This window comes from Achromobacter sp. Marseille-Q4954 (genome assembly GCF_943737025.1).
GTDB classification, from domain to species: domain Bacteria; phylum Pseudomonadota; class Gammaproteobacteria; order Burkholderiales; family Burkholderiaceae_B; genus Achromobacter; species Achromobacter bronchisepticus_A.
On record NZ_CALSFQ010000001.1, the window covers coordinates 3,505,365 to 3,558,628 of the forward strand.

Genomic DNA, 53,264 nt, shown 5'->3' on the forward strand with positions numbered 1-53,264 from the left:
TGCTCCTGAATCGCCTGCTGCCATGCGCCATGCTGGGTGGTGAACTGTCCTGCCCCTTCATCGAGCAAGGCCTGCATGGCGGTCAGATGGCCGGTGAAGCCCTGCTTGAGTCCATCCAGCGTCGTGCGGATAGCAAGCAACTGGGCAGCGTCAGGCAATCCTTCAAGGGCCTCATCGTTGATGAAGGCGAGATCGGGCAAGCCATCGCGCAGGTCTGCAAGCATGTCGCGAAAGCTCTGCACGCCATCAGCAGCGGTCTTGGCTATCTCTCGCTCGCGTGCGAGCAATGAGGTCTTGGCCAGCTTCTCCTTGATCCCCAGCTCATCAAAACCGCGAAGCTGCTCTTCCAGCTTGGGCAAGCGCTCAACCTGCGCATTCAGATCATCAAGATCGGCCAGGGACTTCGTGAGCTTCTGCTGGTTGTCCTTCAAGCGCCTATGCACGTCGGCGCTCTTCGCCTCGTACTCCCCGTCTTGAGGAAGAAAGCGATCCAGCAACTGCACCCGGCTGGTTTCATCTTGGGCCAGCTCGTAAATCTCGTTCTGCCCATAAATGTCGATGCCCGGCAGCAAGTCGCGCGGGAGCAGAGTGGAGACATTGCCATCCTTGTCACGCACCATCGGCGGCTCGCCATGACGGCGCGAGATGGTGTACTGCTTGCCGTTCTGGGCAGAGGACACTACTGTCAGCTCGACCCGACCGGCCGAGCGACCAAGGTTCTCCTTGATGATCTCTTGGTGGAGCTTCTGTGCCTGTTTGCCTTTGGGTGGCAAGTCCAAGGCGAAGCGCAGGCATTCGAGCAAGGTTGACTTACCCGTTCCACGACCGCCGATCACCGTATTGAGATGGTCGGAAAAATCCACCCGGACGCCATCAAGGTAGCCACCGGCCACCGTCATGCGTACCACCTTGCCAATCGGGCTTTGGGCCTGCTGAGAGTTAAGGCGGATTCGCGATCCCGGATCGAGGAAGGCAACCTTAAACGCCGCGAAGTTGGGCCGCGTCATCTTGATAAGGCAAGTGGCACCGGGTTGTTCCAAGTCCTCCGGCTTTGCAACATCCTTGGCATTGATGACAGCTACGGGCCTCTCGCGCCGGTAGGCATCATCCTTGTTCAGCAGCACCCTGCGGTAGAAGTCACTTTCCACCCCCGCCAAGTCATCTATCGGCCCCGGAATCTGGGCTGCGCGGAGCTTGTGGAGCTTCCACACATGGTTGAGCCGGTTTTTTAGAAGGCCACTGTCCGACGTACAGTGCGCAGCGTAGATGAAGCCTCCGAGTTGATCGACCTTCTCGATCAACTGCTCGGAACTCAATCGAGATGGGCGAACACCGTCTGTTGGGTCAAGAAGGTCGAGATTTCCAAGGTAGCGTTCGAGCTGCTGTCCCGTGGTTTCCTCGGAAAACAGGCAGACGTAATGGGTCTTGTCGTTCGAGGCGATCTCGAAGCCGGGAAACACCACGATCCCATGCGGCTGTAGCACCTGACGCAAAGCATCAACACTGGCCACGCTGCCGTGGTCGGCCAAACCAACAACCTTGATACCCAGCTCAAGGCACTTTTGAAGCAGGGCCTGATTGTAGCCGCCCTCATCCAGACCGTGATCGGCTCCCCTGTAGGCACCGTTGTAGCCAACAGGATTGACCTGTAGCGCGCATCGCCAAAATCTCGCGTAAGTGTATTGATCGCTCATATTCCTCCTCGGCCTGCATCAGCAGACGGACTGGCTCCGTTGCCTGATTTCCGCTTCGATCAATGTGGCTGCTTCATTCCGCACCTTGGCAACCGTGCGAGCCCGTGTCGTTGAATCGTGCTCACCATGTGCTTGTTTCACCAAGTTCGCGAGCGCGGTATGGTCCGAGTTCAAAGGATCAAACTGGGGCAAGCTGACATGCTTGAAGATGTCCCCCATGTTGGTGGCGACGTTATGGGCCTCGATCATTTCCTTGACGATCTCTGAATGCAGAAGCCCACATAGGAAGTAAGCGGGCTCTGGTTCTTTGAAGTCGGCAAAATAGAGTTTGTGGTCGGGGACGTACACGCGCGAGCCGTATCCCGGCACCGTGCCCGAAGCCACGACGGCGGCGGCAAAATCGCCCGTCATTTCGGCCCAGATCACCTTGTATGGGGCAAAGGTGTAGTCGCCGACGTTGTAGATCGAGAAGAAGGGCGCTCCTTTCATGCGGGTCTTGAAGGTCGAGCGCGACTCCAAGAAATCCTTGTAGGCTTTGAAAAACTTGAAGGTCTTGGGATTGGTGTTCGTGCTGTAGCTCGCTGCCGCCGTGTCGAGCGATGCGCGGTCGATGCCTTTGTTTGGAACGAAGGCGTACAGGTTATTTTCAGGCAGGAAGTAGCACGGGTGCAGGTCGCCTGCACCTTTGGCGAGCGGATACAGGCTCTTGGCTTCCACCCAGAAGTCGCGTGGCTTCCCGAGGTCAGTCTTACCCTCTTGTGGCCGGGTACGAACCTTGACGGTCTTGTCTGCTGCGTTCGAGTCGATCACATCGACGAAATAGACGCCGTTCAAATCGGTGGTGATGCCTTTGCGGCCATTGACCCACGTCGAAGCCCCGAAAAGTGGCTTGCACGCCGCAAAGTGGCCGGGCTTCATCACGGCCCACGGTGCGCCCTCCATCGTGTCCGATACCGGATTGGCCTCCATCTGGATCACGTCGACCAGCCCTAGCACGTCCGGTCGATGCAAGCGAGGGTCGATGGCCTTCAATCGCTGAGGCCGCCCCCCGCGCCCCTTCTTGGGGTTGCCAGCGTTGTCGCTCTTCGGTTTTCCGAGCCAAACGCGGTAGTCGAGCGGGTACGTGGTCACGCCCTGAATCTTCTTGGTGAACATCGCGACTGCCGTCTTGTTCGCTGCATCCGGGAAGGGTTTCAGTTCCTTCATATCATCGATCGACAGCGGCACAAGGCGATCCGTCGCGTTGATGCGGAAACGGCGGAAGCCCTGCGATGATGGCGACTGGAAGACGGTCTGAGTGATAACAAACACCAGCCTTCCCTCTTCGACCAGCCACTTGTCAGCAGTCGTGTAGGTGATAATGGCCGAGATGTCTAGCTCGTTGCCCCCATGGAATTTGGTGTCGGAGAAGATCGCGTACTTCTCGCACGTCGGCTTGGCGCGGTTGCGATAGGCCTCTGGTAGGTTCGACCAACGCACCCACGGCGGATTGCCCACGATGGCGTCGAACTGGCCCGCTGTGGCCGACCAGAAGAAATTGCGAACGATCCTGAACCAGATGCCGTTCCAGTTCTGCCGGTGCAACGCGAGTACTTGGTCGTAAGTTTCTTTGAGATAATCCTGCCACTCGTCGGCCTGCGCCTTTGTGAGCACACCGGATTTCATCATGGCCTTGGCTACGGCCGGGTATTCGGTGTCGTTCTCGACCTCTGTGCCCATGAGCTGGAACACCTGATCGAGCAAAGCACGATCACGCGCGAGCTCGGCGGGCAGCACAACTTGCAGGTTGGCTTGTTCGCTACCGATGCTGTACTCGATCACCTTCTGGTCGCCGTCAGGGTGTGGTGCAGGGGAATACACGGCATCCGCCAGCAACACCGGAATCTCAACGTCCTTGCCTTTGCACTGCTGCAACAGGTCAGCAATGGCGATCAGGAAATTGACGCGAGAAGACTGGACAGCCAGTGGGTTGAGGTCGAAGCCCCAGACCGTTGTCGTGAGCATGTCTACAGTGCGGCTCGCGTTCCAGCCGGCGGCAAGTGCTGCACGACGCTTCTGCTCGATGGCTTCAAGCAGAAACGATCCTGAACCGCAGGTCGGGTCTAGCAGGCGAGCGACAAGCCACTTGGCGTCGTTGTAGCCGAGCTTGGCCACGGAGTGCTCCACCAGCCAGTCCGGCGTATAGAACTCGCCAAGGCTCTTGCGCAGCTCTTCCGGCACGAGGTCTTGATAGAAGTCACGCAGCACATCTCGCGAACGGCCGGTCTTCTTGATCGTGTCGAAGCGGTAGACCGACAGTTGGGCCAACAGGGTGCGGATTGCCAGACACAGCGACGTGCGGATCGTCTTCTTGCTGGTCGCGTCCAGATACCAACTGAAGATCGCTTCTTCGACGAAACCGTGCAGACCTACTGCGTTAAAGAATCCACCGTTCTCCACGTCAGCGCGCAGCGCAGCAACCAACGCCTCGTCCTTGTCGATGGCCAGCAGTTCATGGATGAGCGAGGTGCTGGATGCCATACCATGCGCTGCCACGATCTCGGCCGCGATCAGCTTCATCAGCAGTGAGTGGAAGGTGTGAGTAACGAACAGCTTTGCAGGCAGGTCGATGTGCGCTGGGCCATTGAAGTCGAAACCCAGCGAGCCGTTGATCTTCTTGCGCTGCTGAATGCTGAGGTCGGCGGCCTGCCCGTACAAGGTCGCCCACTCCTCGAAAAGCATCTTGATCTTGCGGTTGCCGGGATGACCGAGAGCGTCGGCCAGTGCATTCGACAACTCCTGCATGAACTCTCGGCCGGTAGTGGACAGGTGGCCAAAGTCCTCGGCCAGATTCTCGGACGTGATGGCCCGCCGAAAGTTGGCCCGCAACGCATCGACGACCATCTGGAAGGTGATGGTCGAGAAGGGCATCAAGGGCTGGTGAATGATTTTGCCACCCTGCACCTGTGCGAAGCCAACATGGTCGCCGTCGATGGCAATGCCGATGTAGTCCTTCTCGTCGAGGCCTTGCTCAGCCGCTAGCCGCTGGATGTACTTGAGCAAGCGGCCCTCGGTGGCCTCCGTGAACTTGGGGCTCGTCTCGCTGCCCTTGAACAGTCCAGGCCCCTTGAATTCGATGACAACATTGTTGTAGCTGGAATCGCGCTTGGCTCGCTCCGCATCGAGATCAATCTGCAAGGCCTCTTCCAGCCCCTTCATCCATGCGTGGCGTACCTCTTCCTCGTTCGCCCATTGCTTCCGGCGTCGGTTGATAAGGTCATAGCCCTTCTTCGTATTGGTGTCCATTGCTGTCCTTCTGCTTGCTCAGTTTCTTCGCGCCGACGCGGCTTGCCTGACGGGGGCCACCTTGTAAATTGTCGTTCGCGAAACCTTGTATCTCTTCGCGATCGTGCTGACCGGAATGGTCGGGTCACGCATCAGCGCCTTGATTTCCCGCACCTGCTTTTCGTCGAGCTTCGGCTTGCGACCACCAGCCCGCCCACGGGCGCGTGCTGCGGTCAAGCCTGCATGCGTGCGCTCCCGGATCAGGTCGCGCTCCATCTCGGCAAACATGCCGAACATTGCGTACATGGCCTTGCCCAACGTCGAGTCATCGAACACTACGCGGGGCAGTAGCAGCTCTATAAAGACGCCTCGTGTGCGCAAGTCGTCAGCGATCCGCACCAAGTCGGCGAGGGACCGGCCCAAGCGATCCAGCTTCCAGATCACCAGCGTGTCACCACGCCGCAGGCGCCGAAGGCACTCGGTAAGCTGGGGCCGGTCGGTGCTCTTGCCGCTGGCGGTTTCTTCATAGATGTCATCGCACCCAGCCTGCTTGAGCGCATCCCGTTGCAGGTCAGGGTTCTGATCTCCAGTCGAAACTCGCGCGTAGCCGATGCGTTGATTCATTAACAGTTGCGAGACGTTGATAAATTGACGGCGATTTTGACAGAAAAGCGCCTATTCCGCCCGAATTTTCCGAGGCCCCGATGTCATTTTCAGAAGACGACTGCACGGAATATCAGGAGTCGGCTGCACTGGTGGATTGCAGCGCGGTGTACAGGGCCGTCTTGCTCACCTTGAGCCGTGTAGCGGCCTCTCGGACATTAAGCCCGTTGGCGATGTGCTCCCGCGCTCGCTGCAACTTGTCGGCGGTGACAACCGGCTTTCGCCCGCCCTTCCTCCCACGAGCGGCGGCGGCAGTCAACCCGGCCTTGGTGCGCTCGCGGATCAAGTCGCGCTCGAACTGGCCCAGCGCGCCGAACACGTGGAAGATGAGCCGCCCGCCTGGCGTGGTGGTGTCGATGGCTTCCGTCAGAGAACGGAAGCCGACGCCTCGCGCTTCCAGCGCGCCTATCGTTTCGATTAGGTGCGGCATAGAGCGCCCGAGCCGATCCAGCCGCCAGACGGCCAGCACGTCGCCGTCGCGCAGGTAGGCCAGCGCATCAGCCAAGCCGGGGCGGTCGGCCTTGGCCCCGGAAGCCGTGTCCTCGAAAACGCGCTCGCAGCCTGCCTTGCGTAGCGCATCCGTCTGCAAGGCGGTGTCCTGTTCCGCCGTCGATACCCGCGCATAGCCGATCAGTGCCATTTGCCGCCTCTCTTGTCCGTCATTCCGTCCGCCTATCTTAATGTCCGACAACCCGTTGTGCAATAACTTTGCTGGACAGTGTCCGGCATGGCCGACTAATGATCGTTTGACGGACATTGACGGTAAGGCATTTTTGCATTACTATGTGAAGCATCAACCTTGATTGCGAGGGCAAACCACCATGACCACATTGACCGTTACCGCACGGGGACAAGTGACGTTTCGGAAGGACGTACTGCAACACCTCGGCATCAGGCCAGGCGACAAGATCGAGCTGGACTTGTTGCCAGACGGTCGGGGCGTGCTCAAGGCGGCACGGCCCGCAGGGACGATAGCCAGCTTTGTCGGCCTGCTCGCGGGCAAGACGCAGAAGGTTGCCACCATCGAAGAAATCAACGAGGCGGCGGCGCAAGGCTGGGCAGGTAAGCAATGAAGGTCGCAGTCGATACCAACGTCCTTGTGCGTGCGGTTGTGCGTGACGATCCCGCACAAGCGGACGTTGCCGCCGCAGTCTTGACCGACGCCGAGTTGATCGCGGTCGCGCTGCCGTGCCTATGCGAATTTGTTTGGGTGCTGCTGCGTGTCTACGGCTTCCAGCAAGCCGACGCGGCCAGCGCGATCCGGGCACTACTGGCCGCCGCGAATGTGGAAGTGAACCGGCCTGCCGTGGAGGCTGGCTTGCTGGTGCTCGACGCGGGCGGAGACTTTGCCGATGGCGTCATTGCCTACGAAGGCAACTGGCTTGGCGGGGAAACCTTCGTTTCCTTCGATAAGAAGGCGGTGGCACTTCTCACGGCGCAAGGGCAATCAACGCGCCTTTTGTGACGGACATGAGCATGAACGAATTCCGCCGACTGGCCGCGAAGATCGACCAACACATGCAGCAGCTTGCCGCCCAGGGTGTCAGCGAGGCCCATGCCATCATCAATCGCATGATGGGGTACGGGCCTGACCTGCACAGGATTTGGGTCGGCACATCCGATCAGCAGCTCATGGCGCTGTCCCGCGAGTTCCCAGGGTTCTACCGCTACGCCCGCATCATGGAAGAGGCATCCGAAGCCGAGCGCCGCAAGGCTTCGCGGCCCTATGACGGCATGGCCGAGTTCTCCGAACAGCACAAGCAAATGGGCGCGCAACTGCTGACCACGGCGGCCACGCTTGAGCGTGGCTACCAGGCGTTTCGTGCGAGCGGCAGTCTCCAAGACTTCCGGCCTCAGCTCGACGAGCTGGGCCGCCTGCATCGGCAATGGCTGTCCGACCTGGAAGCCTTCAAAGACTCGCTGCGCACGCAGGGCGCAGAACCCAAGGTGCTGGAATACGTGAACGAGGCTTTCGGCCGCCTGGCCGAGCGCATCAAGCAGCTTGCCGGTTGATCGCCGGAATTTTCGGCGGTTCCGGCTTTGTCGCGCCGTGCACAAGAGTTCTGAGCAATTCCGATCTCTCGCGGCGCTTCGTGCATAGAACTTCTGACCGTTCCCGGTCAGAAGTTCTATGCACACACGGCGGCCAGCCCAGTGAACTGGGGGTCGTCTCAGAATTCGGAAAATAAAGCACGCTAAGGCGTAGTCACCCCGTGACTCCCCCGCGCCGATGCAGCGAGCTTCGTTCCGTCTTGCAGTGACGCAATCAGCGGGCAGGAAACGTTCCCTTTCCGCGCATGGCAGGCGCACACCAGTTCAGACAGCACGGCCTCCATGCGTGCCAAGTCGGCCATCTTCTCGCGCACATCCTTGAGCTTGTGCTCGGCCAGGCCGCTGGCTTCCTCGCAATGGGTGCCATCCTCCAGCCGCAGTAGCTCGGCGATTTCGTCCAGGCTAAAGCCCAGCCGCTGGGCCGATTTCACGAACCGCACTCGTGTTACATCCGCCTCGCCATAGCGGCGAATGCTGCCATAGGGCTTGTCTGGCTCCGGCAGCAGGCCCTTGCGCTGGTAGAACCGGATGGTCTCCACATTGACCCCGGCCGCCTTGGCAAAAACGCCAATGGTCAGATTCTCAAAATTAATTTGCATATCGCTTGACTCCGTACATAACTACGGAAGTAAGCTTAAGCTATCCAAACCAAATTTGAAAGGACAAGCGTATGTCTGAACCACAAAAGTCTGAACCACAAAAGTCTGAACCACAAAAGTCTGAACCACAAAACGGGCGCGGCGCGCTCTTCGCCGGTGGGCTGGCCGCCATTCTTGCGTCGGCCTGCTGCCTGGGGCCGCTGGTTTTGATCGCCTTGGGGTTCAGCGGGGCATGGATCGGCAACCTGACGGTGCTGGAACCCTATCGCCCGATCTTCATCGGCGCAGCGCTGGTCGCGCTGTTTTTCGCCTGGCGGCGCATCTACCGCCCGGCGCAAGCCTGCAAACCGGGTGAGGTCTGCGCGATTCCCCAAGTGCGAGCTACTTACAAGCTCATTTTCTGGATCGTGGCCGCGCTGGTCCTGGTCTCGCTCGGATTTCCCTACGTCATGCCATTTTTCTATTAATCACAGGAGTTCATCATGAAAAAACTGTTTGCCGCCCTCGCCCTCGCTGCCGTTGTTGCCCCCGTGTGGGCCGCCACCCAGACCGTCACGCTGTCCGTGCCTGGCATGACCTGCGCCTCTTGCCCGATCACTGTCAAGCACGCGCTTTCCAAGGTTGAGGGCGTGAGCAAGACCGACGTAAGTTTCGACAAGCGCCAGGCCGTCGTCACCTTCGACGATGCCAAGACCAACGTCCAGAAGTTGACCAAGGCGACCGAGGACGCGGGCTATCCGTCCAGCCTCAAACGCTGATCCGTTAACCGAACTCGGGAGCGACACATGGGACTCATCACGCGCATCGCTGGCAAAACCGGCGCGCTCGGCAGCGTCGTTTCCGCGATGGGCTGCGCCGCCTGTTTTCCTGCCATCGCCAGCTTTGGCGCGGCCATCGGACTGGGCTTCTTGAGCCAGTACGAGGGGCTATTCATTGGCATCCTGCTGCCGATGTTCGCCGGCATCGCGTTACTCGCCAATGCTATCGCTTGGCTCAATCATCGACAGTGGCGACGCACGGCGCTCGGCACGATAGGCCCGATCTTGGTGCTGGCAGCGGTGTTTTTAATGCGGGCTTACGGCTGGCAGAGCGGTGGACTGCTCTATGTCGGCCTGGCCTTGATGGTTGGGGTGTCGGTCTGGGATTTCATCTCGCCAGCACATCGCCGCTGCGGGCCGGACAGCTGTGAATTGCCAGAACAACGTGGCTGACGGCAACAGCCGTAGCCACCACAGAAAAGGAAAAATACATGACCACCCTGAAAATCACCGGGATGACCTGCGACTCGTGCGCGGCTCACGTCAAGGAAGCCTTGGAGAAAGTGCCCGGCGTGCAATCGGCGCTGGTGTCCTATCCGAAGGGCACAGCGCAACTCGCCATTGAGGCGGGCACGTCATCGGATGCGCTGACTACCGCCGTGGCCGGACTGGGCTACGAGGCAACGCTTGCCGATGCGCCACCGACGGACAACCGCGCCGGCCTGCTCGACAAGATGCGCGGCTGGATAGGGGCCGCTGATAAGCCCAGTGGCAACGAACGCCCGTTGCAGGTCGTCGTCATTGGTAGCGGTGGAGCCGCGATGGCGGCAGCACTGAAGGCCGTCGAGCAAGGCGCGCAGGTCACGCTGATTGAGCGCGGCACCATCGGCGGCACCTGCGTCAACGTCGGTTGTGTGCCGTCCAAGATCATGATCCGCGCCGCCCACATCGCCCATCTGCGCCGGGAAAGCCCATTCGACGGCGGCATGCCACCCACACCGCCGACGATCTTGCGCGAGCGGCTGCTGGCCCAGCAGCAGGCCCGTGTCGAAGAACTCCGTCATGCCAAGTACGAAGGCATCCTGGACGGCAATTCAGCCATCACCGTTCTGCACGGTGAAGCGCGTTTCAAGGACGACCAGAGCCTTATCGTTAGTTTGAACGAGGGTGGCGAGCGCGTCGTGATGTTCGACCGCTGCCTGGTCGCCACGGGTGCCAGCCCGGCGGTCCCGCCGATTCCGGGCTTGAAAGAGTCACCCTACTGGACTTCCACCGAGGCCCTGGCGAGCGACACCATTCCCGAACGCCTTGCCGTAATCGGCTCGTCGGTGGTGGCGCTGGAGCTGGCGCAAGCCTTTGCCCGGCTGGGCAGCAAGGTCACGGCCCTGGCGCGCAATACCTTGTTCTTCCGTGAAGACCCGGCCATCGGCGAGGCGGTGACAGCCGCTTTCCGTGCCGAGGGCATCGAGGTGCTGGAGCACACGCAAGCCAGCCAGGTCGCCCATATGGACGGTGAATTCGTGCTGACCACCACGCACGGTGAATTGCGCGCCGACAAGCTGCTGGTCGCCACCGGCCGGACACCGAACACGCGCAGCCTGGCATTGGAAGCGGCGGGGGTAGCCGTCAATGCGCAGGGGGCCATCGTCATCGACAAGGGCATGCGCACCAGTAGCCCGAACATCTACGCGGCCGGCGACTGCACCGACCAGCCGCAGTTCGTCTATGTGGCGGCAGCGGCCGGCACTCGTGCGGCGATCAACATGACTGGCGGCGATGCGGCCCTGGACCTGACCGCAATGCCGGCCGTGGTGTTCACCGACCCGCAGGTCGCCACCGTGGGCTACAGCGAGGCGGAAGCACATCACGACGGGATCGAGACCGACAGTCGCCTGCTAACACTGGATAACGTGCCGCGTGCGCTTGCCAACTTCGACACACGCGGCTTCATCAAGCTGGTCATCGAGGAAGGTAGCGGACGGCTCATCGGCGTGCAAGCGGTGGCCCCGGAAGCGGGTGAACTGATCCAGACGGCGGTGCTCGCCATTCGCAACCGTATGACCGTGCAGGAACTGGCCGACCAATTGTTCCCCTACCTGACCATGGTCGAAGGGCTGAAGCTCGCGGCGCAGACCTTCAGCAAGGACGTGAAGCAGCTTTCGTGCTGCGCCGGATGAGGAAAAGGAGGTGTTCAATGAGCGCCTACACAGTGTCCCGGCTGGCCCTTGATGCCGGGGTGAGCGTGCATATCGTGCGCGACTACCTGCTGCGCGGATTGCTACGGCCGGTCGCGTACACCACGGGCGGCTACGGCTTGTTCGATGACACCGCGTTGCAACGGCTGCGCTTTGTACGGGCTGCCTTCGAAGCGGGTATCGGCCTGGACGCACTGGCGCGGCTGTGCCGGGCGCTGGATGCTGCGGACGGTGACGGTGCGTCTGCGCAGCTTGCCGTGTTGCGGCAACTCGTCGAGCGTCGGCGCGAGGCCCTGGCCAGCCTCGAAATGCAACTGGCCGCCATGCCAACCGAACCGGCACAGCACGCGGAGAGTCTGCCATGAACAGCCCAGAGCACTTGCCGTCTGAGACGCACAAACCGATCACCGGCTACTTGTGGGGCGCGCTGGCCGTGCTCACCTGTCCCTGCCATTTGCCGATTCTCGCCATTGTGCTAGCCGGCACGACGGCCGGCGCGTTCATCGGGGAGCACTGGGGTATTGCAGCCCTCACGCTGACCGGCTTGTTTGTCCTGTCTGTGACGCGGCTGCTGCGGGCCTTCAAGGGAAGATCATGACCGCTTCCCAGCCAGCCGAGAGTGGGCAGCTTTGAGCTTCGCTACCAATCTGGAGGAGTACCACCATGAACGCAAACGCCCCGAACACTGCCAGTTGCACCACCTGCTGCGTATGCTGCAAAGAAATTCCGCTCGATGCCGCCTTCACCCCGGAAGGCGCGGAATACGTCGAACATTTCTGCGGGCTGGATTGCTATGAACGCTTCCAGGCACGCGCCAAGGCCGCGACAGAATCTGACATTGCGCCTGTCCCTGGCGGTTCGCAGCCGTCAGATTGAGGCATACCCTAACTTGATGTCAGGCAGGGCCGCGCCGCTTCGTCAGAATAGAGTCTGCTTTCCCATTTTTTGACACATGCCCGCGAAGGTTATAGATTTCAGCCTGACAGAAATGGGCTTTGAGGCACAACGGAACAGAAAGTGCACTTAAGCCGCCTTCAACCAAGGAGACATCGTGCAGGGGCACCGCATCGGCTACGTCCGGGTCAGCAGCTTTGACCAGAACCCGGAACGCCAGCTGGAACAAACCCAGGTGAGCAAGGTGTTCACCGACAAGGCATCGGGCAAGGACACCCAGCGCCCCCAGCTCGAAGCGCTGCTGAGCTTCGTCCGCGAAGGCGATACAGTGGTGGTGCACAGCATGGATCGGCTGGCCCGCAACCTCGATGACCTGCGTCGCTTGGTACAGAAGCTGACTCAGCGCGGCGTGCGCATCGAGTTCCTGAAGGAGGGCCTGGTGTTCACTGGCGAGGACTCGCCGATGGCCAACCTGATGCTGTCGGTGATGGGGGCCTTCGCTGAGTTCGAGCGCGCCCTGATCCGCGAGCGGCAGCGTGAGGGCATCGCCTTGGCCAAGCAGCGTGGCGCGTACCGGGGCCGCAAGAAAGCCCTGTCCGATGAGCAGGCTGCTACCCTGCGGCAGCGAGCGACGGCCGGCGAGCCCAAGGCGCAGCTTGCCCGCGAGTTCAACATCAGCCGGGAAACCCTCTACCAGTACCTCCGCACGGACGACTGACACATGCCGCGTCGCTTGATCCTCTCGGCCACGGAGCGGGACACCCTGCTTGCGCTGCCGGAAAGCCAGGATGACCTGATCCGCTACTACACCTTCAACGACTCCGACCTGTCGCTGATCCGCCAGCGACGCGGCGACGCCAACCGCCTCGGCTTCGCCGTGCAGCTCTGCCTGCTGCGCTACCCCGGTTACGCGCTGGGAACCGACAGCGAGCTGCCCGAGCCGGTCATCCTGTGGGTGGCGAAGCAAGTCCAGGCCGAGCCGGCGAGCTGGGCAAAGTACGGCGAGCGCGACGTGACCCGTCGCGAGCATGCCCAGGAACTGCGCACCTACCTGCAACTGGCCCCGTTCGGCCTGTCCGACTTCCGCGCCCTGGTGCGCGAGCTAACCGAGCTGGCCCAGCAGACCGACAAAGGCTTGCTGCTGGCCGGTCAGGCCCTGGAGAGCCTACGGCAGAAACGACGCATCCTGCCGGCGCTGAGCGTGATTGACCGGGCCTGCTCGGAAGCCATTGCGCGAGCCAATCGGCGGGTCTACCGCGCCCTGGTCGAACCACTCACGGACTCGCATCGGGCCAAGCTGGACGAGCTGTTGAAGCTCAAGGCCGGCAGCAGCATCACCTGGTTGACCTGGCTGCGCCAGGCACCGCTGAAACCCAACTCTCGGCACATGCTGGAACACATCGAGCGGCTGAAGACATTTCAGTTGGTGGACTTGCCCGAAGGCCTGGGCCGGCACATCCACCAGAACCGCCTGCTCAAGCTGGCCCGCGAGGGTGGGCAGATGACGCCCAAAGACCTCGGTAAGTTCGAGCCGCAGCGCCGCTACGCGACCCTGGCCGCCGTGGTGCTGGAGAGCACCGCGACCGTGATCGATGAGCTGGTCGATCTGCATGACCGCATCCTGGTCAAGCTGTTCAGCGGCGCGAAGCACAAGCATCAGCAGCAGTTCCAGAAGCAGGGCAAGGCGATCAACGACAAGGTGCGCCTGTACTCCAGGATCGGCCAGGCGCTGCTGGAAGCGAAGGAAAGCGGCAGCGACCCCTATGCCGCCATCGAGGCGGTGATTCCCTGGGACGAGTTCACCGAGAGCGTCAGCGAGGCCGAGCTGCTGGCCCGGCCGGAAGGCTTCGACCACCTGCACCTGGTCGGCGAGAACTTCGCCACCCTGCGCCGTTACACGCCGGCCTTGCTGGAGGTGCTGGAACTGCGCGCCGCGCCGGCCGCGCAAGGCGTGCTGGCAGCCGTGCAGACCCTGCGTGAGATGAACGCCGACAACCTGCGCAAGGTGCCGGCCGATGCACCCACGGCCTTCATCAAGCCGCGCTGGAAGCCGCTGGTGATCACCCCGGAAGGCCTCGACCGGAAATTCTACGAAATCTGCGCCCTGTCCGAGCTGAAGAACGCCCTGCGCTCCGGCGACATCTGGGTCAAGGGCTCGCGGCAGTTCCGCGACTTCGACGACTACCTGCTGCCGGCCGAGAAGTTCGCCGCACTCAAGCGCGAGCAGGCCCTGCCCCTGGCGATCAACCCGAACAGCGACCAGTACCTGGAAGAGCGTTTGCAGCTGCTGGACGAGCAGTTGGCCACCGTCACCCGCCTGGCCAAGGACAACGAGCTGCCCGATGCCATCCTCACCGAGTCAGGGCTGAAAATCACCCCGCTGGATGCGGCGGTGCCGGATCGGGCGCAGGCGCTGATCGACCAAACCAGCCAGTTACTGCCGCGCATCAAGATCACCGAACTGCTGATGGACGTGGACGACTGGACGGGCTTCAGCCGCCACTTCACCCACTTGAAGGACGGGGCCGAGGCCAAAGACAGGACGTTGCTGCTGTCCGCAATCCTCGGTGATGCGATCAACCTCGGGCTGACCAAGATGGCCGAGTCGAGCCCCGGCCTGACCTACGCCAAGCTGTCCTGGCTGCAAGCCTGGCACATCCGCGACGAAACCTATTCGGCGGCCTTGGCCGAGCTGGTCAACCACCAGTATCGCCACGCCTTTGCCGCCCACTGGGGCGACGGCACGACCTCATCCTCCGATGGCCAGCGCTTCCGCGCGGGTGGCCGGGGCGAGAGCACCGGGCACGTCAACCCGAAGTACGGTAGCGAGCCGGGACGGCTGTTCTATACCCATATCTCCGACCAGTACGCGCCGTTCAGCACCCGCGTGGTGAATGTCGGCGTCCGCGATTCCACCTATGTGCTCGACGGCCTGCTGTACCACGAGTCCGACCTGCGGATCGAGGAGCACTACACCGACACGGCCGGCTTCACCGATCACGTCTTTGCCCTGATGCACCTGCTAGGCTTCCGCTTCGCGCCGCGCATCCGCGACCTCGGCGAAACCAAGCTGTACGTGCCGCAGGGCGTGCAAGCCTACCCGACGTTGCGCCCGCTGATCGGCGGCACCCTGAACATCAAGCACGTGCGTGCCCACTGGGACGACATCCTGCGCCTGGCCAGCTCGATCAAGCAGGGCACCGTCACCGCCTCGCTGATGCTGCGCAAGCTCGGCAGCTACCCGCGCCAGAACGGACTGGCCGTGGCCCTGCGCGAGCTGGGCCGGATCGAGCGCACGCTGTTCATCCTGGACTGGCTGCAAAGTGTTGAACTGCGCCGCCGCGTGCATGCCGGCCTGAACAAAGGTGAGGCGCGCAACTCGCTGGCCAGGGCGGTGTTCTTCAACCGCCTTGGGGAAATCAGGGATCGGAGCTTCGAGCAGCAGCGCTACCGGGCCAGCGGCCTCAACCTGGTGACGGCGGCTATCGTGCTGTGGAACACGGTGTACCTGGAACGCGCCACCCAGGGGTTGGTCGAGGCCGGCAAGCCGGTGGACGGCGAGCTGCTGCAATTCCTGTCGCCGCTGGGCTGGGAGCACATCAACCTAACCGGCGATTACGTCTGGCGGCAGAGCCGCAGACTGGAAGACGGGAAGTTTCGGCCCTTACGGATGCCCGGAAAACCTTAGCGTACGATTTTTTCCGAATTCTGCGGGCTCCCCTCCTTGATCGTCTGGTGGCGCGCGATATCGCCGATCGATCGAATGGTGGTGTTGCCCGTCTTTCGGGCGCGCTCGGCGATCGCATCGGTGACGGCGAGGATCTCTGCGGCCTGCTCATCAAGAAGCAGGTGATAGTCCCTGAAGTAGGGTCCGGAGACGTGCCAGTGGAAATTTTTTGTCTTCAGGTAAATCGCGTAGCTGTTCGCCAGAATGATCTTCAGAGCGTCGGCGACAGTCATCGCCGCGCATTCGTCAAGATCAGAAGGTGTCGGAAGGGCGGAGGCATTGTTGTTCGTCATCGCTTAGACTTTCTCAATCTGGCTACACGGGATCCAGCACCGATTCCCCCACGGATGGCGATGTATAGAAGATGAATTCATTGCCAGACGAAGTCCAATGGCCGGTGGCTATAGTTTTGATACCTTTGAGCGACATGCGCAGTCTTGGGGGGCCGGGCGTCGCAGGCGGACCGGTCGGCCGGGACCTCCACCTGCCCGTCAGGGGGCCGGTCGGAAATCCAGCACGAACGCGACGACCTTTTCGGCGGACATCTCGCACGGCTTCAGCAATGTTCTATCTGATGTAACGCGATAGAGGTTGAAGCTGACAATGTCGGTCCCGGCCAACTCCCTGGCGAACAGGCTGTTGCGACGTCCGTCACCGGATCGCCGGACAGTCACGCCGAAACGCCGGCCTTCGTAGGCGCCTTCGCTGTATCCCTCGGGAAGCTGCGCGAAGGCGGCATCGAACTCGGCATGCTCCATCTCAATCCAGTCGTCTTGATTCGACAGAAGCCCAAGGGTCCGAGGCCCTCGGCGCCAGTCCGCGGAGAAGGTCCGGGGCGGAGCCCTGTAGCCGACGCGGCCTGGGATGGGCGGAAAAGCCGTCCCGCGGGCGCTTGCACATGGCGCTGAGGCCGCCACCTGTCCGCCTGCTACGCAACCTCCACGCCTTTCCAGAAGGCGATATGATCCCGGATGCCCTCGGCGCCTGGCGTCGGATCTGGATAGGTCCAGGCTGCGTTCACGTTGAGCGCGTCTCCCACACGCACATGGAAGTAGCGCGCGGTGCCCTTGATCGGGCAGACGGACGTGTGCGGGCTCATCTCAAGCAGGCCAAAATCGACTGCCGACGGTGGGAAGTAGTGGTTTCCCTCGACGACGACCGTCTCGTTGCTTGTGGCGATGGTGGCGTCATTCCAGATAGCTGAGACCAACGGACTCTCCTTTCGTATTCATCAACCGGCACGGGGCTTGCGGGCTGTCTGCCCCAAGGCCGCACCCCCTCAGATGGCGGGCGGCGTGCGCCCCAGGAGTTTGTCGAGTTCGCCTCTGACATCGAGCTCGAAAAGCTCGTCGGAGCCACCGACATGCGTGCCGTTGATGAAGATCTGCGGCACGGTGTTTCGACCCGACGCTTCCGTCATGGCCTGCCGGTGAACCGGATCCGCCTCGATATCGAGTTCCTTCCATTGCACGCCCTTCTCCTCGAGGAGCATCTTCGCCCGGCGGCAGAACGGGCATCAGTTCGTGATGTACAGCAGCACATCAGTTGTCATATCGCGTCTCCGACAGTTGGAAGCGGATCGCTGTCATGGCGTTGATCTACCGTCAGCCGCGTTCGAGGAGGGCGACTGTGCCTTGACCGCCGTCGGCGCAGATGCTGACGATTGCGCGCGATCCGGGCGGCATGGCCCAAAGTTCCTTTACCGCCTGGCTGAGGTCGCGCGCGCCTGTAGCGCCGAACGGATGACCCAGGGCGACCGAGCCTCCATTGGGATTGACGCGGTCCCAGTCAAAATCGCCCATAGCCGCCTGGACACCGGCTGTCGCGCGCACCCACTCCCGATCGGTGATGGCCGCGACGTTCGCCAGGACCTGGGCTGCAAAGGCTTCGTGGATTTCCCAGAGTGCGATGTCGGAGAAGCTGAGTTGATGCCGCGCGAGCAGGCGCGGAATGCCATAGGAGGGCGCCATCAGCAGGCCCTCGGTGTGGAGATCGACGGCAGAGATCTCGTAGTCGACGAGCCGCGCGTAGGGGGTGCCCGCCGGGAGTCTCGCCACACCGGCTTCGGTAGCGACCCAACACCCGGCGGCTCCATCCGTAATCGGTGAGCTGTTGCCGGCGGTCAGGGTTCCCCTCCCGCTGTCGCGATCGAAGGCGGGCTTGAGTGCGGCCAGCCGTTCGGGCGACGTATCGGCGCGCGGGTTCGCATCGCGCGCCAGCTCAGGCAGCGAAATCACGAGATCGTCGAAGAAGCCACGTTCCCAACCAGCGACTGCCCGCTGGTGGCTCTTGAGCGCCCAATCATCCTGCGCGACGCGCGAGACCCGCCAAGCCTTGGCGGTCTCCTCCATATGATCACCCATCGTCCTTCCGGTGATCCGGTTTGCCCAGCCCTTTGTGGGGAGCACGTAGTCTCGTGGAGTCAGAGACTGGAGGGCGGCAAGCGCGGCGGTCGCATCCTGCGCAAAGAGGTCGGTGAGCCGCTTCGATGCATCGGCCGTCAGGGCGATTGACGGCCGGCTCATGACTTCGGACCCGCCGACCATGGTGAGGTCGGTTCCTCCGCCCAGCATCCCTGCCGCAGCGAAGGTCGCCGTCATGCTGGTCGAGCATGCCAGGACGACGGAGAACGCCGGAACAGTCGGATTGAGCTTGGCATCAAGCCAGGTTTCGCGAGCAATATTGCTCCAGCCCAAATTCGGGATCACGGTTCCCCAGACGAGGAGATCAGGCTCCGCCTGCGCCGCCATCGCCTGCACGACAGGCACGGACAGAGAGATGGCATCGTAGGCAGCCAACGCGCCTCCGCCGCGGCCGAAAGGCGTCCGAAGGCCAGCGGCAATGAAGACGGGTTCGGCAAAGCGGCTCATGATGATCTCCAAAATTAATCCGTGGGCTGCACGTCCACGATCGGCGGGACGCGAAGTAGCTTGCGCCGCTAGCCGCCGTAGCGCTCGGTTTTGACAATGGAGGGGTCCAGGCCGGCCAGCAGCGCGCCCTCGGTCGCGATGTTGACGAAACCGTTGGACCCGCAAACGAATACTTGTGTGGGCTTTCGGTGAAGCCGGGCCAGAACTTCTTGGACCATCACGCCGTCGATCCGTCGCGCAAAGTCCGATGCGCGGATCGGGTTCTCGCGCGTAATTGCCAGCGCCAAGGCGAATGCCGGATCGCTGCATTCGATGGAATGAAGCTCTTTTGAGAAGAGAACGTCTTCAGCGGTTCGTGCGGACAGGAGCAGCGCTGTCGGCACGACCTGGGCTAGTGCGCGGCGCTGCCGGATCATCGCCATCAACGGCACGAGGCCGGAGCCTGCCCCGATCAACAGCACTGGGTCTATGGCAGGTTCAGGCCATAGGAAATGGCCGCCGAGCGGACCACGAAGCTCGATTTCGTCTCCGATCGCCGCGACATCGTGGAAGAACGGCGAAACTTCGCCATCCGGCAGGCGCTCGATAGCGAGCTCGACCGTCGGGAACGAGATTGCCGAAGACGCAATCGAGTAACTCCGCATCGCACTGTAGCCACCGGGCGCGGTCAGCCGGACATCGACGTGCTGCCCTGCGATGTGCGCGAACGGTTTGCTCAACCGAAGGAAGAAGCTCTTGATACTCGGGGTTTGCTGGACGATTTCGTCGATCACGCATGACTGCCACGCGATTTGCGCGCCGTTTTCAGTCATTGGTGTATCGCTGCTCGCGCCACGGATCGCCATAGATGTGATAGCCGCGCAGCTCCCAGAAGCCCGCCTCGTCACGCGTTGTGAATTGCAGCGCGTTCACCCATTTGGCGGACTTCCAGAAGTAAAGGTGCGGAACCAGAAGACGCGCCGGCCCTCCATGATCGCGGGGAAGCGGCTTGCCCGCATAGTTGAGGGCGACCATCGCTTTCCCGGAGAGCAGATCCGCCAGCGGGACGTTTGTCGAGTAATTATCGTAGCAGTGCGCCAAGACGAAATCGGTGGGCCGATCGAGCCCTGCATCTGCAAGGATGTCTTCGATGAGTACGCCCTCCCAGGCGGTATCCAGCTTGGACCAGGACGTGACGCAGTGAATGTCTCGGGTCATCTTGGTCTTCGGTAGGGCGTTGAACTCGCTCCAGTTCCACACTTTGACGGGCTTCGGACCGATCTTGACGGTGAATTTCCAATCGGAGGGCTCCACGCTCGGCGTTGGCCCGGCCGTCAGAACAGGGAAATTCTCCACGAGATGCTGACCCGGCGGTATCCGATCGGACTGGTCGCCGCCTGGACCGCGGCCTGTGAAACCTCTGGTGACCATAGCGAAACCCCCTTGCTTGTCACGACAGACCAGAACCTGATTCAGTTCAGAATTCTGTAAAAGATCTTTGCGCGCACAACCGCCGAACGAGCCAATTCACTGAAAATCAGAATACCGGATTCTCTATTAGCGTAGAGAAAAGTGTTGGACCATTTTGAGTCGTGGTTATGCGTGAAGACTATAGCGTCAGTCCAGTATGATTTCCCAATACCCTGTAGCTATAGTTTCGATAGCTTCGAATCGGCATTGCAGGCGTATCCCCGTCAGCGGATTTCGAGCGGACGCCGTCGCTTGCCAACGTTGGTGTGAGACCGGCGGGCGAGATCGCCCCTGCCAACGCGACCGCTGAGAGGTCGACTCCTCAACCGCTTGGGCGCTTATCGCCTCCATCCGGATGCTCACCCGCCGAACAGCAATAAACCGCTATTTTCGATAAACTTCTGAATCCGGCTCCGAGGTATGGAAACTATGTCGTACCGCTATTGGATATGTTGCGCGCATACCTTCATAGTCTGACACGCGAAATCTTTAAATCCTGAGTATATTTCGGAAGAAATTTCGATCTGATCGATAAGACTTCAGGATACAGCAAGCTGGAGACACCGATGAAAGCCGTTGGTTACAAGGTTCCGGGACCCATCGCCGAGGACGCCTCTCTGGTCGACATTGATCTGCCTCGGCCTGTCGCTGAAGGAGGCGATATCCTGGTTGAGGTGAAGGCTGTCTCGGTCAACCCGGTCGACTACAAAATCCGCAGCAGCACGCCGCCCGCTGATGGCGATTGGAAAGTGCTGGGATGGGATGCGGCCGGGATCGTGCAAGAGGTCGGCCCCGACGTGACGCAGTTCGCGGTAGGCGACGAGGTCTATTATGCCGGATCGCTCATAAGGCCTGGCACCAATGCGGAGTTCCATCTCGTCGACGCCCGGATCGTCGGTCGTAAACCCGCGTCGCTCGACTGGGCGGAAGCGGCGGCGCTGCCACTCACGACGTTGACGGCCTGGGAAGCCATGTTCGATCGCCTGGACGTGACGAAGCCCGTTCCCGGGGCGGCGGCGATCCTCATCATCGGTGGTGCGGGTGGGGTCGGGTCGATCGCCATCCAGATCGCTCGACAGCGCACGGATCTCATCGTCATCTCCACCGCCTCTCGGCCGGAAACCCAGGAGTGGGTTAAAGGGCTTGGGGCTCATCATGTCATCGACCACTCTCGGCCGCTCGCGCCACAGATTGCCGAGCTCAACATCGGCGCTCCCGCTTTCGTGTTCTCGACCACGCATACCGAGCAGCATGCATCCGACATCGCCGAACTGATCGCCCCGCAAGGACGGTTCGGATTCATCGACGATCCCAAGGCGCTCGACGTCATGCTGTTCAAGCGCAAGGCAGTGTCGATCCACCACGAGCTGATGTTCACACGGTCGCTCTACGGCACGCCCGACATGGATGAGCAGGGCAAGATCCTCAATTCGCTGGCGGTGCTGGTGGACGACGGCAAAATTCGCACGACGCTAACCGAAAAATTGTCGCCAATTAATGCCGCCAATCTGAAGACGGTGCACGCACTGATCGAAAGTGGCGCGGCAAGAGGCAAGATTGTCCTCGAAGGCTTCTGATGACTGCCACCGCCGAACGTCTTTTCTAACCTCAAGAACGCCGGACGGATTACGCCACGGCGAAGGAAATTTCATGACGAAATCCATTGCCACCGCCTCGATCAACCGCGAAACCGCCGTCGCCCTCATCGACGCGGCGATCGCCGCGGCACGTACAATCGGCATCCCGGCTGCGGTCGCCGTCGTCGACGCCACCGGTAACCTGCGCGCGTTCGAGCGCACTGATGACGCGCCGTTTCTCACCGTCGATGTTGCCATCGACAAGGCTTGGAGTTCCGCCTCGTTTGGGTACCCCACCCATGTCTGGAACGACTATGTTTCGAACGATCCAAAAGTGGCGCCGCTGGCCTATCGCCCCCGGATGGTCGCTGTCGGCGGAGGCTATCCGATCCTGGAAGACGGGAAGTTGATCGGCGGGATCGGCATCTCCGGAGGCAACTATCAGCAGGATCAGGATGCGTGCGTCGAGGCACTCACGAAAATCGGGTTCGAGCTGCCAGCCTGACGACTTTAAGGCCATCGCCAGCGGCGGTGGCCTGCAGATGCGACCTTATGAAAGACTTTAAGATGGAAGCGTTCGTCGTCTTCACCCGCGAAGAAACCACCGATCCGGAAGAACTCGCAACCTATTCTGCAGGCGTCGGCCCATCGTTCGATGGCCACGACGTAACCTTTCTCGCCGCTTATGGCGCGATGGAGCATTTGGAGGGGCCGCCCGTCGAAGGGGCCGTAATTTTGCGGTTCCCGACGATGCAGGCCGCCCGTGATTGGTATCATAGCCCCGCCTACCAAACCATCGCTGCGCACCGTTTTGCCGGTTCCCGCTATCGCGCCTTTGTCATTGAGGGGCGGCGGTGACACACCGACGGAAGAACGGCGGGGCTGGCCACGAGGTATCGGTCGGCGAACTCGCATCCTACAACCTGTAGGGGATCAAGGCGGTGAGGTTCGCGTGCCATCGCCACACGCGACCACTCATCGGACTTCTGCATCGGAATTGGAGGATCAGATGAGCGTCGACGAACGACAAGCCCCCGAGCTGCGGGTGCAGAGATGGATTGGCGCGGATGGAGAAAGCATCGCGCCGCTCAAGCTGTCGGATCTCGGCACCGGCCCGAAAGTCCTCTTCGCCTTCCAGCACTGGTGCCGTGGCTGCCATTTGCATGGATTTCCGACGCTACAAAGGTTGCATGGTGCATTGAGCGCCAAGGGCGTGGGCTTCGCGGTGATCCAGACCGTCTTCGAAGGAGCGGATGAGAACACCTTCGAGAAGCTGCGCGTGAACCAGCTCAAGTATGCGCTTCCTGTCGCGTTCGGTCAGGACGAGCCACCTGCCGGCGCGACGCTTCCCACCTTCATGGAGGACTACCGCACGCGGGGAACGCCCTGGTTCTCCGTGATGGACGCTGGCGGCCGCATCGTATTCTCGGACTTCCATCTCGACGCCGATCAGCTCGTGAAGGGACTGGAGCTGGTGTAACCGATGCGGCGCTGGGTCATCCTGATTGCCACCCATCTCGCGATGCTCGCCATGGGCTTCGCGGGCGGTGTCTACACGCTGCCGATCCTGACCGCCCCCCAGGCCCCGGACGCGGCGGCCTTGCGGACCATCTCAGCCGAGACGCTCTACGCAGGGCGTCTGGCCCGCGATCTCAAAGGCAGCGACCTGCTTCACTGGGGGGAAGGCGAGATCCGGGTCTCGCGCGACCGTATCGCCCATATCGGGCGCCTCGCCCCTGGTCCCGACTACAAGCTCTACCTCGCACCACGTTTCGTCGACACGAAGGAGGCCTTTCTCCTAATCAAGGACAGATCAGTCCGCGTGGGCGATGTGAAGACGTTCAACGGCTTCATCGTCGAGGTGCCTGCCGGCATCGATGTCCGTGACTACAACACGGTCGTCATCTGGTGCGAAGCATTCGACCAGTTCATCAGTGCGGCAGAGTATCAACCCTCAAGTCAGGCCCGAGAACGAGCCCGGCGATGGATACCATGAGGTCGGCGGGCAAGCGCGGCCTCGTTCTCGCGCCGGTGGCGGCGCTGCTGCTGAGCGTCGCCGCTCTGCTGCTGGGCAATGGCCTGCTGAGCACGCTCCTGATCGTGAGAGCCGGCCATAAGGGGTTCTCGACCGGCGCGATCAGCGCGATGATGTCCTTCTATTTCGCGGGTTTCACGATCGGCGCGCTCGTGTTGCCACCGATCATCGTCTCCGTGGGACATGTCAGAACCTTCGCCGGCTTCGCGGCCATTGCCTCGATGACCGCCCTTCTCCATGTGGCGTTCGTGGAGCCGATCGCCTGGATGCCGCTTCGCCTGATTACCGGCTTCGCCTACGCGGGCATGATCCTCGCAACGGAGAGTTGGCTCAACGCCCACGCATTGCCATCCACACGCGGGCAGCTCCTGTCGATATTCGGAGTTGTCTCTATGGGCTCATGGGCAATCGGGCAGGCGTTACTCAACATCGCACCGCCCGCCGACGTGACATTGTTCCTCATCGTGTCGCTGCTGATATCAGCGGCGGTGGTTCCGATCACCTTGCTGCCCAGTCATCCGCCGGCCCAGGTGGAACAGGAATGGGTCGCGTTCAGGGACCTCGTCCTCGTATCACCTCTCGCTGCGGCTGGCGCTTTCCTGGCCGGCCTGGCTATCGGTGGTTTCTGGGGCATGGGCGCGAACTTCGCCCAGAGCATCGGCCTCGATGTGGGCGGTATCTCCGCCTTCATGGCTGCGGTTCTTGGTGGAACGCTCGCCTTCCATTGGCCACTCGGTTGGCTTTCGGATCGAGTGCCCCGGAATCTTGTCATCGCCGGTGCGGCGCTGGCGTCCGCAGCGTCTGCCATCGGCGTAGCGTTGGCGGTGGAAGCGCCTCTGCCGCTGCTCCTTGCGGCAGGTGCGCTGTTCGGCGGCTTTGGCATCCCGATTTATTCGTTGTGTCTCGCCGTCGCAAACGACGATCTTCCGGCCGGTCGGCTACTCGGCACCGCGCGCGGGCTTCTGTTGCTCAACGGGATCGGGACAGCCGCTGGCCCCCTAATAGGAGCAGCTGCAATGAATATCGTCGGCCCTGGCGGCCTGTTCCTTTATGCGGCGGCGTTGCTCACGCTCCTGGCAGTGCTGGCCATCGCCCGCAGGCAGCCGAGGCGCGCCAACCAGGCCAAGGCGGCCCCCCGTTCTCCGAGCACGCCGATGATAACCGGATCTCTCGATACGATGATATGCATGGAGAAGCGGGCGCAGGGCGTGCGGGATTAGCGCGGCACGGCGCCTGCACGAACCGCGGGGTCAGGCGATGATAGCTGTTACGCGAATTTCGATACGCATGGTTGGAAGCCCCAGCGCTTCGATTCCCAACTGCGTCCAGATTGGAGCGCGGTCGGGCATGTAGTGGCGATACAGCTTGGCCATTGTTTCGTTGATCACGGGAGGGAATCCACCGACGTGATAGGAATTGACGTGGACCACATGCGGCCAGCGTGCTCCGGCGGTCGCGAGCGTCCGTTCCACGTTCTTGAACGCCTGCTCGATCTCTTCCTCAATCGACTCCGGAATGACGAGATCGTCGTTCCATCCGCCCTGTCCGGAGATCTCCACGCGGTCACCAATGCGCATTGCCTGAGAATAATGAAGCGCGTCATGCAGGCGCGTCCCGTATCCGGGGGTGATGAAGAATGAAGGTGTTGTCATGAGTTTGCCTTTGATGAGCCAGGTCAACGCGGCTGCAAGTGACCGTATGCATGCAGAAAGAGATGCAGGGCGTTCGGCACTAGCGCGCCGGCTGCGGTGGAGGGCTTTATTCCACGTCTTCTACGGTGAGGTCCCGGCCGTTGAACTGCACGGTCTCCCCGGCTCGGGCACCCTCGATCGCTTCGAAGATCGGCGCCATCGTGGAAATGCCCATGAGCTCACGCCCCTGACAGGTAAACTTGCTCGTTGACACCGCGATCACAAAGTGGCGGCCGGACAGCTTGACGACAGCGCCTTCGTTGACGGCCAACTTGGGGCCGAAATCGATCGTCCTGAGCTTTTCGAGTTTATTGGCGTAGTCATGGAGCGTGTCATCGAGCGCTTCAGCGAAGTCGCTCGCGACCTCGGCCTGAGCTAGTTCGTCGTTTTCGATCGGTTCGCTCCGATCGAGCCGAGCGGTAGAGACATAGTCCAGGTAGTTTTCGCGAGCGCTGTGCAACGCTGCTGTCTCCAGCAAGAGCATAGTTTCTCGTATGTGGTCCTTGTTCCAGTCCATAATCACCTCCTAATTTTCGATGTTCTTAAAGTTCAGCCTGCAGATGTGTGGGCCAGGAAGGCCAGCCTTTCCGGCTAAGCGACACCGCTATTCGTCGCTGATGACGTCTTCGCCCTGGTATGGAACCCTGATCAGCCGAGGATCTCGAATGATGCTCGTGACGAGCCAGACATATTCCTGCTCGGCGGTATCGAAGCCGAGGATGCTGAAGGATTGGCCGAAAGGGCATGGCGGGAAGTCTGGAAAGCCCTCGCGCAGAACGTAACGCTCGGGATCGCTGTGAAACTCGCTCTTGTAGACTTTCCGTAGTCCGTGCTTGCTCGGCGCGTCCTGGTCACCTGCCGGTGCTGTTTCCCGATGCGCCACAAGGCGCTCGGACAAGTCGCGGGGGCAGATTTCGTGGAACACGTCGAAGGCGTCGATCAACAGGCCTTTATGCTCTGTCGCCGGATCGGTGATCGCGTAGATGTTGGAGGCATCTTCGCCGTCGTCCCCGCTCTCGAGGCGCAACGCCGCATCGACGCGAATGCTGCATGCATCGAGGGTTGACCCTAGTTCGAGATCGACGAGATTGCCGTCCTTGACGCGGTATTCGCGGTCATAGCCTTTGGCGATGAATGACTGGACTGCTTCTAGAACGTCGGTCACCTGGGAGGTCATGGAAGCACCTTCATCTTGAACTGGATTGGACACGCTCGCGCACAAAGCGCGCTGTGACTCGGCGGACGGAGAAGCTCGCGAAGTGCGTTACTCATAGCCACTTGGCCTTCTTGAAGCGCATGAATAGGAGAAGGCAGAACACCGCTATCACTCCGAGCACGACGAAGTAGCCATATGGCGTGTCCAGTTCCGGCATGTGCTTGAAGTTCATGCCATATATTCCGGCGATCGCCGTCGGGACCGCCAAGATCGCCGCCCAGGCCGCGAGCTGGCGAGTGACCACACCGATCCTTTGCGCTTCCAGAAGGCTGCTGGCCTCGAAGACCGTGGACAGGATAAGCAGGAGGCCGTCGACCATGGACTGCACGCGGTGGACATGGTCCGCGACGTCGTGGAAATATGGTGTCATTTCGGCGCTGATGCAGGGAAAGTGGCCGCGAACGAGCTTTCGCACCAGCTCGGCCATAGCCCCGAGCGTGCGCTGGAACCGCGTGAGTTCGGACCTTAGTTCGAAGATTCGCGCCACCTCTTCTGGCCCGAGGAAATCGTGCAGCGACCGTCGCTCCATCGCCAGGACGTCGTCCTCGATCATTTCGAAGATGGGCAGATACTGGTCGACCACTCGGTGCAAGATCGCGTGCAGCACATAGTCGACACCCTTGCCGAACTGCGTCGGCGATGCCTCGAGTTGCTCCCGAAGTTTGCCCAGCGCTCCGGCATTGCCGTGCCGCACGGTGATAAGGTGATTGTGACCGGTGAAGATCGCCATCTTGCCGTAGCTGATCCGGTCGCCGACCAGCTCGGCGGTCTGGGCGACGACGTACAACTCATCGTTGTAGACCTCGAGCTTGGGCGGGCACAGCGGGTGCATGGCGTTGTCGATCGCCAAAGGATGGAGGTTATACGTCGTCTGGATCGCGCTGAGTTCGTCTGCGGTGGGCTCGCTAAGCGCGATCCAGCAGAAGCCCGAGCGATTCTCGTTTAGTTCGACGTGCTCATCGAGCCTGATTTCACGGACTCGCTTACCTTCGTTGTAATAATATGCGGCGATAATGGTCATGCAGGCCTCGCAGGAATTCGCAGGCCACGCTGTACAGCCGGTCGCGCCAGCCCGCGTTCGAGCCATGCCTGCACGTTCGAATAGCTGCTTAGGCCGAGGATGTCGCCCGCTGCGTAGAATTCGACCAGCGCATTCACCCAGCCAAACGTCGCAATGTCCGCGATCGAGTAATCATCGACAATCCATTCGCGGCCCTCCAGCCGGTGATCCAGGACCCCGAGAAGACGCCTGGATTCATCAACAAAGCGCTGCCGAGGTCGCTTGTCCTCATAGTCCTTGCCGGCAAATCGCAGGAAAAAGCCTAGCTGTCCGAAGGTCGGCCCAACGCCCGACACCTGAAAGAACACCCAGGCCAGAGTCTCGTACCGCTGGGCGGGTGTTGTTGAGATGAGCTGCCCCGTCTTGTCGGCCAGATAGATGAGGATCGCACCGGTTTCCCATATGCCAATGGGCTGGCCGTCAGGGCCAGCCGGATCGATGATCGCGGGTATGCGGCCGTTGGGATTCAACGACACGAACGCTGGATCCTTCGACTCGTTGTTCGAGATGTCGACGAAGTGGGGCTCATACGGCAGGCCAGTCTCCTCCAGCATCATCGAGACCTTGACGCCGTTGGGCGTGGGGGCCGCGTATAGTTGCAAGCGATCCGGATAAGATGCTGGCCAGCGCTGCGTGATGGGAAAGGAGGAGAGGTCTGTCATATCTGGATCCTGGCACTGCGACGGCGGCTGAATGGAATGATCTGCTTCAAGGCCGGGTTCGACGACCGCGTCGATTGACGCGGTCGTCGGAGGTTGCGAACCGGATCGGCGCGGCACTAACGGCAGCGAAGCCTATTCCGCTGCAGCCCCGGCCGCAGGGCTCACATCGCCGGCCTCATGCCGCTTTGGAAGAACCCAGTCGGGACGGACGAAGTGGCAGGTGTAGCCGCCCGGCCGCTTCTCCAGATAATCCTGGTGATCGGGCTCGGCCTCCCAGAACTCGCCGACCGGCTGGACCTCGGTCACCACTTTGCCATCCCACAGCCCCGAGGCATCCACATCGGCGATCGTATCCTCGGCGACGCGCTTCTGCTCCTCGTCGACATAATAGATGCCCGACCGGTAGGAGAGCCCACGATCATTGCCCTGGCGGTTCAGCGTCGTCGGATCGTGGATCTGGAAGAAGAATTCCAGGATGTGCCGGTAGCTCGTCACTGTCGGGTCGAAGACAATCTCGATCCCCTCGGCATGCGTGCCGTGATTACGATACGTGGCGTTCGGAATATCGCCGCCCGTGTAACCCACACGGGTCGAGATGATGCCGGGCCGCTTGCGGATCAGATCCTGCATGCCCCAGAAACATCCTCCTGCGAGAACAGCGCGCTGATGCATGTTAAGCCTCCTCTACTTGATCGAGATATTCACCGTATCCCTCGGACTCCATCTCGTCGCGCGGGATGAAGCGAAGGGACGCAGAGTTGATGCAGTAGCGCAGACCGCCGCGGTCGGAAGGACCGTCCGGGAAAACGTGGCCCAGATGGCTGTCGGCGTGTACCGACCTGACCTCCGTCCGGACCATGCCGTGTGCACTGTCCCGCACCTCGTTCACGTTTGCCGGAACGATCGGCTTGGTGAAGCTGGGCCAGCCAGTACCCGAATCGAACTTGTCCGTTGAAGCGAACAGCGGCTCTCCCGACACTATGTCGACGTAGATGCCAGGCTCCTTGTTGTCGTTGTGCTCACCCGTGAAGGGCCTTTCGGTCCCCGAATCCTGGGTAATCCGGCGTTGCTCGGGGGTCAGGCGGTCAACTGCTGCCTGTGACTTCTCAAACTTCATGATAGTCTCCAATAATTAATCTAGAGAGCTCGACACACTGTCATTTATCTTTGCAGTCATTGCGCCGACTATAGCAGTGCGCCCCAGATTTATCCAATACGCTGCGCGTATAGTTTCCATAGCGCCGAAGCTCTTCACGTCGTGATTCAGTTCCACTCATACCGGGCTGCCAGCTGCGCGATGTTCCGTATCTCGACCGTTGCCGTGGAGCCGGATACTGTCGCGATCACGACTTCGCGCTCCAAGACAAATCCGTCGATCGGCCGAGTGACGAGGCCTTGCACGGTCGGCGATCGTTCCGGAAGAATGCATATGGCGTGGCCGTCAGCGACGACCCGTTGCACCCAGTCCTCGCGATCTGATCGAAAGCGAGGTCGCATGAGCAAGTCCCGTCGCGCGAAGTGATCGAGGATCCGATCGCGAAACTCGCATTTCAGGCGATCGACGAAAGGAAACTCGAGCAGGTCTTCGCCGCGCACGATCTCGTTGGCAGCCAAGGGATGGTTTGCAGAACAGCCGAGCACGAAGCGCTCCCGAAATAGAGGATGCACATCCAGCTTGCGTTCCGGTCTTGTTTCACGCGGCATGATGCACGCGTGGTATTTTCCTGAAAGCACCTCCGATGTGTCCTCGTTCGACTGGAGCGAGTGCAGCTTGATTTCGATGGATGGCATCTCCGCCAATGCGCTCTCGAAGAATGCCGTAAATTCCTTTGGTCCGACGGTGGGCGCGACGGCGACATCCAGCACGCGGTGCCCCCCCATCGCCCAGTGCTCCGAGTGATTGCGAACGCTCTTCATCGCGACCACCATGCGCCGGAATTCTGCCTCGACGTCATGGCCAAGGCCAGTCAGGCGGCTGTTCTTCCCGTCGCGATAGATCAGCGGCCCGCCAAGCTCATCTTCCAAGCGGCGGATCGCGCGGGTCAGACTTGGCTGTGACACACCGCTCAAGCGAGCGGCCGCTGTGAAATTCAGCGTCTCGGCCAAGTTGATGAAATAGCTGACTTGATTGAGTTCCATAGTCCTTTGGCCCACGCGCCTGACTGATACCTCTTCCGTGAGACCGCCTTTGGAAAGCAGGTCGCAGAAGTATGCTTGGCGCATATAATCATGGTATAGGGGCTTGTCTATATGCGCCAGACATATAAATGATAGCCTGAGATGACGATTACCGGTTGGCGGTGCGCTCCGCTCAGCTCCGTCGAAGGTTCTGAGAGCGCAACCGCCAAGCCGCGTGCTGGAGGTTTGATGGACATGGCAGGAAGATCATTTACGTTTGTCAGTGGGGCTGGCTCTCCGCTGTCCGGGCACCTCGAACCGCCGGAAGGGACGCCGCGGGGCTGGGCGATCTTCGCCCACTGCTTCACGTGCGGGAAAGACAGTCGCGCCGCTGTTCACATCTCGCGCGCGCTGTCGCGTGCGGGCATCGGGGTCTTGAGGTTCGATTTCGCCGGGACCGGGATCGGCGGTGGGACGGGAGAACCTGTGAACTTCGCGTCGGACGTCGAGGACCTTCGGGCCGCCGCAAATGCGATGGCGGCGGCGGGCATGTCACCGTCCCTCCTCGTCGGGCACAGCCTGGGTGGCACCGCTGCGATCGTAGCCGCCGCCGACATGCCTGATATTGCGGCGGTAGCGACGATTGGTGCGCCGGCCGACCTTCAGCATATCTTGCGCCTCTTCGGACCGAATGATCTGGACACCATCGCGAGCGAGGGCGAGGCCTCGGTGGAGATTGCCGGTAGGCCCTTCCTCATTCGCCGAGGGTTCCTTGAGGCGGTTGAGGGGATCGACGTCGAGAAGGCCATTGCCTCCCTGCGACGGCCGGTGCTGGTCATGCACTCTCCGCTGGATCAGGTGGTCGGCATCGACCACGCGTCGCGCATCTTCGTCGCGTCCAGGCACCCTAAAAGCTTCATCTCGCTCGACAACGCGGATCACCTTCTCACCGACGTCGCGGACGCGAACTACGCCGCGGCCATGGTGGCGGTTTGGGCGAGCCGCTTTCTCCCACCACTCAGCGCGGATCTTCCGCAGGTCGAGGTTGCGGAGGGCGTCGTCTCCACCGAAACTCTTGCAGGGACGTTCCAGCTCAAGGTCCGCAGCGGCGAGCACACTCTGTTCGCCGACGAGCCAGCATCGGTCGGTGGCCTCGGGACCGGACTATCTCCCTACGAACTCGTATCTGCCGGCCTCGCAGCCTGCACGGTGATGACGATGCGTCTCTATGCGAACCGCAAGGGCTTTCCGCTCGAACGGGCGAGCACGACCGTGCAGCACGAGAAGGTGCCGGACATGATGCCACCCGACCGGTTCACCCGCACCATTGTCCTCGATGGGCCGCTGAGTGATGATCAGCGCGCTCGGATCCTCGCGATCGCTGATCGGTGTCCCGTCGATCTGAGTCTCATCCGGGGTTCGGACGTGCAGACCGAGCTCTTGAGCGCCAGTCAGGCTGCGGATCCCGCGAGGCTGGCTTGACCGTGGCGCACACGGAGGAGGGCGAACGGACTGTGAGCCAATCGCCTACCGGCAATAGGGCGGCCGCGACAGAGCGAGCAATTCTCGCAGGCGGCTGCTTCTGGGGCATGGAGGATTTGCTGCGCCGAGCCAGGGGAGTCATTTCGACGCGTGTCGGTTACACAGGCGGAGAAATGCCTGATCCGACCTACGCGAGACATTACGGCCATGCGGAAGCAGTGGAAGTGACCTTCGACCCTTCCGTTCTCGCCTATCGCTCGCTCTTGGAACTCTTCTTCCAGATACATGACCCCACGACCTACGAGCAACAAGGCAGCGATGTCGGTCCGAGCTATCGATCGGCGATTTTCTACACCACCGAAGTGCAGAAGGAAGTCGCCCTCACAACCATCGCGGAAATCGAGGCATCAGGAAGCTGGCCAGGCCCGGTCGTGTCGGAGATCAACCCAGAAGAACCCTTTTGGGAGGCGGAGCCAGAGCACCAAGAATACCTGGTGCGCTATCCTGGGGGCTATAGCTGCCACTTCGTGCGCCCGACCTGGCGGTTGGACCGCTCAGACGAACGCCCAGCTGTAATACTTGACAGAAAGAGTTGATGATGACCGAAACCGTGACTAATCAGGCCGCCTGGCAGAAAGCGCCGGGGCAGCCACTGAGGATCGGTGTCACCGCTCTGCCGCATCTGGCGGCGAACGAGATATTGATCCGCAACGCGGCCATCGCGATCAACCCACTCGACTGGATTCTGCAGGACGTCGCGCTTTTGCCATGGCTCGACTATCCCGCGATTCTCGGCAGCGACGTCTCCGGTGAGGTCGCGGCGGTCGGTGGCGCGGTCGAGCGGTTCAAGGTCGGCGATCGAGTCATCGGACAGGCGGTCGGGACAACCGTAAATCAACCTGCGCAGGGTGCGTTCCAGCACCACACGATCGTGCTGGACCACATGGCGGCGCCGATCCCCAACAACATTGCCTTCGCTGATGCGGCAGTCCTCCCGCTTGGCCTTGGCACCGCCGCAAGCGGGCTCTACGGACGGACACAGTTGGCTCTCGCGCCACCGTTACACTCGCCGACCGCGCGTCCAGAGGTCGTTCTGGTCTGGGGTGGATCGTCGAGCGTTGGCTGCAACGCCATCCAGCTCGCGGTGGCGTCGGGCTACAGGTGCGTCGCCACCGCTTCGGCGCGCAACGTCGGCCTGTTGAAGGAGCTGGGTGCAAGCGAGGTTCTTGACCACTCGAGTCCAGCCATCGTGGAAGACGTGATTGAGGCAATGCGCGGGCGCAGTCTCGCTGGAACGCTTCACGCGACCGGTCACATGAAAGACTGTTTTGCCGTAGTTGCGAGATGCGAGGGCTCGCGCCGGGTGGCAGCGACGCTGGCCCCGCCCGACGAGCGTTCATTTGGAGTCGAGGCGACGCACATCTCCGGGACGAGCCTCAAGGATGACGAGGTTGGTCCAATGATCTACCGCGAATTCCTGCCGCAGGCTCTCGCGGCGCGCACGTTCGTCCCCGCCCCTCCGGCGAAGATCGTGGGCCAGGGCCTTGAAATGCTCCAGGCTGCCTTGGAAGCCCTGAAGGCGGGTGTATCCGCAGCGAAAATCGTCGTTACCCTGCCTTGAGTGACCAGCCAGGCGGTTTTTCGCGTTCGCAGTCTGAGGTGGCCCGCACTTTGCCGATTGGGAAGCTCTACCGGGAAAACGCGTTTGGGACGCGCGCTGCGCTCCTGCCGGAGCATGCGTTCCCGAAACCTGTTCCCGACTGCTTTTCCCCGAAACTACCTATCGGACATAGAGAAATGGGAATGCAGCGAGTGGTTTGAACGGCCGCTTCCGAAACCGCGTTCCGATCAATTGAGCGGCTAAAAGTGGGGCGATCACCGACATATTAGAATGAGACCGCCATGCCCGATCGGCCGGCTTGACGCGTAGCCAAAAGAATGCGGCTGATGGTAGGCTCGCTGACATTATGAAGCCCCGCCATCTGAGCAGCGTTGAGCTGCCGCAATTGCGAGTCTCCTACGCGTCGTCGTTCTTCTCGCGGTCCACACCTCGCTCATGCAATTCGGCATCGACGGGGCAGTTCGTGCAGCCCTCGTAGCAGCACAAGCGGCAGATGCGGTATGACTGCTCGAGGTTTTCCAAGCGATTTCGGAGAACGCGTTCAGCGATGTCCGATAAGGTTTTCAGTTCGTCTGGATTAAGGATCGATAGCCCTTCGGCAATCACTTGATCGCGCGAGGCCAGGACCTCGTCGCTCGCGACCTTGCCAGTTGGAGTAAGATAGAGGGATCGCGCGCGCCCGTCTGTCGAATGCTCCCTACGCTCGATCAATCCCTCGCTTACCAATCTATCCACCAGGCGAACAGTTCCAGCATGTGAAAGGCCCACCCCGATCGCAAGCATACGGATCGAGAGCCCGGGCTTGTGCGCGAGCAACGCCAGCGCTGAGGCGGCGGGTCCAGCTTCCGGCGCCCGCGATGAACTAGCGCGAACGATGTCGTCGCTGATCATGAGTGCGAACGCCCCGAAAATGTTTCGATCTCGAGGTCCATCCATTGCCACATCTATATGTGCGCGGAGCATAGACAGCAAGCCATACCGTGGTCCTCTTCCTCCGCGCGGCTTGTGGAAAATGTCCTGTTTTAGAAGGGTTTCGGAGGATTTCGACTGATCGAGCGCGCCGAAAAAAACGGGTCCGGCTCGTTAAGGCCGCGGAACCGTTGATACCTGGCGGCTATAGGGCAAGCCTTTTCGCTCGGAATCGCCGTAGGTCGCGCCCGAGAATCACTCCGCGTCAGCGCTGTCATCCAGGCCGCGCAGGTGCAGATCAGCGAGACCTAGCTTGCCCCCGGCGTCGCACTTCCATCGTGTCACCGCGCGCGATCACGATTGTATCAATCCCATTGAGGAACAGTCCGTGCTCCACGACGTCGGGGATTGCGGCGAAACGGGCGAAGACCGCGTCGCCATGCAGCTGAGCGCCTCCGGGCTCGATATCGCGACGGAGCATCCATGCCCCGCGGAGGTTCTGCAGGATTTGCACGCCCGCCGTCACGAGAGGACCACAGTCACGAGAGCACAAGCGCCCCTCTGTGGCGGACCGAAGCACGCAGCAGCACGAGGGACGCCGCTAGCAGAACTGCGTCCTTCAGTAGAAACTGCCCTGGTGCAGCCGAAATCGCAGGAAAGCCGCCGGCAGTCTGCTCCGCGACACCTGGAGTGGTGATGAAAAAGGTCAGCGTGATCAGATAGGTCGCTGCTGACATTAGTGCGCCTAGCGCAGAGAAGAGTGGACGAAATGCACCAAGGATCAGAACGAGACCGGTCGATAACTCGATAACGCCGATGAAATAGCTTTGCCCCTGCGTCCCGAACATGCCGAGCCAATTCATGATCGGGCTGTGTTCGATAAACGGGGCGATACCATAGGCCTCGTACGCTGTGAACTTCATCGCGCCGAACCACAGAAATACGATCACGAGAGCCCATCTAAGCAGGCCAAGATCCCTCCGACCGTGCTCGGGGACAAGAAATTCATAACGGTCGAAAATGCTCATCTAAAATTCCTCAACAGTGGTCCCGTGGGAACGTCACGAACGTCGTCTACGTGCTTCGGGCAGGCGTTGCAGTATATGCGCGACGCATATACTAATAAGCGAGATATGTCGAGCGGCTGGCTCGCGCTTCGCTGCCTCACGAAGCCATCCTCATCGGCGATGCCTTTACCCAGCAAACGCGCGACCTTTGCGGGATTTTGACTTGATGGGGCTGGCGCTCCGGGTGGGCCTATAGCCCGTTGGCAAACGTCCAGCCTGTACGGATGGACGCGGCCCTGGACGAGATAACCATGCCCACCGAAATCGTAGCAGCGATCGGCGAAGGCGCGCTCGCTTATCGAGAGAGCGGCATTCTCTCACTGGCAGATGGCAGAGTATTCTCCGCGTGCCGGCAGTATCGCTATCGCTTGAGCGAGGACAGTGTTGTCGTCGAGTTCGCAGACGGACCTCATATCGGGACGCAGTTCCTCAGCTTGAGTTTCTCGCGGACGGATACCGGGTTGGAAGCGAGTGGCGTCTATGCCTGCGGAGACGACACCTACCATGCAACCTACAGGATTCTGGGGCCGGCGGCCTTTGAAGTGGTCATCATGGTCCAAGGGCCTGCAAAGGCATACGAGCTAGTCAGCCGATATTCCCGGTCGGGATAAATGCTCATGTCAGGAGGGCAAGTCCTCTGTTGCCCTTATCATGGCCGTGAAAGGCAGCGCCGGAATAACTTACCACGCGCTGCAAATCCGAAGACGATTGTCGTCGTCATCAGAAGGTAGGCGACTATCCCACCAGGTGAAAGAGTCGGAACCGCTGCGAGGATCAACCCATCATTCCCGCCGGGTATGAGCGCGATGCCGATACCCATCAATGTGCCGCCGACGACAGATCGCAGAATGCCATTGGCTGTCGGCAGTTGGAGACGCAGATTGCCTTGGCGAAAGGAGGCGGTTAGGGCGCCTGCGATCGAAGAGATCACCGCAGTGAGCGCGACCTCGCCGGCCGGGGACATTCTGAGAGGAAGGGCGCGTTGAATCACGTCTGCGAAGGTCCAGGCCGGCGAGAGTGCATATAGAAGTCCGCCAGTGATACCGAGTCCAATCATCGAAGCGCCGAACGACCAACCCGGCTTTGTTCGCAGAACGCTCTTCGTGGAAACGAAAACGAGTGCCAGCACGAGCACAACTAGGAAGGCTAGGAGAGTAACGAGGCCTGTTGCGCTCGGTTTGGAGATTAAGCTTGGCCATGTTGAATCGTAGCCGAACCTGCCATGGTCGGCAGCCAAGATACCAATCGTTAATCCCAAGGGTAGAGCTAGAAGTCGCATCTCCCCATCCCCAAGCCGCGCCAGCGATCCGAGCAGGCATGTGTCATTAATGAGTGCGCCGAGGCCGAAGGCGATGGCGCCGATGAGCAGGAGGAAATTGATGCTGGTCGAGGGTGCGAGTGTTGCGCCCAGTGTTCCCGTCCAGACTATCGGGACCGCAACCAGGCCTGCCGCTGCCGACGCTGCGAGAAATCCGACGAACATTTTCGGCGGCTGTCTTCTGTGTAACTCATGAGCGGCCACCACTAAACAGGTTCCGCCTTGGTTCGCCGCATATCCGAACCCGAAGGCAAGTACGCATAGAAGAAGTTCGAGCGCAAACGATCCCATTATTTCAAGCCTGCCTGATCATATCGTCAGCCTTCTGATGCGACGTTCCAGCGTGGCGAGCGCCCCGGCTTAGCTTTACCACGGGAAGGCGCGATCCTGCTGTAGCCGCACAGATGGCAAAGGCTGACCGAGCCATCTTTGTCGAAGCCGTTTGCCACAAGGAGCCGCTCCGACAGCATGCCTAGAATGTCGAGGTCATTGGGCGACAGGGGCGAAATACATTCGGAGATCACCTGCTCCCGTGCCTTGAGCAAGGCGTCCGTTATCTTCTTCCCCGAATTGGTGAGGTGAATGAAGCGCGCCCGCCTGTCGGTGATTTGTCTTCGTCGTTCCACCAACTGTTCGCGCTCGAGCCTATCGATCAATCGCACCGTCCCGGCATGAGAAAGCCCGATCGAGGTAGCCAAAACGCTGATCGGCAGTCCGGGCTCCATGCTGAGTAACACCATCACGGCGGTCCCCGGGCCGCTTGGTGAAAACGAGGCCGAGACACTGGCGATGCTGTCTGCAACGGCCAACGCGAGTGCACCTAAATGGTACTTGGCGACCTCAGGCTCCATACCGCAAGAATATATGCTTCGCGCATAGACTTCAAGCGTGTGAAAATGTATGACCGCCGCATGCATCTATGACAGATTCGGACATGGTCATGCTCATTGAGGGGCTCAGCTCGGATTCCACATCTGAGATCAACGGACGTGCTCGCTCCCCAGGCGCTAGCGGGGGTGGGCTCGATGAAAGTGGACGTGCATGGGTGCCGCTCACCGGGCGCAGGCGGTTCGCCGATGAGACCGCCGGTATGATCGGACGGGTCTCATGCCCGACCTGACTCTTGATCTCCGATACCTGAAGTACGCCGTTCAGGTCGCCGAGGCCGGCAGCTTCCGCCGAGCGGCGGAGCGCCTATCGATATCGCAATCCACCGTCAGCCGACGTGTGCAGCTGTTTGAGCGCCAACTTGGCTTTTCTCTCTTCAAGCGTACGCGAGCGGGGGCAGGGCTGACTCCAGAAGGTGAGCGCTTCCTTCAACAAGCGGTGGTGGGAGCGCGCTACCTTCGTAACGCCGCAACGGAGATCCGCTCCGCGCGGAAACTCAAGACCGGGCTCGTGAGGTTTGGAATGCTTGAAGCGTTCCCGGCGTGCCCGATCATCAACATTCTCTCGGCATTCAGAAATAGACATCCGACGATCGAGGTAAAGCTTGAGGAAGGCACTTCAGAAGAAAACACTTTGGGGGTGAAGCGCGGATTACTGGACGCAGCAATCAGCCTGAGTGCGAGCAAGAGCCCTCAGTTCCAAGTTCGACGTCTCTGCGAACCAGATCTGTTCGTGGCATTGTCCCCGCTTCACGAGTTGGCAGCACGGCCACAGCTGTCGTGGGAGGACGTTTGTGACGAAGTCTTCCTCGTTCGCTCGGATGGCGCTGGGCGTGAGCTCGCTGGCATACTCCGGCGCATGGTGGGCGCCGGAGACGGAGCGGTTCAACTCTCGATCCAACAAGTCAGCCGAGAAACCCTGCTGACGATGGTCGAACAGGGCTTCGGCTTGACCATCACCAGCGTGATCTACCGGCCGGATATCGCGTTGATCCCGCTCCCATCGGCGCGGGCGCCGACGGCCGCTATAATTTCTTCCAGTGACAACGACAACCCGACTCTGCCGCTGCTGCTGAAGTGTTTCGACACCCCCTCTAGAGCGGGGACCACGGATTAATCGGCGCTCCCCGGCGTCAACGTTCGCCTGGCTTTGGCGAAGCCACGGTCTGTCGCGATGAACCGTTGTAACATCGGGACGATTAACCGAGCTGGGTCAACAGCGGACTGACCTTGCTCTCGGCCCAATAGGTGGGCGTAGTCAACAAGGTCCTGGTGGAGAGCTGCAGGTAGCTCGACCTGTACCTTAAGCGGCTTGTCGTCCGCGATGGGGCCTAGCTTAAGCTTCGACATCATCACCCTCCATATGGCTCCAGTACCAAGTCTCGCGTCACGAGAACGCGCACGGGAAATCCGGGCCGAATAGTGATCGTGGGCGCGACGTTGAGCTGACGCCTCACAATCTGCTGCCCTGCGTCGTTGATGGTGTCCTGCCCACCGTTCCGGATCGCCTGAACGAGCTGATCGTCGTTGTCGACCGCGAGTTCGGCGCCGACGCTCAGCAGTGTCGACAATCCCGCAGCCTTGGCCAGATCCCACCAATGGTAATCGACGCCATCCTGCAGCCCGGCGAACCCTTCAGCGTCAGCACCAGGCTGGCGCTCGAGAACGATCGAGCGCCCGTTCGGGAAGACGAGCCGAGTCCAGACGAGCAGGACTCGGCTCTGGCCGAACTGCACGTTGTTGTCGTACTGCCCGACCACACGAGTGCCTTGCGGCACAAGCAAGATACGGCCGGTTGGGCTGTCGTAGATGTTTTCGGTGACCTGCGCGGTGATCTGGCCGGGTAGATCGGATCGGATGCCGGTGATCAGCGCCGCGGATATCACTGCTCCCGCCTGAAGGACGTTCGGCGATACTGGCGCAGCGACGCGATCGGGCGCAACCGTCCTGCGATCGGCCGCGGCGTTCAGAAACGCGTTCTGCCGGTCCTGCGCCGAGGGCGTGGCGGGCGGCGGAGCGAGGCCAATGCTCGCCAAATCCGGCACCGGCGCGAGCGCTGGGGCAGCTCCCGCAGCAGCGGGTGTGCCCCGGCTTTCCGATCCGGAGAAGAGACGGCTGGTGCGCGCGGTCTCGATTTCCTGAAGGCGGCGCTGCTCTTCCGGGCTGATGCCGGGATTGGGCGTGGCCGTCCCGGGTGTGGGCACCGGCTGTCCGCGATCCTGGGTACTAAGGATCGGCCGGCCGAGGTCACCGGGAAGAGGGGGACCGAGCTGTGGCACGCCACTGTAATCTCGCGGCAGGCCGGCCAGTCCGTCAGCGGTCGAGCGGTTCTCGGTCGAATAGAGTTCGTCGTTCGGCCGACCGGCGTCGCGGGTCTGAAGCGCGTAGATCAGCGCACCTCCGAGCCCGACGCTGGCGACAAGACCGAGGCCGGCGAGAACCTTCCGCGACAACCGGGTGACGCGGGGCGGTTCGGCCCGCAGCCGCATCGGCGCAGGCCCGACCGGCTCGCCGGTCAGGGGCTGCGCATCGTCGTCCGGCACTTCCTCAATCCGGGGCGGGTTCTCGCTCACGAGGTCGGCCTCCCGTCTGTGCGGACGATCCTGACGCGCTTCTGCTCGCGGCCGGAGCCGAAGCGAAGTTCGGCAGCCGCGAACAGACGATCAACGATCATGTGGTGGCCGCGAACGCGATAGTTCACGAGCTCAGAGGTGTTGCCCTCGGGGCCGACGACGAAGAGTGGCGGCATCTCGCCCTGACCGATGCCGCGCGGAAACTCGATAAAGACCTGGCGTCCGTCGTCGAAGGCGCGCAGCGGCCGCCACGGCGCACGGTCGCCCTCGATCGCATAGCGGAAGTTGACGTTCGCGAGATCGACGCCGCTCGCCACCGGCTGGGCCGCCTGCGCCTCGGCGTTCTGACGGCGCAGCGCAATGAGCTGGTCTTGCGGATACTGCCATGAGACCGACGCCATATAGGTGCGCTCTGTCGAGCGCAGCTCCATGTGATAGGTGCGCATGTTGGTGTTGATGACGAGGTTTGTCATCAGGTCGGCGCGGGTGGGCTTTACTAGGATGTGGATCTGGCGCGTTGCCCCCGATCCGCTCTCGGTGTCGCCGATGATCCAGCGCACTGTGTCGCCGGCGGCCACCGGGCCTGCGCCGACAAGCTGCTCCCCGGGTTGGAGCGCGATGTCGGTGATCTGCCCGACGGCGGTATAGACTTGATAAAGCGCCCCTTGAGTCCACGGGTAGACCTGCATCGAGTTAATGAAGCCGTCGCGCACCGGCTGGACTCGTGCCGCCTCGTTTGCCTGGTTGACGCGAGCGGTCGGATTAGAAGGCTCCGGGGCACGCCGCGTCTCCTCCACACGCTGCAATTGGCCAGGCAGCGGCAGCGGCCGGGGCAGCTCGACCACGGTGACCGGCGCGGGTGGATCGACGGTCTGCACCGCCGGAGCCGCATTGTCGTAGGAAATCTCCGGCGGCGGATTGGTGGTCGCGCAGCCCGCGAGCGCGGTCGCCGCTAGCAGAACGACCGGGAATGCGGCTCTACGGAGAGCCGGGAGTACGTGTGTGTGTGAAGCCGGGTTTCCGGCTTTACGGAAATACGGCTTCATTGCCCAAGCTCCCGTGACCAGTTGATGGCGTTGACGTAGATGCCGAGCGGGTTCGCCCTGAGCCGGTCGGCGTTTCGGGGGATCTGCACGACGATCGTCAGGATCGCGGTCCAGCGCGTGGTCTCGGCGAGCTGGCCATTTTCGTATCGGCGCTCGACCCAGGCGACGCGGAAGCTGTCCGGGGACGCGCGGATGACGCTGGAGACGTCGACAGCGACCTGCTGCCGGCCGACCCGTGTAAAGGGGTCGTTGGAGCGGGCGTAGTCATTGAGCGCCATGGCGCCGCGGTCAGTCGTGAAGTCGTAGGCGCGCAGCCAGGGGTCGTCTCAGAAAACGGAAAATAAAGCACGCTAAGCCGGTTGCAGCGGCCGTAGCGGCCTGAACTTGCCCGCGCCGATCTTGGCGCTGCTGCGCCAGAGGTAATCGCCGGTCAGGTTGATGTGCTCCCAGCCGAGCGGCGACAGGTACTGCAACAGGCCGTCATCGACGGCTTGACCGTGGCCACGCAAGGCGTTCGCGGCCCGCTCCAGATAGACCGTGTTCCATAGCACGATGGCCGCCGTCACCAGGTTGAGGCCGCTGGCCCGGTAGCGCTGCTGCTCGAAGCTGCGGTCGCGGATTTCCCCCAGGCGGTTGAAGAACACGGCGCGGGCCAGCGCGTTGCGCGCCTCGCCTTTGTTCAGCCCGGCATGCACGCGGCGGCGCAGCTCGACGCTTTGCAGCCAGTCCAGGATGAACAGTGTGCGCTCGATGCGTCCCAGCTCACGCAGGGCGACGGCCAGGCCGTTCTGGCGCGGGTAGCTGCCAAGCTTCCTGAGCATCAGCGAGGCCGTCGCCGTGCCCTGCTTGATCGAGGTGGCCATCCGCAGGATTTCATCCCAATGGGCGCGGACGTGCTTGATGTTGAGCGTGCCGCCGATCATCGGTTTCAACGCCTCGTAGGTGGCATCGCCCTTCGGGATGTAGAGCTTGGTGTCGCCCAGGTCACGAATGCGCGGGGCGAAGCGGAAGCCCAGCAGGTGCATCAACGCGAAGACGTGGTCCGTGAACCCTGCCGTGTCGGTGTAGTGCTCCTCGATCCGCAGGTCGGATTCGTGATACAGCAGGCCGTCGAGCACGTAGGTCGAGTCGCGCACGCCGACGTTCACGACCTTGGTGTGGAACGGCGCGTACTGGTCGGAGATATGGGTGTAGAACGTCCGCCCTGGGCTGCTGCCGTATTTCGGATTGATGTGGCCGGTGCTCTCGGCCTTGCTGCCGGTGCGGAAGTTCTGGCCGTCCGACGATGACGTGGTGCCGTCGCCCCAATGCTCGGCGAAGGGATGTCGGAACTGCGCGTTGACCAGCTCGGCCAGTGCCGCCCCGTAGGTTTCGTCGCGGATGTGCCAGGCTTGCAGCCAGGCCAGCTTGGCGTAGGTCGTGCCGGGGCACGATTCCGCCATCTTGGTCAGGCCCAGGTTGATCGCGTCGGCGAGGATCGTGGTCAGCAACAGGTTTTTGTCCTTGGCCAGGTCGCCTGACTTCAGGTGGGCGAAGTGCCGGGTGAAGCCCGTCCATTCGTCTACCTCCAGCAGCAATTCGGTGATCTTGACGTGCGGTAGGATCATCGCCGTCTGGTCGATCAGGGCCTGTGCGGTATCGGGCACCGCCGCATCGAGCGGCGTGATCTTCAGGCCCGACTCCGTGATGATGGCGTCCGGCAGCTCGTTGGCCAGCGCCATGCGGTTGACGGTGGCGAGCTGCGTTTCCAGCAGCGTCAGCCGGTCATGCAGGTACTGGTCGCAATCGGTGGCCACGGCCAGCGGCAATTCGCTGGCCTGCTTGAGGCTGGCGAATTTCGCGGGCGGCACCAGGTAGTCCTCGAAGTCCTTGAACTGGCGCGAGCCTTGCACCCAGATGTCGCCGGAGCGCAGCGCGTTCTTCAGCTCCGACAGCGCGCACAGTTCGTAGTAGCGCCGGTCGATGCCGGTGTCGGTCATCACCAGCTTCTGCCAGCGCGGCTTGATGAACTCGGTCGGCGCGTCGGTGGGCACCTTGCGGGCGTTGTCGCTGTTCATGCTGCGCAGCACCTCGATGGCGTCGAGTACGTCCTTGGCGGCGGGCGCGGCCCGCAACTTGAGCACGTCGAGAAATTCCGGCGCGTAGCGGCGCAGCGTGGCGTAGCTCTCGCCGATGCGGTGCAGGAAATCGAAGTCCTCGGGTTGCGCGAGCCGCTGCGCTTCGGTGACGCTCTCGGCGAAAGCATCCCAGGACATGACGGCCTCGATGGCGGCGAACGGATCGCGGCCCGCTTGCTTGGCCTCGATCAGCGCCTGGCCGATGCGCCCGAACAGCCGCACCTTGGCATTGATCGCCTTGCCGGATGCCTGGAACTGCTGCTGATGCTTGTTCTTGGCGGCATTGAACAGCTTGCCCAGGATGCGGTCATGCAGGTCGATGATTTCGTCGGTGACGGTGGCCATGCCCTCGATGGCGAGCGCCACCAGGGTCGCGTAACGCCGCTGCGGCTCGAACTTCGCCAGGTCGGCGGGCGTCATCTGGCCGCCCTCGCGGGCGATCTTGAGCAGCCGGTTCTGGTGAACCAGCCGCTCGATGCCGGAGGGCAGGTCGAGCGCCTGCCACGCCTTGAGGCGTTCGATGTGTTCCAGCATGTGCCGCGAGTTCGGTTTGACCGGGGATTGCCGCAGCCAGGCCAGCCACGTCGTCTTGCCGTTGTCGCGGCGCTTGAGCAGATCGTCGAGGCGACGGCGATGCACGTCCGTCAGCGGCTCAGCCAAGGCGTCGTAGAGACGCCGGTTGGCGCGGGTAATCGCTTCGGCGCTCGCCCGCTCGACGGCGTTGAGGGCGGGCACAATGACCGACTGCCGCCGCAGGTGCTCGATCAAGGCTCTGGCCAGCACGATGCCCTTGTCGGTTTGCATGGCCAGCTCGGTCAGCAACTGGACAGCCTGCCGGTAGTGGCCAATCGTGAACGGCTGGAAGCCGAACACCGTTTGCAGCTCGACCAGGTGCTCGCGTCGGGTCTGCTCACGCTGCCCGTACTCGTCCCAGCTTTCGATGCCGACCTTGAGCTGGTTGGCGACCAGTCTCAGCAATGGCGGGAACGGTGGCTCATCAGCGCCAAGGATGACGCCGGGAAAGCGCAGGTAGCAGAGCTGCACCGCGAAGCCCAGCCGATTGGCCGGGCCGCGCCGCTGCCGGATGATGGAGAGGTCGCTTTCGCTGAACGTGTAGTGACGGATCAACTCATCCTTGGTGTCCGGCAACGCCAGCAGGCTTTCGCGCTCGGCGGCGGAGAGGATCGAACGGCGGGGCATGCGGTTTCCTTCTTCTTGAAAACGTAGGTTTGTGACAAGCCCGCCAAGGCAACCGGCGCGGCACGGGAATCAAGGCATTGCGATTCTCGAAAATAGTTCTTGAAATTCTATTCTTGATTGCATATCATCTCAACGAGTTTCGATAAGAAAGGATGCGCATGCGACCGTCTGTTGTGCTTGACATGAAGCGAAGCGCAGTGCGTGAAGCGGTAGGCCGCTTTCGCGCCGCGAACCCGCGCGTCTTCGGCTCGGTGCTGCATGGCACCGACCGGGATGGCAGCGACCTCGACCTGTTGGTCGATGCGCTGCCCGGTGCCACGTTGTTGGACTTGGGCGATTTGGAAGAAGAACTGAAATCGCTGCTCGGCGTTGACGTCGATCTGCTGACTCCCGGCGACCTGCCGCCGAAGTTCCGGGCCAAGGTGCTCGCGGAGGCGCAACCGATATGAGCGAGAACCGCCTGCCCGATTACCTCGACCACATTCAGCAGGCCGCAACCGATGCGCGCAGCTTCGTGGAAGGGATGGCCAAGGACGACTTCTTGGCCGACAAGCGCACCCAGCAGGCCGTCATCATGAGCCTGATCGTCATCGGCGAGGCGGCCACAAAGGTGATGGATGGCTACGTCGAGTTCACCCAGGCGCATGCCGACGTGCCGTGGCGCAGCATGCGCAATATGCGTAATCGCATGGCTCACGGCTATTTCGACATCAACCTCGATGTGGTGTGGGAGACGGTACAGGAATGGCTGCCGGCGTTGCTCCAGCAATTGCCCGCCGTGCGTCAGGATGCCGACGATGAAGACCGTAACGACAAAGGCATGGAGCCATGACCAATCAAGCCGCCGATGTTCGGCCCCTCTGGCGTGTTCGATCCCGCGACCTATGAGCCGCGCTCGGGCAAGACCTTCTGGATGGCCGCAACGGACGTGAGTTCGCTGGTGGGCAAGGAGGCAGCAGCCGACACGCTCATCGGCAACTGCACGACCGCACGACCAGCCTCCCGTTCAAATTCGAGTTAGAACTCATATCCAGCCTGTCTGGGGGCACTGTGAAAGAGGGATCTCCGATGACTGTTGAATCGAGAATATTTTCTGTAGCCGAGTATGTTCAGCCGTCCGAAGGCGAGCCTATTCGTTCCGTTGTGCTTGAAACCCGAGACTCAATTATCGTGGTTTGGCATGTCCATCCCGGGCAGGAAATTGCGGCTCACATTCATCCTCACGGCCAAGACACGTGGACTGTTTTGTCGGGAATGGCTGATTACTTTCAGGGCAATGGGATTGTTCGTGCCCTCAGGGAAGGTGAGATAGCCGTGGCAAGACCGGGCCAAGTGCACGGGGCGCGAAATACAGGTACCGAGCCATTTGTGTTCGTCTCGGTTGTGGCATCAGCCAATGCCGGTTTCGTATTGGCTGAGCGATAGAGCCCAATCTCTGGAGTTGGTCCAATGAGCGGTCGGGGAGATAGGTAACAGACATGCAGCGGACACGGCTGCTAAACCAGGTCGCAAACCTCCTTGCGTCGCAGCGTGCCGCAAGCGACGCGATCAATCGAATGGGGTCGGCATGAGACTGAACACCATCCAGTTCCCGACCGCGTAGCCGCCTGTCCTGCCGATCAGGTCTTGACCATCGACGCCTGGGATCAGTCCTGAATGTTCTTGGAGACCACTACGTTATGAGCCGCAGCCGCCGCAAAACACCCATCGTCGGGCACACGACCTGCGGCAGCGAGCGCGAGGACAAGAAGCTCTGGCATCAGCGCTGGCGCACCCGTGAGCGCACGGCGCTGACCAGCGCGTCGCCCGAAGCCCTGAGCGCCCATCTGCCCCTGCTGGAAAACCAGGCCAGCAGCGTCTGGTCGATGGGCAAGGATGGCCGCTCCTACTGGCCCGTCAAGCGCCAGGCCGCCACGGCGGATCGCATCGCCAATCACAAGGGACGCAACCCGCAAGAACGCGCCTCCCTGAAAAAGCGCCTGCTGCGCAAGTGGATGAGCAAATGAAGCTCTCCTTCCATCAGCACATTGCGCTGTTCTGGATGATCGGTGCTCCGGGCGTCTTCGCGCCCGTGATCGAGAACGCCAAGCGGCCCGATGCCGGCGCCGTCATGGCGTGGGGTGTCGCGATCGTGGCGGTGATGATCCTCTTCACCCCTTTGCTGCTGCGCTGTCCACCATTCCGGCGCTGGTATGGCCGGACGGATGCGCTGTCGGAGCGGCAGCGCCAGGCGCTTGCCGAGCGCGGCCTGCGCCGCTACTACCAGACCGCTTTCGATGACGGCTACGTGCCCCGCGTGATGCCCTACGTGTGGCGCATCATCTGGACGGTCGGCGGGTTGATGGCTGTGACCGCCGTACTGCCTACCAACACCGGACGGCCAGCCTTCGATGCCTTGGTGGTCTTCTCGACCTGGTATCCGATAGGCGTGATGCTGCTGGTTTTCGCGTCGAGGCCCCTTGGCCGGTTGATTCGCCAAAGAGCACAGGAGCGGCGGAAATGAGCACGTCAACCATCGAGGCGCTGGCCAGCGCCTGGGCAAGGATTGCCGAGGAAGCGGAATTCCCCGCTGACTACGAGGGGACTGCCACACCACAAGCGCATCGGGCTAGCGAAGCTATTCAGGAGCAGATTCGGGAGCGCATCGTCGCCACCAACGACATGCGGCTGTTCAGCCTGCTGCACCTGCTGGGTCAGGCGTCGCTGCGCATGGAGCAAGCGCTGTGGCCGGAGGATTACGAGCGGATGACGCGCGAGGTTGAGGAAGCCCTGCGGCAAGCCACCGACGCCAACGCCAGATCGTACACCCACGAAGAAGTGATGCAGGCGATGCAGGAACGCATCGACCGGGCGCGAGACAAGCCATGTTGATTGGCTATGCGCGCGTCTCGACGCAGGATCAGAACCTGGAGCTGCAACGCGAAGCCTTGAGCAAGGCCGGATGTAAAAAGGTCTTCGAGGACAAGGTGAGTGGCACGCGGGCAGACCGGCCTGGCTTGGCCAAGACGCTCGAAATGCTGCGCGAAGGCGATACTTTGGTCGTCTGGAAGCTCGACCGGCTGGGCCGGTCGGTCAAGCAACTGGTCGATCTGGTCGGCGATCTGCACAAGCACGGTGTCCAGTTCAGGAGCCTCACCGACTCCATCGACACCGGCACACCATCCGGGCGGTTCTTCTTCCACGTCATGGCGAGCCTTGCCGAAATGGAGCGCGAGCTGATCGTCGAGCGCACCCGCGCCGGGCTGGAAGTCGCCAAGCAGCTCGGCCGCAAAGGCGGCCGCAAGCCGAAGATGACCGACAGCAAGATCGAGTCGGCCAAGAAGCTGCTGGCCAGCGGGGTGCCGCCCAAGGACGTGGCCAAGAACCTCGGCGTGTCCATTCCGACGCTGTACCGCTGGGTGCCAGCCTCCACGCACGCTTAGCGTGCTTTATTTTCCGTTTTCTGAGACGACCCCTACTGGTGCAGTCGCCTTCTGAAAACGACACCCGAACAAATCCCGGAAACCACCGTTTGCTGAACAGTCGGCAGGGTTACGATGAAACACAAACAAATCCCGCTCACTGCCTGAACTGGCCCATTGCCACGGCCAGCCAGTAGGCCGCCTGATACTGCGGCCATGCCGCAAACTCTGGATCGGCTGCGCGATGCTGGGCACGCTCATAGAGCACGCGCACGCGGTCAGCGACGGGGCCGCCCGGCTGCTCGATGATGGCGTGCAGCAGCCCGGTAAATGCCTTGTGGTCGCCGCGATTGATGATCTCGTCAACGCCTGCGAGTGACCTCAGCGGATCGCCGGAAAGTCGGACTGACTCCAACTCACCCGCCCAGCCTGCCGCCGCTATCTCGTTCATGTCATCGATGGTTAAGGCCGGAGTAGCTCTGCCTGCGAACAGGCCGATAAGGCCGTCGATGGTGCCGGTAGGCTCAAGGTCGATGATCGCCGCCCGGATCGGCGGCCCCACGGTGTCCTCATGGGGAGTCTCGCGGTACTGCCCAACAGGCGTCCACGTCCAGTCGCGGCGGTGCCGGGCTACATCTGCCACGCGCACGGCGCGGGCGTGGTCAATTCCAGCCTCGCAGGGCAGCATCACGGGCAGGTCAGGTGGCAACTCGCGTAGCTGCTCGATGAGATCGGCAACCGTCATGGCACCACGCTCTCTGTCGCTCGCCAGCTCGATCAGGCATCCGATGTCATCTAGTGCCACCGTCAGCGCGTCGGATCGTGCTTGCCGGACATCGACTCTCATATATTGGTACTTGGGGCTGCAATGTGCCGTTGCGCCACAGGCATCGGCAAGCGCCTTGATCGCCCACCGCCACCTATCCCAATGAGGACGACCCGGCCAGTGGTCACGCAGGGGCCAGTCGTCGGGGCGGTCGAGCGGATGCCGCCCGGCCTCGATGTCGTCCAGCATCTGCCCGAGGATTACCAGCGCCCGTGCCGCATCCGGCGACGGCTCGCCAAGCTCGGCAGTTAGTACGGCAAGCGCCGGGCGTGCTCTGGTGGCTGCTCGCTGTAGGTCGTTCATTGCTGTATCCATCGTTTCAGCCGTTCGGCCAGTGCTGTAGGTTTCTGTGTGGAAGGTTCATCTTGCAGCCCCTTCGTCACCCAGATCGGCAGTTCCAGCGGCAGGCTGACTTCGCCACGGTCTCGGGCCTGCAACTGCGCCCGCGCCCACAGCCCGTCTTGTTCCATCTCTGCCCGCAAGGGCAGGGTGTGTACATCCTCGAACTGCTCCCGGTCGAATGGCACCCCAGCCACGGTCAGCCGCTCAGGCATGGGCCGTTCCTGGCCGTGTTCGCAGACGAGCACATCATCACCGCGCCGGATGATGTAGCACCCGGTCGGATCAGCGCTCATCCGCTCCGGCGACGCCTCTACAAAGTCGGCCCGGTTCTCGTCAAACGCCCAGATTCTCATGCGCAACCCTCCCTGATCGGCAAAGGGTGGTGGCGGGAATGTGGCTGTATTGTGGTGAAGTGCCACGCTATTACCACCATGCGCACACACAGCCGCCACAGTGTCGCCACCGTCTTACCAATATCCCGCCACCATCGTTCCACCATATCACCACCTTGTTACCGTCATCATTGACACCATGCCGCCACCGTCTTTCCACACTGTTCCCACCATTGCCAGTGGCATCATGGCGCGGGAGTGGCAACAGGGGAGTCCTCTTGTGGCGGTTTAGGATCGGCATCCCTCGCCGCCTGTTCCTGCATCACCCGGCGATCCTGTTCGGCCAGACCTTTTGCATAGGCCTGGGCGAATTCCTCTGGTGTCATGCCCTGTTCTTCCGCCGTGTCCATATACGCCGAGAAGCGGGCCTTGAGAGCGTCCATAGGAGCAGTCAACCCAATCAGGCTGAGTCCATGCTCAAACTGGACGGCGTGCATGAAGGTGCGTTCAAACGCCGCCCAGCGAGGATCATCATCGCTGGGCTCCGGCTGAGTGGCGTCAGCTTCCTGCGCGGCCCTCAGTTCCGCCAGACGGCGCTCCAGGGCGGCCATCGACTCTTCAATGCGCTTGCGCTCGTGCCCCAGTCTGCGCTCCGCATTCTGGGCGAGGATGATCCGGTTCAGGTTGCCCCAATATGTGTCGATCCCCTGACGCTCCAGCGCCGTGGCAGCAGCGCCGATGTGTACGCCGGGCAGGCGGTCGAGTTCCTCGGCGGCGGCTATATCACCTCGTTCCAGCGCGTCTTCGCGCTGTACTGACAGTGTGCGGTGATCCCACCGCTCATCCAGTCCTGCCCGCTCTATATGCTCGTTGCCGATCAGCGCCCATTGCTCGCGCCAATATCGGAGCGTCTTCGGCCCAAGTTTCCGGTCAATGAACTCGCGTCCCTTGATCTTCGAAAAGCCCTCTGGCGTCAGTTCGCGGGTCGGCATCAGAAGATGTGCATGGCTGCCGACAACGCCCTTTTGGGAGCCATCCCACATCTTCGGATCATCGCCGTGGATTGCCCAATCAACAGGTATGCCGTGCCGGTCAGCAATGCGTTGGGCAAGGTCACGCACCATCTTGATTTCCTGCTCTTTCGTGAGTCCATGCGGCAGTGCCACGATGAACTCATGTGCCAGCCGTGCATCCTTCCGTGCCTCGGCGGCTTCGACTGCATTCCATAGCGCCTCACGGTGGCTAGCCCATGACGGCGCTCCGGGCGGCAGGACGATTTCCGTGTAGTCGATCCGGCGCTTGCGCGTGTAGTCATGTACTTCGCCTGTGCGGTAGTCCGTGACGATGCCGCCACTGCGGTACGCAGCGGCGGCTGTGGCCGAAAAGCCGTGGCCTTGTTTGGCGGCATCCCGCTGTTTGCCCTTCTTGCCGCCGTCGCGGGATATGTAGTTCAGCTCCAGCCGGTACATGCCGCCACCTCCATCGAAAACCTGTTGGCACCGTCTCCCCCATTGAAAGCAGCTTGAAGGGGGTCAAGGGGCACGGCCCCTTGCGCAGGCGTCGCGCAGCGATGCGTAACTGCGCTGTTGCGGTTCCCGCAACAGATGAAAACCACCACCATCTTGGCCCCACACGGGACACACGAGACACAAGACAGATGATAACGCCGAAGCTCCTTTTTGTCCTCGATAAATGGCATTTAATGGCAGCATGTCCTGCGGATTGAAAACTGATTGGCGGCGCGTCCGCAGTTGCTCGCACGCCACGAGTGGCGAAAACTTTTTGGAATCAAGATATGGACTACAGTCCCTATTAAATCAAAGCGTTAGCGCATCTTTAAGCCGTTGATTGAAAAGATTTTGCTGCTGCATAGAGGTAGTATGAGAACGAAAAAAGTATGGATAAGTTGCTTTGCCACCGTGCTTATCACCCCTTGACTATGCTTCATTTCAAGCAGACATTTCGCTTTGAGACATGCCAAATGGAGCAGAGCAAAAGTGCAGCAAGCAGAGGAACAGAAGCGCGGCAGGGGAAGGCGTCCGGCAAGCGAGCTGACAGAGAAGCGCGAACGCGAAATCGCCGCATTGGCAGCGGCAGTGGCGAAACAGCAGCAGCGGCTTGAAGAACTGAAAGAGGCTCAGCGGAAGGCCCAGAAGGCCGCGCGGCGCACCTACCTGAATCAGCGCAAGTTCGCGGTCGGTGGTCTCGCCCAGATCGCCGGGTTGCTGGAGGCAGATGCGGGCTTCGTGCTTGGCGCAATGCTCGTCATTGCCGATCAGCGTGAACGCGATGGGACATGGCCTAGCTCAGTCTTCCTTGAATACAAGGCGCGTGGTGATGAGGTACTGGCCGCCCGTGCCGCCGCCCGCAAGGGCCGCAAGCAGACCGATGACGACGATGAAGACGACACCGAGGTCGAGGCCGCTGCCGCGCTCTCTCAGGAATCACGCTATCAGGAAGGAGCATCCTAAATGGCCGCCGCCATGCCTTTCTCACCGTGCGACGATGCCACGTCTTGCACAGATCACTCCGTGGATATGCTGCGGTCGATCTTCGGCCCGGTCATTGATGCGCTGGTAACTGGTGCGGACCCGGATAGCGTCAGCGCCGCGAGCAACGTGATAGCGACGATGATGTCGTTTTTCAACTCCGGCATCCTGATCGTTGGCACGCTCATTGTCAGCTACGTCGCGGCAATGGGCACGATCAACACGGCCAACGATGGCGAGGCAATGGGGCGCAACTGGTCGTCGCTCTGGACGCCCGTGCGGATCGTGGCCGGTGGTGCGGTTCTGCTGCCGACAGCTAGCGGCTATAGCTTCATCCAGCTCGTGGTGTTGATGTTCGCGCTGTGGGGCGTCGGGTTCGCCAATGGCACCTACAAGACTGGCATGGCGATTGGCGTCCTAAGCCCAGATGGTGTCGTTCAAGGCGTGAATGACCCCGGCTCGTTCTACGGGCTGCGCGACTTCGGAAAGCAGTACCTCGCCGCTTCCTATTGTGCCCGCGCTGCAAACCAGATTTATCCGGGGGCACAGGTCAGTGCGGCACCCAGCGCCGATAAGACCACCACGAATGGCGGGCGTACCGAATATCTCTTCCAGATCAAGGATCGGAACGCCACGACGAATTTGGGTGGCGGAGAACCGCTGTGCGGCACCGTCAGCATCAGCCAGTACACCGCACAGCCCGCAAAAGACGCAACCGGCATTGAGGCAGCGCTGGAGCAACTCCGCGCAGCAGCGCAGAACGCCAAGATTCAGGCCGCAACCAACCTCATGACCGATCTGGAAGCATGGGTGAATACCTGGCCGGATGACATCTCGGGCGATTGGTCGAACGTGGATTCAGCCAAGTTCAACGAACTGGTGAATAGCGCGGAAACCCAAGTCGCGGCAGCCCTCATGGCTGCGCTGAGCGACACAACGGCCGTGAAATCCGGGTTCCAGTCGCTGGCCACTTCCCTGACCAGTGAGGGCTGGGCGATGAGTGGCGGCTGGTATCAGCGCGTGGGCGAGGTGCGGGGACGCATTGCTGCAATTACGTCCGAATCGGTTGGCTCCGTCAGCGCCCCATCGCTGTCCGCGCTGCCCGCCGATGCAGCGGCCAGCCTCCTTAT

General features: G+C 61.6%; 62 protein-coding genes and 2 pseudogenes (2 of these 64 cut by a window edge). 32 read left to right on the plus strand and 32 right to left on the minus strand.

The window, feature by feature from the left end:
- The 4 genes from NGK62_RS16340 to NGK62_RS16355 form a co-directional block, all read right to left on the minus strand.
- On the minus strand, nt 1-1,694 hold the 5' portion of the coding sequence (locus tag NGK62_RS16340) for a TrlF family AAA-like ATPase (RefSeq protein WP_033943677.1). 961 nt of this gene lie to the left of the window's left edge; only the first 1,694 of its 2,655 coding nucleotides appear in the window; the start codon lies at nt 1,692-1,694; the stop codon falls past the left edge of the window.
- A gap of 18 nt (nt 1,695-1,712) precedes the next feature.
- The gene (locus NGK62_RS16345; RefSeq protein WP_096247778.1) at nt 1,713-4,979 is read right to left on the minus strand and encodes an Eco57I restriction-modification methylase domain-containing protein; all 3,267 of its coding nucleotides are present in this window, start codon (nt 4,977-4,979) and stop codon (nt 1,713-1,715) included.
- Nucleotides 4,980-4,997: 18 nt separating this feature from the next.
- On the minus strand, nt 4,998-5,582 hold the full coding sequence (locus NGK62_RS16350; RefSeq protein ID WP_033943682.1) for a recombinase family protein: 585 nt from the start codon (nt 5,580-5,582) through the stop codon (nt 4,998-5,000).
- 112 nt (nt 5,583-5,694) lie between these two features.
- Nucleotides 5,695-6,261, minus strand: a complete 567-nt coding sequence (locus NGK62_RS16355) for a recombinase family protein (protein WP_003159185.1) — start codon at nt 6,259-6,261, stop codon at nt 5,695-5,697.
- 181 nt (nt 6,262-6,442) lie between these two features.
- Between NGK62_RS16355 and NGK62_RS16360 the strand changes: the two genes are divergently transcribed.
- From NGK62_RS16360 to NGK62_RS16370, 3 genes are read left to right on the plus strand one after another with little or no spacing between them, the layout of a single operon-like run.
- On the plus strand, nt 6,443-6,694 hold the full coding sequence (locus NGK62_RS16360; protein WP_003108276.1) for an AbrB/MazE/SpoVT family DNA-binding domain-containing protein: 252 nt from the start codon (nt 6,443-6,445) through the stop codon (nt 6,692-6,694).
- Nucleotides 6,691-7,086, plus strand: a complete 396-nt coding sequence (locus tag NGK62_RS16365; RefSeq protein ID WP_003159186.1) for a type II toxin-antitoxin system VapC family toxin — start codon at nt 6,691-6,693, stop codon at nt 7,084-7,086. The genes NGK62_RS16360 and NGK62_RS16365 overlap by 4 nt, the downstream gene beginning before the upstream one ends.
- 11 nt (nt 7,087-7,097) lie before the next feature.
- A complete protein-coding gene (locus NGK62_RS16370) occupies nt 7,098-7,634 on the plus strand; it encodes a hypothetical protein (RefSeq protein ID WP_003159187.1) in 537 nt (178 codons plus the stop codon).
- A gap of 182 nt (nt 7,635-7,816) precedes the next feature.
- On the opposite strand, the gene merR is transcribed toward NGK62_RS16370, so the two are convergent.
- Nucleotides 7,817-8,272, minus strand: a complete 456-nt coding sequence (gene merR / locus NGK62_RS16375) for a mercury resistance transcriptional regulator MerR (protein ID WP_001166628.1) — start codon at nt 8,270-8,272, stop codon at nt 7,817-7,819.
- A 71-nt stretch (nt 8,273-8,343) separates the two neighbouring features.
- Here merR and merT point away from each other — a divergent pair, with 71 nt between their 5' ends.
- From merT to NGK62_RS16420, 9 genes are all read left to right on the plus strand, one after another.
- Nucleotides 8,344-8,739 (plus strand): mercuric ion transporter MerT, encoded by a 396-nt coding sequence (merT, locus tag NGK62_RS16380; protein WP_001294653.1) that lies wholly within the window; start codon nt 8,344-8,346, stop codon nt 8,737-8,739.
- A 15-nt stretch (nt 8,740-8,754) separates the two neighbouring features.
- Nucleotides 8,755-9,030 (plus strand): mercury resistance system periplasmic binding protein MerP, encoded by a 276-nt coding sequence (merP, locus tag NGK62_RS16385; RefSeq protein ID WP_000732275.1) that lies wholly within the window; start codon nt 8,755-8,757, stop codon nt 9,028-9,030.
- Between the two features lie 27 nt (nt 9,031-9,057).
- Nucleotides 9,058-9,483 carry an organomercurial transporter MerC gene (gene merC / locus NGK62_RS16390; RefSeq protein WP_000522996.1) on the plus strand — a complete coding sequence of 142 codons (426 nt, stop codon included), beginning with the start codon at nt 9,058-9,060 and terminating at the stop codon, nt 9,481-9,483.
- A gap of 38 nt (nt 9,484-9,521) precedes the next feature.
- Nucleotides 9,522-11,207, plus strand: coding sequence for a mercury(II) reductase (gene merA / locus NGK62_RS16395; protein ID WP_000209296.1), 1,686 nt, complete (start codon nt 9,522-9,524; stop codon nt 11,205-11,207).
- A gap of 17 nt (nt 11,208-11,224) precedes the next feature.
- A complete protein-coding gene (gene merD, locus NGK62_RS16400; RefSeq protein WP_001277466.1) occupies nt 11,225-11,590 on the plus strand; it encodes a mercury resistance co-regulator MerD in 366 nt (121 codons plus the stop codon).
- Entirely contained in the window at nt 11,587-11,823 is a 237-nt protein-coding gene (gene merE, locus NGK62_RS16405; RefSeq protein ID WP_001087807.1) for a broad-spectrum mercury transporter MerE, read from the plus strand. Before merD ends, merE begins: the two co-directional genes overlap by 4 nt.
- 65 nt (nt 11,824-11,888) lie before the next feature.
- A complete protein-coding gene (locus tag NGK62_RS16410; RefSeq protein WP_000993245.1) occupies nt 11,889-12,101 on the plus strand; it encodes a DUF3330 domain-containing protein in 213 nt (70 codons plus the stop codon).
- A gap of 175 nt (nt 12,102-12,276) precedes the next feature.
- Nucleotides 12,277-12,837 carry a recombinase family protein gene (locus tag NGK62_RS16415; protein ID WP_001161490.1) on the plus strand — a complete coding sequence of 187 codons (561 nt, stop codon included), beginning with the start codon at nt 12,277-12,279 and terminating at the stop codon, nt 12,835-12,837.
- A 3-nt stretch (nt 12,838-12,840) separates the two neighbouring features.
- Nucleotides 12,841-15,807 (plus strand): Tn3-like element TnAs1 family transposase, encoded by a 2,967-nt coding sequence (locus NGK62_RS16420; RefSeq protein ID WP_001138014.1) that lies wholly within the window; start codon nt 12,841-12,843, stop codon nt 15,805-15,807.
- Here the strand turns inward: NGK62_RS16420 and NGK62_RS16425 are convergent.
- The 7 genes and pseudogenes from NGK62_RS16425 to NGK62_RS16455 form a co-directional block, all read right to left on the minus strand.
- Entirely contained in the window at nt 15,804-16,139 is a 336-nt protein-coding gene (locus NGK62_RS16425; protein ID WP_233101280.1) for a Dps family protein, read from the minus strand. The genes NGK62_RS16420 and NGK62_RS16425 overlap by 4 nt on opposite strands.
- Nucleotides 16,140-16,337: 198 nt before the next feature.
- Nucleotides 16,338-16,604, minus strand: a complete 267-nt coding sequence (locus tag NGK62_RS16430) for a hypothetical protein (RefSeq protein ID WP_018429638.1) — start codon at nt 16,602-16,604, stop codon at nt 16,338-16,340.
- Between the two features lie 170 nt (nt 16,605-16,774).
- Nucleotides 16,775-17,056, minus strand: a complete 282-nt coding sequence (locus NGK62_RS16435) for a DUF427 domain-containing protein (protein ID WP_046092728.1) — start codon at nt 17,054-17,056, stop codon at nt 16,775-16,777.
- Between the two features lie 69 nt (nt 17,057-17,125).
- Nucleotides 17,126-17,350 (minus strand): annotated as a pseudogene (locus NGK62_RS16440) (glutaredoxin domain-containing protein); the annotation flags it as partial.
- A gap of 100 nt (nt 17,351-17,450) precedes the next feature.
- Nucleotides 17,451-18,716: a thiolase family protein gene (locus tag NGK62_RS16445; RefSeq protein ID WP_033982398.1), complete on the minus strand. Its 1,266-nt coding sequence runs from the start codon at nt 18,714-18,716 to the stop codon at nt 17,451-17,453.
- A gap of 68 nt (nt 18,717-18,784) precedes the next feature.
- On the minus strand, nt 18,785-19,528 hold the full coding sequence (locus NGK62_RS16450) for a ferredoxin reductase (RefSeq protein ID WP_044059343.1): 744 nt from the start codon (nt 19,526-19,528) through the stop codon (nt 18,785-18,787).
- Nucleotides 19,521-20,126: a sulfite oxidase-like oxidoreductase gene (locus tag NGK62_RS16455; RefSeq protein WP_033982388.1), complete on the minus strand. Its 606-nt coding sequence runs from the start codon at nt 20,124-20,126 to the stop codon at nt 19,521-19,523. The genes NGK62_RS16450 and NGK62_RS16455 overlap by 8 nt, the downstream gene beginning before the upstream one ends.
- 605 nt (nt 20,127-20,731) lie before the next feature.
- On the opposite strand from NGK62_RS16455, the gene NGK62_RS16460 reads away from it, so the two are divergent.
- From NGK62_RS16460 to NGK62_RS16485, 6 genes are all read left to right on the plus strand, one after another.
- Nucleotides 20,732-21,742 carry a zinc-binding alcohol dehydrogenase family protein gene (locus NGK62_RS16460; RefSeq protein WP_011191343.1) on the plus strand — a complete coding sequence of 337 codons (1,011 nt, stop codon included), beginning with the start codon at nt 20,732-20,734 and terminating at the stop codon, nt 21,740-21,742.
- Nucleotides 21,743-21,815: 73 nt separating this feature from the next.
- Entirely contained in the window at nt 21,816-22,247 is a 432-nt protein-coding gene (locus NGK62_RS16465) for a GlcG/HbpS family heme-binding protein (protein ID WP_004357630.1), read from the plus strand.
- A gap of 47 nt (nt 22,248-22,294) precedes the next feature.
- Nucleotides 22,295-22,600, plus strand: a complete 306-nt coding sequence (locus NGK62_RS16470) for a DUF1330 domain-containing protein (protein WP_004357632.1) — start codon at nt 22,295-22,297, stop codon at nt 22,598-22,600.
- Between the two features lie 151 nt (nt 22,601-22,751).
- On the plus strand, nt 22,752-23,222 hold the full coding sequence (locus tag NGK62_RS16475) for a TlpA family protein disulfide reductase (RefSeq protein WP_011191345.1): 471 nt from the start codon (nt 22,752-22,754) through the stop codon (nt 23,220-23,222).
- A gap of 3 nt (nt 23,223-23,225) precedes the next feature.
- Nucleotides 23,226-23,738, plus strand: a complete 513-nt coding sequence (locus tag NGK62_RS16480; RefSeq protein WP_004357637.1) for a DM13 domain-containing protein — start codon at nt 23,226-23,228, stop codon at nt 23,736-23,738.
- Nucleotides 23,726-24,997 carry an MFS transporter gene (locus NGK62_RS16485; RefSeq protein WP_004357638.1) on the plus strand — a complete coding sequence of 424 codons (1,272 nt, stop codon included), beginning with the start codon at nt 23,726-23,728 and terminating at the stop codon, nt 24,995-24,997. The genes NGK62_RS16480 and NGK62_RS16485 overlap by 13 nt, the downstream gene beginning before the upstream one ends.
- Before the next feature lie 30 nt (nt 24,998-25,027).
- Here the strand turns inward: NGK62_RS16485 and NGK62_RS16490 are convergent, their stop codons facing one another.
- The 8 genes from NGK62_RS16490 to NGK62_RS16525 form a co-directional block, all read right to left on the minus strand.
- Nucleotides 25,028-25,456: a RidA family protein gene (locus tag NGK62_RS16490; RefSeq protein WP_018429625.1), complete on the minus strand. Its 429-nt coding sequence runs from the start codon at nt 25,454-25,456 to the stop codon at nt 25,028-25,030.
- Between the two features lie 79 nt (nt 25,457-25,535).
- Nucleotides 25,536-25,985, minus strand: a complete 450-nt coding sequence (locus NGK62_RS16495) for a hypothetical protein (RefSeq protein ID WP_004099042.1) — start codon at nt 25,983-25,985, stop codon at nt 25,536-25,538.
- 87 nt (nt 25,986-26,072) lie between these two features.
- A complete protein-coding gene (locus NGK62_RS16500) occupies nt 26,073-26,645 on the minus strand; it encodes a hypothetical protein (protein ID WP_004099040.1) in 573 nt (190 codons plus the stop codon).
- Nucleotides 26,646-26,736: 91 nt separating this feature from the next.
- Complete coding sequence (locus tag NGK62_RS16505) at nt 26,737-27,705, minus strand: magnesium and cobalt transport protein CorA (RefSeq protein ID WP_011191347.1); 969 nt, start codon at nt 27,703-27,705, stop codon at nt 26,737-26,739.
- Entirely contained in the window at nt 27,702-28,406 is a 705-nt protein-coding gene (locus NGK62_RS16510; RefSeq protein WP_004099038.1) for a glutathione S-transferase N-terminal domain-containing protein, read from the minus strand. Before NGK62_RS16510 ends, NGK62_RS16505 begins: the two co-directional genes overlap by 4 nt.
- A gap of 132 nt (nt 28,407-28,538) precedes the next feature.
- Nucleotides 28,539-29,078, minus strand: a complete 540-nt coding sequence (gene msrA / locus NGK62_RS16515) for a peptide-methionine (S)-S-oxide reductase MsrA (protein WP_004099036.1) — start codon at nt 29,076-29,078, stop codon at nt 28,539-28,541.
- A 1-nt stretch (nt 29,079) separates the two neighbouring features.
- Nucleotides 29,080-29,523 (minus strand): peptide-methionine (R)-S-oxide reductase MsrB, encoded by a 444-nt coding sequence (msrB, locus tag NGK62_RS16520; RefSeq protein WP_004099035.1) that lies wholly within the window; start codon nt 29,521-29,523, stop codon nt 29,080-29,082.
- Nucleotides 29,524-29,669: 146 nt separating this feature from the next.
- Entirely contained in the window at nt 29,670-30,545 is an 876-nt protein-coding gene (locus NGK62_RS16525; RefSeq protein WP_011191349.1) for a LysR family transcriptional regulator, read from the minus strand.
- 228 nt (nt 30,546-30,773) lie between these two features.
- Here NGK62_RS16525 and NGK62_RS16530 point away from each other — a divergent pair, with 228 nt between their 5' ends.
- The 3 genes from NGK62_RS16530 to NGK62_RS16540 are packed head-to-tail and all read left to right on the plus strand — an operon-like array spanning nt 30,774 to nt 33,627.
- Nucleotides 30,774-32,006, plus strand: coding sequence for a bifunctional alpha/beta hydrolase/OsmC family protein (locus NGK62_RS16530; protein ID WP_004357650.1), 1,233 nt, complete (start codon nt 30,774-30,776; stop codon nt 32,004-32,006).
- A 32-nt stretch (nt 32,007-32,038) separates the two neighbouring features.
- A complete protein-coding gene (gene msrA / locus NGK62_RS16535; RefSeq protein WP_011191350.1) occupies nt 32,039-32,602 on the plus strand; it encodes a peptide-methionine (S)-S-oxide reductase MsrA in 564 nt (187 codons plus the stop codon).
- Nucleotides 32,602-33,627, plus strand: a complete 1,026-nt coding sequence (locus NGK62_RS16540; RefSeq protein ID WP_004357654.1) for a zinc-binding alcohol dehydrogenase family protein — start codon at nt 32,602-32,604, stop codon at nt 33,625-33,627. Before msrA (NGK62_RS16535) ends, NGK62_RS16540 begins: the two co-directional genes overlap by 1 nt.
- A 396-nt stretch (nt 33,628-34,023) precedes the next feature.
- Here the strand turns inward: NGK62_RS16540 and NGK62_RS16545 are convergent, their stop codons facing one another.
- Both NGK62_RS16545 and NGK62_RS16550 read right to left on the minus strand, forming a co-directional pair.
- A complete protein-coding gene (locus NGK62_RS16545) occupies nt 34,024-34,518 on the minus strand; it encodes a MarR family winged helix-turn-helix transcriptional regulator (RefSeq protein ID WP_004099028.1) in 495 nt (164 codons plus the stop codon).
- 557 nt (nt 34,519-35,075) lie between these two features.
- Nucleotides 35,076-35,564, minus strand: coding sequence for a YkgB family protein (locus NGK62_RS16550; RefSeq protein WP_004099027.1), 489 nt, complete (start codon nt 35,562-35,564; stop codon nt 35,076-35,078).
- Nucleotides 35,565-35,854: 290 nt separating this feature from the next.
- Here NGK62_RS16550 and NGK62_RS16555 point away from each other — a divergent pair, with 290 nt between their 5' ends.
- Nucleotides 35,855-36,214 (plus strand): DUF6314 family protein, encoded by a 360-nt coding sequence (locus tag NGK62_RS16555; RefSeq protein WP_166479491.1) that lies wholly within the window; start codon nt 35,855-35,857, stop codon nt 36,212-36,214.
- 38 nt (nt 36,215-36,252) lie between these two features.
- Here the strand turns inward: NGK62_RS16555 and NGK62_RS16560 are convergent, their stop codons facing one another.
- Complete coding sequence (locus NGK62_RS16560; RefSeq protein WP_004099025.1) at nt 36,253-37,212, minus strand: YeeE/YedE thiosulfate transporter family protein; 960 nt, start codon at nt 37,210-37,212, stop codon at nt 36,253-36,255.
- Nucleotides 37,213-37,238: 26 nt separating this feature from the next.
- Nucleotides 37,239-37,661 carry a MarR family winged helix-turn-helix transcriptional regulator gene (locus NGK62_RS16565; protein ID WP_223296479.1) on the minus strand — a complete coding sequence of 141 codons (423 nt, stop codon included), beginning with the start codon at nt 37,659-37,661 and terminating at the stop codon, nt 37,239-37,241.
- Nucleotides 37,662-38,028: 367 nt separating this feature from the next.
- Here NGK62_RS16565 and NGK62_RS16570 point away from each other — a divergent pair, with 367 nt between their 5' ends.
- Nucleotides 38,029-38,925, plus strand: coding sequence for a LysR family transcriptional regulator (locus tag NGK62_RS16570; protein WP_011191354.1), 897 nt, complete (start codon nt 38,029-38,031; stop codon nt 38,923-38,925).
- Here NGK62_RS16570 and NGK62_RS16575 read toward each other — a convergent pair.
- From NGK62_RS16575 to NGK62_RS16595, 5 genes and pseudogenes are all read right to left on the minus strand, one after another.
- Nucleotides 38,922-39,161: a DUF2274 domain-containing protein gene (locus tag NGK62_RS16575; protein ID WP_018429611.1), complete on the minus strand. Its 240-nt coding sequence runs from the start codon at nt 39,159-39,161 to the stop codon at nt 38,922-38,924. The two genes, NGK62_RS16570 and NGK62_RS16575, sit on opposite strands and share 4 nt — an antisense overlap.
- Nucleotides 39,161-40,381: a TraB/TrbI/VirB10 family type IV secretion system protein gene (locus NGK62_RS16580; RefSeq protein ID WP_011191355.1), complete on the minus strand. Its 1,221-nt coding sequence runs from the start codon at nt 40,379-40,381 to the stop codon at nt 39,161-39,163. The genes NGK62_RS16575 and NGK62_RS16580 overlap by 1 nt, the downstream gene beginning before the upstream one ends.
- Nucleotides 40,378-41,427, minus strand: a complete 1,050-nt coding sequence (gene trbG, locus NGK62_RS16585) for a P-type conjugative transfer protein TrbG (RefSeq protein ID WP_011191356.1) — start codon at nt 41,425-41,427, stop codon at nt 40,378-40,380. Before trbG ends, NGK62_RS16580 begins: the two co-directional genes overlap by 4 nt.
- Nucleotides 41,424-41,744, minus strand: a pseudogene (gene trbF, locus NGK62_RS16590) (conjugal transfer protein TrbF); the annotation flags it as partial. The gene trbG and the pseudogene trbF, both read right to left, overlap by 4 nt.
- A gap of 33 nt (nt 41,745-41,777) precedes the next feature.
- Complete coding sequence (locus NGK62_RS16595; RefSeq protein WP_003100881.1) at nt 41,778-44,744, minus strand: Tn3-like element ISPa38 family transposase; 2,967 nt, start codon at nt 44,742-44,744, stop codon at nt 41,778-41,780.
- Nucleotides 44,745-44,902: 158 nt separating this feature from the next.
- Between NGK62_RS16595 and NGK62_RS16600 the strand changes: the two genes are divergently transcribed.
- The 7 genes from NGK62_RS16600 to NGK62_RS16630 all read left to right on the plus strand — a co-directional run bounded on the left by NGK62_RS16600 (nt 44,903) and on the right by NGK62_RS16630 (nt 48,166).
- Entirely contained in the window at nt 44,903-45,193 is a 291-nt protein-coding gene (locus tag NGK62_RS16600) for a nucleotidyltransferase family protein (RefSeq protein WP_001247892.1), read from the plus strand.
- Nucleotides 45,190-45,576 carry a HepT-like ribonuclease domain-containing protein gene (locus NGK62_RS16605; RefSeq protein WP_003100872.1) on the plus strand — a complete coding sequence of 129 codons (387 nt, stop codon included), beginning with the start codon at nt 45,190-45,192 and terminating at the stop codon, nt 45,574-45,576. Before NGK62_RS16600 ends, NGK62_RS16605 begins: the two co-directional genes overlap by 4 nt.
- Before the next feature lie 236 nt (nt 45,577-45,812).
- Nucleotides 45,813-46,169, plus strand: a complete 357-nt coding sequence (locus NGK62_RS16610) for a cupin domain-containing protein (protein WP_003465043.1) — start codon at nt 45,813-45,815, stop codon at nt 46,167-46,169.
- A gap of 254 nt (nt 46,170-46,423) precedes the next feature.
- Nucleotides 46,424-46,750, plus strand: a complete 327-nt coding sequence (locus NGK62_RS16615) for a hypothetical protein (RefSeq protein ID WP_003100858.1) — start codon at nt 46,424-46,426, stop codon at nt 46,748-46,750.
- Nucleotides 46,747-47,247, plus strand: coding sequence for a hypothetical protein (locus NGK62_RS16620; RefSeq protein WP_003100856.1), 501 nt, complete (start codon nt 46,747-46,749; stop codon nt 47,245-47,247). The genes NGK62_RS16615 and NGK62_RS16620 overlap by 4 nt, the downstream gene beginning before the upstream one ends.
- On the plus strand, nt 47,244-47,615 hold the full coding sequence (locus NGK62_RS16625) for a hypothetical protein (RefSeq protein ID WP_003100853.1): 372 nt from the start codon (nt 47,244-47,246) through the stop codon (nt 47,613-47,615). The genes NGK62_RS16620 and NGK62_RS16625 overlap by 4 nt, the downstream gene beginning before the upstream one ends.
- A complete protein-coding gene (locus NGK62_RS16630; protein ID WP_251879198.1) occupies nt 47,609-48,166 on the plus strand; it encodes a recombinase family protein in 558 nt (185 codons plus the stop codon). Before NGK62_RS16625 ends, NGK62_RS16630 begins: the two co-directional genes overlap by 7 nt.
- Nucleotides 48,167-48,302: 136 nt before the next feature.
- Here the strand turns inward: NGK62_RS16630 and NGK62_RS16635 are convergent, their stop codons facing one another.
- The 3 genes from NGK62_RS16635 to mobQ all read right to left on the minus strand — a co-directional run bounded on the left by NGK62_RS16635 (nt 48,303) and on the right by mobQ (nt 51,114).
- Entirely contained in the window at nt 48,303-49,274 is a 972-nt protein-coding gene (locus NGK62_RS16635; RefSeq protein WP_251879200.1) for a hypothetical protein, read from the minus strand.
- Complete coding sequence (locus tag NGK62_RS16640) at nt 49,271-49,666, minus strand: hypothetical protein (RefSeq protein WP_251879202.1); 396 nt, start codon at nt 49,664-49,666, stop codon at nt 49,271-49,273. Before NGK62_RS16640 ends, NGK62_RS16635 begins: the two co-directional genes overlap by 4 nt.
- Nucleotides 49,667-49,890: 224 nt before the next feature.
- Nucleotides 49,891-51,114: a MobQ family relaxase gene (gene mobQ / locus NGK62_RS16645; RefSeq protein WP_251879204.1), complete on the minus strand. Its 1,224-nt coding sequence runs from the start codon at nt 51,112-51,114 to the stop codon at nt 49,891-49,893.
- Nucleotides 51,115-51,642: 528 nt separating this feature from the next.
- Between mobQ and traD the strand changes: the two genes are divergently transcribed.
- On the plus strand, nt 51,643-52,116 hold the full coding sequence (gene traD / locus NGK62_RS16650; RefSeq protein WP_033945014.1) for a conjugal transfer protein TraD: 474 nt from the start codon (nt 51,643-51,645) through the stop codon (nt 52,114-52,116).
- Nucleotides 52,117-53,264, plus strand: partial view of a DotA/TraY family protein gene (locus tag NGK62_RS16655; protein ID WP_104148303.1) — the start only. Its footprint extends 1,735 nt past the window's final position; only the first 1,148 of its 2,883 coding nucleotides appear in the window; its start codon is at nt 52,117-52,119; its stop codon lies off the right edge, out of view.

What these genes read in the sequence shown, in the direction of transcription:
- NGK62_RS16345 (WP_096247778.1), bottom strand. Translation starts at nt 4,979, where the DNA reads ATGGACACCAATACGAAGAAGGGCTATGACCTTATCAACCGACGCCGG.
- NGK62_RS16350 (WP_033943682.1), bottom strand. Translation starts at nt 5,582, where the DNA reads ATGAATCAACGCATCGGCTACGCGCGAGTTTCGACTGGAGATCAGAAC.
- NGK62_RS16355 (WP_003159185.1), bottom strand. Translation starts at nt 6,261, where the DNA reads ATGGCACTGATCGGCTATGCGCGGGTATCGACGGCGGAACAGGACACC.
- NGK62_RS16360 (WP_003108276.1), top strand. Translation starts at nt 6,443, where the DNA reads ATGACCACATTGACCGTTACCGCACGGGGACAAGTGACGTTTCGGAAG.
- NGK62_RS16365 (WP_003159186.1), top strand. Translation starts at nt 6,691, where the DNA reads ATGAAGGTCGCAGTCGATACCAACGTCCTTGTGCGTGCGGTTGTGCGT.
- NGK62_RS16370 (WP_003159187.1), top strand. Translation starts at nt 7,098, where the DNA reads ATGAACGAATTCCGCCGACTGGCCGCGAAGATCGACCAACACATGCAG.
- merR (WP_001166628.1), bottom strand. Translation starts at nt 8,272, where the DNA reads ATGCAAATTAATTTTGAGAATCTGACCATTGGCGTTTTTGCCAAGGCG.
- merT (WP_001294653.1), top strand. Translation starts at nt 8,344, where the DNA reads ATGTCTGAACCACAAAAGTCTGAACCACAAAAGTCTGAACCACAAAAG.
- merP (WP_000732275.1), top strand. Translation starts at nt 8,755, where the DNA reads ATGAAAAAACTGTTTGCCGCCCTCGCCCTCGCTGCCGTTGTTGCCCCC.
- merC (WP_000522996.1), top strand. Translation starts at nt 9,058, where the DNA reads ATGGGACTCATCACGCGCATCGCTGGCAAAACCGGCGCGCTCGGCAGC.
- merA (WP_000209296.1), top strand. Translation starts at nt 9,522, where the DNA reads ATGACCACCCTGAAAATCACCGGGATGACCTGCGACTCGTGCGCGGCT.
- merD (WP_001277466.1), top strand. Translation starts at nt 11,225, where the DNA reads ATGAGCGCCTACACAGTGTCCCGGCTGGCCCTTGATGCCGGGGTGAGC.
- merE (WP_001087807.1), top strand. Translation starts at nt 11,587, where the DNA reads ATGAACAGCCCAGAGCACTTGCCGTCTGAGACGCACAAACCGATCACC.
- NGK62_RS16410 (WP_000993245.1), top strand. Translation starts at nt 11,889, where the DNA reads ATGAACGCAAACGCCCCGAACACTGCCAGTTGCACCACCTGCTGCGTA.
- NGK62_RS16420 (WP_001138014.1), top strand. Translation starts at nt 12,841, where the DNA reads ATGCCGCGTCGCTTGATCCTCTCGGCCACGGAGCGGGACACCCTGCTT.
- NGK62_RS16425 (WP_233101280.1), bottom strand. Translation starts at nt 16,139, where the DNA reads ATGACGAACAACAATGCCTCCGCCCTTCCGACACCTTCTGATCTTGAC.
- NGK62_RS16430 (WP_018429638.1), bottom strand. Translation starts at nt 16,604, where the DNA reads ATGGAGCATGCCGAGTTCGATGCCGCCTTCGCGCAGCTTCCCGAGGGA.
- NGK62_RS16445 (WP_033982398.1), bottom strand. Translation starts at nt 18,716, where the DNA reads ATGAGCCGCTTTGCCGAACCCGTCTTCATTGCCGCTGGCCTTCGGACG.
- NGK62_RS16450 (WP_044059343.1), bottom strand. Translation starts at nt 19,528, where the DNA reads ATGACTGAAAACGGCGCGCAAATCGCGTGGCAGTCATGCGTGATCGAC.
- NGK62_RS16455 (WP_033982388.1), bottom strand. Translation starts at nt 20,126, where the DNA reads ATGGTCACCAGAGGTTTCACAGGCCGCGGTCCAGGCGGCGACCAGTCC.
- NGK62_RS16460 (WP_011191343.1), top strand. Translation starts at nt 20,732, where the DNA reads ATGAAAGCCGTTGGTTACAAGGTTCCGGGACCCATCGCCGAGGACGCC.
- NGK62_RS16465 (WP_004357630.1), top strand. Translation starts at nt 21,816, where the DNA reads ATGACGAAATCCATTGCCACCGCCTCGATCAACCGCGAAACCGCCGTC.
- NGK62_RS16470 (WP_004357632.1), top strand. Translation starts at nt 22,295, where the DNA reads ATGAAAGACTTTAAGATGGAAGCGTTCGTCGTCTTCACCCGCGAAGAA.
- NGK62_RS16475 (WP_011191345.1), top strand. Translation starts at nt 22,752, where the DNA reads ATGAGCGTCGACGAACGACAAGCCCCCGAGCTGCGGGTGCAGAGATGG.
- NGK62_RS16480 (WP_004357637.1), top strand. Translation starts at nt 23,226, where the DNA reads ATGCGGCGCTGGGTCATCCTGATTGCCACCCATCTCGCGATGCTCGCC.
- NGK62_RS16485 (WP_004357638.1), top strand. Translation starts at nt 23,726, where the DNA reads ATGGATACCATGAGGTCGGCGGGCAAGCGCGGCCTCGTTCTCGCGCCG.
- NGK62_RS16495 (WP_004099042.1), bottom strand. Translation starts at nt 25,985, where the DNA reads ATGGACTGGAACAAGGACCACATACGAGAAACTATGCTCTTGCTGGAG.
- NGK62_RS16500 (WP_004099040.1), bottom strand. Translation starts at nt 26,645, where the DNA reads ATGACCTCCCAGGTGACCGACGTTCTAGAAGCAGTCCAGTCATTCATC.
- NGK62_RS16505 (WP_011191347.1), bottom strand. Translation starts at nt 27,705, where the DNA reads ATGACCATTATCGCCGCATATTATTACAACGAAGGTAAGCGAGTCCGT.
- NGK62_RS16510 (WP_004099038.1), bottom strand. Translation starts at nt 28,406, where the DNA reads ATGACAGACCTCTCCTCCTTTCCCATCACGCAGCGCTGGCCAGCATCT.
- msrA (WP_004099036.1), bottom strand. Translation starts at nt 29,078, where the DNA reads ATGCATCAGCGCGCTGTTCTCGCAGGAGGATGTTTCTGGGGCATGCAG.
- msrB (WP_004099035.1), bottom strand. Translation starts at nt 29,523, where the DNA reads ATGAAGTTTGAGAAGTCACAGGCAGCAGTTGACCGCCTGACCCCCGAG.
- NGK62_RS16525 (WP_011191349.1), bottom strand. Translation starts at nt 30,545, where the DNA reads ATGGAACTCAATCAAGTCAGCTATTTCATCAACTTGGCCGAGACGCTG.
- NGK62_RS16530 (WP_004357650.1), top strand. Translation starts at nt 30,774, where the DNA reads ATGGACATGGCAGGAAGATCATTTACGTTTGTCAGTGGGGCTGGCTCT.
- NGK62_RS16540 (WP_004357654.1), top strand. Translation starts at nt 32,602, where the DNA reads ATGATGACCGAAACCGTGACTAATCAGGCCGCCTGGCAGAAAGCGCCG.
- NGK62_RS16545 (WP_004099028.1), bottom strand. Translation starts at nt 34,518, where the DNA reads ATGATCAGCGACGACATCGTTCGCGCTAGTTCATCGCGGGCGCCGGAA.
- NGK62_RS16550 (WP_004099027.1), bottom strand. Translation starts at nt 35,564, where the DNA reads ATGAGCATTTTCGACCGTTATGAATTTCTTGTCCCCGAGCACGGTCGG.
- NGK62_RS16555 (WP_166479491.1), top strand. Translation starts at nt 35,855, where the DNA reads ATGCCCACCGAAATCGTAGCAGCGATCGGCGAAGGCGCGCTCGCTTAT.
- NGK62_RS16560 (WP_004099025.1), bottom strand. Translation starts at nt 37,212, where the DNA reads ATGGGATCGTTTGCGCTCGAACTTCTTCTATGCGTACTTGCCTTCGGG.
- NGK62_RS16565 (WP_223296479.1), bottom strand. Translation starts at nt 37,661, where the DNA reads ATGGTGTTACTCAGCATGGAGCCCGGACTGCCGATCAGCGTTTTGGCT.
- NGK62_RS16570 (WP_011191354.1), top strand. Translation starts at nt 38,029, where the DNA reads ATGCCCGACCTGACTCTTGATCTCCGATACCTGAAGTACGCCGTTCAG.
- NGK62_RS16575 (WP_018429611.1), bottom strand. Translation starts at nt 39,161, where the DNA reads ATGATGTCGAAGCTTAAGCTAGGCCCCATCGCGGACGACAAGCCGCTT.
- trbG (WP_011191356.1), bottom strand. Translation starts at nt 41,427, where the DNA reads ATGAAGCCGTATTTCCGTAAAGCCGGAAACCCGGCTTCACACACACAC.
- NGK62_RS16595 (WP_003100881.1), bottom strand. Translation starts at nt 44,744, where the DNA reads ATGCCCCGCCGTTCGATCCTCTCCGCCGCCGAGCGCGAAAGCCTGCTG.
- NGK62_RS16600 (WP_001247892.1), top strand. Translation starts at nt 44,903, where the DNA reads ATGCGACCGTCTGTTGTGCTTGACATGAAGCGAAGCGCAGTGCGTGAA.
- NGK62_RS16605 (WP_003100872.1), top strand. Translation starts at nt 45,190, where the DNA reads ATGAGCGAGAACCGCCTGCCCGATTACCTCGACCACATTCAGCAGGCC.
- NGK62_RS16610 (WP_003465043.1), top strand. Translation starts at nt 45,813, where the DNA reads ATGACTGTTGAATCGAGAATATTTTCTGTAGCCGAGTATGTTCAGCCG.
- NGK62_RS16615 (WP_003100858.1), top strand. Translation starts at nt 46,424, where the DNA reads ATGAGCCGCAGCCGCCGCAAAACACCCATCGTCGGGCACACGACCTGC.
- NGK62_RS16620 (WP_003100856.1), top strand. Translation starts at nt 46,747, where the DNA reads ATGAAGCTCTCCTTCCATCAGCACATTGCGCTGTTCTGGATGATCGGT.
- NGK62_RS16625 (WP_003100853.1), top strand. Translation starts at nt 47,244, where the DNA reads ATGAGCACGTCAACCATCGAGGCGCTGGCCAGCGCCTGGGCAAGGATT.
- NGK62_RS16630 (WP_251879198.1), top strand. Translation starts at nt 47,609, where the DNA reads ATGTTGATTGGCTATGCGCGCGTCTCGACGCAGGATCAGAACCTGGAG.
- NGK62_RS16635 (WP_251879200.1), bottom strand. Translation starts at nt 49,274, where the DNA reads ATGAACGACCTACAGCGAGCAGCCACCAGAGCACGCCCGGCGCTTGCC.
- NGK62_RS16640 (WP_251879202.1), bottom strand. Translation starts at nt 49,666, where the DNA reads ATGAGAATCTGGGCGTTTGACGAGAACCGGGCCGACTTTGTAGAGGCG.
- mobQ (WP_251879204.1), bottom strand. Translation starts at nt 51,114, where the DNA reads ATGTACCGGCTGGAGCTGAACTACATATCCCGCGACGGCGGCAAGAAG.